General features: G+C 41.6%; 46 protein-coding genes, 6 tRNA genes, 3 rRNA genes and 1 pseudogene (2 of these 56 cut by a window edge). 18 read left to right on the forward strand and 38 right to left on the reverse strand.

All coding sequences use genetic code 11. From position 1 onward, the window contains the following. Positions 1 to 219, forward strand: the 3' portion of a protein-coding gene (locus ABC374_RS25360) for a hypothetical protein (protein ID WP_413020103.1). Its footprint begins 675 nt before the window's first position; 219 of the gene's 894 nt are visible here — the last part of the coding sequence; its start codon lies off the left edge, out of view; its stop codon occupies positions 217 to 219. Positions 220 to 694: 475 nt separating this feature from the next. Here ABC374_RS25360 and ABC374_RS25365 read toward each other — a convergent pair whose 3' ends face one another. Further along, positions 695 to 2,143, reverse strand: a complete 1,449-nt coding sequence (locus ABC374_RS25365; RefSeq protein WP_413020104.1) for a DEAD/DEAH box helicase — start codon at positions 2,141 to 2,143, stop codon at positions 695 to 697. Positions 2,144 to 2,438: 295 nt separating this feature from the next. Between ABC374_RS25365 and ABC374_RS25370 the strand changes: the two genes are divergently transcribed. Then, complete coding sequence (locus tag ABC374_RS25370) at positions 2,439 to 2,771, forward strand: heme oxygenase (RefSeq protein ID WP_350300804.1); 333 nt, start codon at positions 2,439 to 2,441, stop codon at positions 2,769 to 2,771. Positions 2,772 to 2,849: 78 nt separating this feature from the next. Here ABC374_RS25370 and rlmN read toward each other — a convergent pair whose 3' ends face one another. The 25 genes and pseudogenes from rlmN to ABC374_RS25495 form a co-directional block, all read right to left on the reverse strand. Next, entirely contained in the window at positions 2,850 to 3,917 is a 1,068-nt protein-coding gene (gene rlmN, locus ABC374_RS25375) for a dual-specificity RNA methyltransferase RlmN (RefSeq protein WP_413020105.1), read from the reverse strand. A 58-nt stretch (positions 3,918 to 3,975) separates the two neighbouring features. Then, positions 3,976 to 4,455, reverse strand: a complete 480-nt coding sequence (rlmH, locus tag ABC374_RS25380; protein WP_350300806.1) for a 23S rRNA (pseudouridine(1915)-N(3))-methyltransferase RlmH — start codon at positions 4,453 to 4,455, stop codon at positions 3,976 to 3,978. Between the two features lie 410 nt (positions 4,456 to 4,865). Further along, entirely contained in the window at positions 4,866 to 5,027 is a 162-nt protein-coding gene (locus ABC374_RS25385; RefSeq protein ID WP_065310847.1) for a CxxH/CxxC protein, read from the reverse strand. Between the two features lie 182 nt (positions 5,028 to 5,209). After that, positions 5,210 to 6,431 (reverse strand): annotated as a pseudogene (locus ABC374_RS25390) (S1C family serine protease). A 272-nt stretch (positions 6,432 to 6,703) separates the two neighbouring features. Beyond that, positions 6,704 to 7,498 (reverse strand): MBL fold metallo-hydrolase, encoded by a 795-nt coding sequence (locus ABC374_RS25395; RefSeq protein WP_350300808.1) that lies wholly within the window; start codon positions 7,496 to 7,498, stop codon positions 6,704 to 6,706. A 6-nt stretch (positions 7,499 to 7,504) separates the two neighbouring features. Next, the gene (locus ABC374_RS25400) at positions 7,505 to 8,302 is read right to left on the reverse strand and encodes a two-component system regulatory protein YycI (protein WP_350300809.1); all 798 of its coding nucleotides are present in this window, start codon (positions 8,300 to 8,302) and stop codon (positions 7,505 to 7,507) included. Further along, on the reverse strand, positions 8,289 to 9,614 hold the full coding sequence (locus ABC374_RS25405; RefSeq protein WP_350300810.1) for a YycH family regulatory protein: 1,326 nt from the start codon (positions 9,612 to 9,614) through the stop codon (positions 8,289 to 8,291). Before ABC374_RS25405 ends, ABC374_RS25400 begins: the two co-directional genes overlap by 14 nt. Continuing rightward, a complete protein-coding gene (walK, locus tag ABC374_RS25410; RefSeq protein WP_413020107.1) occupies positions 9,611 to 11,443 on the reverse strand; it encodes a cell wall metabolism sensor histidine kinase WalK in 1,833 nt (610 codons plus the stop codon). Before walK ends, ABC374_RS25405 begins: the two co-directional genes overlap by 4 nt. Before the next feature lie 5 nt (positions 11,444 to 11,448). Beyond that, positions 11,449 to 12,156, reverse strand: a complete 708-nt coding sequence (gene yycF, locus ABC374_RS25415; RefSeq protein WP_034316131.1) for a response regulator YycF — start codon at positions 12,154 to 12,156, stop codon at positions 11,449 to 11,451. Positions 12,157 to 12,434: 278 nt separating this feature from the next. Next, positions 12,435 to 13,853, reverse strand: coding sequence for a peptidoglycan DD-metalloendopeptidase family protein (locus tag ABC374_RS25420; RefSeq protein WP_413020108.1), 1,419 nt, complete (start codon positions 13,851 to 13,853; stop codon positions 12,435 to 12,437). A gap of 410 nt (positions 13,854 to 14,263) precedes the next feature. Then, positions 14,264 to 14,336, reverse strand: a tRNA-Phe gene (locus ABC374_RS25425). A 29-nt stretch (positions 14,337 to 14,365) separates the two neighbouring features. Beyond that, a tRNA-Asp gene (locus ABC374_RS25430) sits at positions 14,366 to 14,441 on the reverse strand. A 23-nt stretch (positions 14,442 to 14,464) separates the two neighbouring features. Then, a tRNA-Glu gene (locus ABC374_RS25435) sits at positions 14,465 to 14,536 on the reverse strand. An 8-nt stretch (positions 14,537 to 14,544) separates the two neighbouring features. Beyond that, positions 14,545 to 14,620: transfer RNA gene (locus ABC374_RS25440), tRNA-Lys, on the reverse strand. Between the two features lie 266 nt (positions 14,621 to 14,886). Further along, entirely contained in the window at positions 14,887 to 16,179 is a 1,293-nt protein-coding gene (locus ABC374_RS25445; protein ID WP_076368493.1) for an adenylosuccinate synthase, read from the reverse strand. A 280-nt stretch (positions 16,180 to 16,459) separates the two neighbouring features. After that, positions 16,460 to 17,824 carry a replicative DNA helicase gene (dnaB, locus tag ABC374_RS25450; protein WP_063234298.1) on the reverse strand — a complete coding sequence of 455 codons (1,365 nt, stop codon included), beginning with the start codon at positions 17,822 to 17,824 and terminating at the stop codon, positions 16,460 to 16,462. A 140-nt stretch (positions 17,825 to 17,964) separates the two neighbouring features. Then, positions 17,965 to 18,414 carry a 50S ribosomal protein L9 gene (gene rplI / locus ABC374_RS25455; protein ID WP_101223970.1) on the reverse strand — a complete coding sequence of 150 codons (450 nt, stop codon included), beginning with the start codon at positions 18,412 to 18,414 and terminating at the stop codon, positions 17,965 to 17,967. Further along, positions 18,411 to 20,381, reverse strand: coding sequence for a DHH family phosphoesterase (locus ABC374_RS25460; protein ID WP_350300813.1), 1,971 nt, complete (start codon positions 20,379 to 20,381; stop codon positions 18,411 to 18,413). The genes rplI and ABC374_RS25460 overlap by 4 nt, the downstream gene beginning before the upstream one ends. A 41-nt stretch (positions 20,382 to 20,422) precedes the next feature. Continuing rightward, a complete protein-coding gene (locus ABC374_RS25465) occupies positions 20,423 to 21,370 on the reverse strand; it encodes a YybS family protein (RefSeq protein WP_413020109.1) in 948 nt (315 codons plus the stop codon). A gap of 236 nt (positions 21,371 to 21,606) precedes the next feature. Then, positions 21,607 to 21,846 (reverse strand): 30S ribosomal protein S18, encoded by a 240-nt coding sequence (gene rpsR / locus ABC374_RS25470; RefSeq protein ID WP_053348323.1) that lies wholly within the window; start codon positions 21,844 to 21,846, stop codon positions 21,607 to 21,609. 48 nt (positions 21,847 to 21,894) lie between these two features. Next, on the reverse strand, positions 21,895 to 22,419 hold the full coding sequence (gene ssb / locus ABC374_RS25475; protein ID WP_057278276.1) for a single-stranded DNA-binding protein: 525 nt from the start codon (positions 22,417 to 22,419) through the stop codon (positions 21,895 to 21,897). Between the two features lie 69 nt (positions 22,420 to 22,488). Further along, a complete protein-coding gene (gene rpsF, locus ABC374_RS25480) occupies positions 22,489 to 22,773 on the reverse strand; it encodes a 30S ribosomal protein S6 (RefSeq protein ID WP_034316153.1) in 285 nt (94 codons plus the stop codon). Positions 22,774 to 23,188: 415 nt separating this feature from the next. Then, the gene (ychF, locus tag ABC374_RS25485; protein WP_034316156.1) at positions 23,189 to 24,289 is read right to left on the reverse strand and encodes a redox-regulated ATPase YchF; all 1,101 of its coding nucleotides are present in this window, start codon (positions 24,287 to 24,289) and stop codon (positions 23,189 to 23,191) included. A 168-nt stretch (positions 24,290 to 24,457) separates the two neighbouring features. Next, the gene (locus ABC374_RS25490) at positions 24,458 to 24,655 is read right to left on the reverse strand and encodes a DUF951 domain-containing protein (RefSeq protein ID WP_034316158.1); all 198 of its coding nucleotides are present in this window, start codon (positions 24,653 to 24,655) and stop codon (positions 24,458 to 24,460) included. Positions 24,656 to 24,675: 20 nt separating this feature from the next. After that, positions 24,676 to 25,512, reverse strand: coding sequence for a mechanosensitive ion channel family protein (locus ABC374_RS25495; RefSeq protein WP_350300815.1), 837 nt, complete (start codon positions 25,510 to 25,512; stop codon positions 24,676 to 24,678). A gap of 392 nt (positions 25,513 to 25,904) precedes the next feature. Between ABC374_RS25495 and yyaC the strand changes: the two genes are divergently transcribed. Then, positions 25,905 to 26,540: a spore protease YyaC gene (gene yyaC / locus ABC374_RS25500; RefSeq protein WP_413020111.1), complete on the forward strand. Its 636-nt coding sequence runs from the start codon at positions 25,905 to 25,907 to the stop codon at positions 26,538 to 26,540. Positions 26,541 to 26,594: 54 nt separating this feature from the next. On the opposite strand, the gene ABC374_RS25505 is transcribed toward yyaC, so the two are convergent. From ABC374_RS25505 to rpmH, 11 genes are all read right to left on the reverse strand, one after another. Further along, entirely contained in the window at positions 26,595 to 27,296 is a 702-nt protein-coding gene (locus ABC374_RS25505) for a DUF554 domain-containing protein (protein ID WP_350300817.1), read from the reverse strand. 53 nt (positions 27,297 to 27,349) lie between these two features. Then, complete coding sequence (locus ABC374_RS25510; protein ID WP_350300818.1) at positions 27,350 to 28,210, reverse strand: ParB/RepB/Spo0J family partition protein; 861 nt, start codon at positions 28,208 to 28,210, stop codon at positions 27,350 to 27,352. Next, on the reverse strand, positions 28,203 to 28,964 hold the full coding sequence (locus ABC374_RS25515) for a ParA family protein (RefSeq protein ID WP_413020112.1): 762 nt from the start codon (positions 28,962 to 28,964) through the stop codon (positions 28,203 to 28,205). The genes ABC374_RS25510 and ABC374_RS25515 overlap by 8 nt, the downstream gene beginning before the upstream one ends. Positions 28,965 to 29,223: 259 nt before the next feature. Beyond that, positions 29,224 to 30,084 carry a nucleoid occlusion protein gene (gene noc, locus ABC374_RS25520; RefSeq protein ID WP_101223976.1) on the reverse strand — a complete coding sequence of 287 codons (861 nt, stop codon included), beginning with the start codon at positions 30,082 to 30,084 and terminating at the stop codon, positions 29,224 to 29,226. 375 nt (positions 30,085 to 30,459) lie between these two features. Continuing rightward, positions 30,460 to 31,176: a 16S rRNA (guanine(527)-N(7))-methyltransferase RsmG gene (gene rsmG, locus ABC374_RS25525; RefSeq protein WP_101223977.1), complete on the reverse strand. Its 717-nt coding sequence runs from the start codon at positions 31,174 to 31,176 to the stop codon at positions 30,460 to 30,462. Positions 31,177 to 31,206: 30 nt separating this feature from the next. Next, positions 31,207 to 33,093 (reverse strand): tRNA uridine-5-carboxymethylaminomethyl(34) synthesis enzyme MnmG, encoded by a 1,887-nt coding sequence (gene mnmG / locus ABC374_RS25530; protein WP_350300819.1) that lies wholly within the window; start codon positions 33,091 to 33,093, stop codon positions 31,207 to 31,209. A gap of 21 nt (positions 33,094 to 33,114) precedes the next feature. After that, positions 33,115 to 34,500 carry a tRNA uridine-5-carboxymethylaminomethyl(34) synthesis GTPase MnmE gene (gene mnmE, locus ABC374_RS25535; RefSeq protein ID WP_350300820.1) on the reverse strand — a complete coding sequence of 462 codons (1,386 nt, stop codon included), beginning with the start codon at positions 34,498 to 34,500 and terminating at the stop codon, positions 33,115 to 33,117. A gap of 331 nt (positions 34,501 to 34,831) precedes the next feature. Then, a complete protein-coding gene (gene jag, locus ABC374_RS25540) occupies positions 34,832 to 35,452 on the reverse strand; it encodes an RNA-binding cell elongation regulator Jag/EloR (protein ID WP_137020458.1) in 621 nt (206 codons plus the stop codon). Further along, positions 35,449 to 36,237, reverse strand: a complete 789-nt coding sequence (spoIIIJ, locus tag ABC374_RS25545; protein ID WP_063234312.1) for a YidC family membrane integrase SpoIIIJ — start codon at positions 36,235 to 36,237, stop codon at positions 35,449 to 35,451. Before spoIIIJ ends, jag begins: the two co-directional genes overlap by 4 nt. A 175-nt stretch (positions 36,238 to 36,412) precedes the next feature. Then, the gene (gene rnpA / locus ABC374_RS25550; protein WP_063234313.1) at positions 36,413 to 36,769 is read right to left on the reverse strand and encodes a ribonuclease P protein component; all 357 of its coding nucleotides are present in this window, start codon (positions 36,767 to 36,769) and stop codon (positions 36,413 to 36,415) included. 80 nt (positions 36,770 to 36,849) lie between these two features. Further along, the gene (gene rpmH / locus ABC374_RS25555) at positions 36,850 to 36,984 is read right to left on the reverse strand and encodes a 50S ribosomal protein L34 (protein WP_034316183.1); all 135 of its coding nucleotides are present in this window, start codon (positions 36,982 to 36,984) and stop codon (positions 36,850 to 36,852) included. 931 nt (positions 36,985 to 37,915) lie between these two features. On the opposite strand from rpmH, the gene dnaA reads away from it, so the two are divergent. From dnaA to rrf, 13 genes are all read left to right on the forward strand, one after another. Next, entirely contained in the window at positions 37,916 to 39,265 is a 1,350-nt protein-coding gene (gene dnaA, locus ABC374_RS25560) for a chromosomal replication initiator protein DnaA (protein WP_057914144.1), read from the forward strand. Positions 39,266 to 39,457: 192 nt separating this feature from the next. Beyond that, positions 39,458 to 40,594 (forward strand): DNA polymerase III subunit beta, encoded by a 1,137-nt coding sequence (dnaN, locus tag ABC374_RS25565; RefSeq protein WP_101223982.1) that lies wholly within the window; start codon positions 39,458 to 39,460, stop codon positions 40,592 to 40,594. Between the two features lie 220 nt (positions 40,595 to 40,814). Continuing rightward, positions 40,815 to 41,027 (forward strand): S4 domain-containing protein YaaA, encoded by a 213-nt coding sequence (yaaA, locus tag ABC374_RS25570; protein ID WP_034316192.1) that lies wholly within the window; start codon positions 40,815 to 40,817, stop codon positions 41,025 to 41,027. A 21-nt stretch (positions 41,028 to 41,048) separates the two neighbouring features. After that, positions 41,049 to 42,167 (forward strand): DNA replication/repair protein RecF, encoded by a 1,119-nt coding sequence (recF, locus tag ABC374_RS25575; protein ID WP_048687943.1) that lies wholly within the window; start codon positions 41,049 to 41,051, stop codon positions 42,165 to 42,167. A gap of 12 nt (positions 42,168 to 42,179) precedes the next feature. Continuing rightward, positions 42,180 to 42,443, forward strand: coding sequence for an extracellular matrix regulator RemB (remB, locus tag ABC374_RS25580; protein WP_350300821.1), 264 nt, complete (start codon positions 42,180 to 42,182; stop codon positions 42,441 to 42,443). A 74-nt stretch (positions 42,444 to 42,517) separates the two neighbouring features. Beyond that, positions 42,518 to 44,443: a DNA topoisomerase (ATP-hydrolyzing) subunit B gene (gene gyrB, locus ABC374_RS25585; protein ID WP_413020438.1), complete on the forward strand. Its 1,926-nt coding sequence runs from the start codon at positions 42,518 to 42,520 to the stop codon at positions 44,441 to 44,443. Positions 44,444 to 44,539: 96 nt separating this feature from the next. Continuing rightward, a complete protein-coding gene (gyrA, locus tag ABC374_RS25590; RefSeq protein WP_350300822.1) occupies positions 44,540 to 47,092 on the forward strand; it encodes a DNA gyrase subunit A in 2,553 nt (850 codons plus the stop codon). 516 nt (positions 47,093 to 47,608) lie between these two features. Beyond that, positions 47,609 to 48,676 (forward strand): HD-GYP domain-containing protein, encoded by a 1,068-nt coding sequence (locus ABC374_RS25595; RefSeq protein WP_413020439.1) that lies wholly within the window; start codon positions 47,609 to 47,611, stop codon positions 48,674 to 48,676. A gap of 326 nt (positions 48,677 to 49,002) precedes the next feature. After that, positions 49,003 to 50,553 (forward strand): 16S ribosomal RNA (locus ABC374_RS25600). A 116-nt stretch (positions 50,554 to 50,669) separates the two neighbouring features. Continuing rightward, positions 50,670 to 50,746 (forward strand) — tRNA-Ile (locus ABC374_RS25605). A gap of 16 nt (positions 50,747 to 50,762) precedes the next feature. Then, positions 50,763 to 50,838, forward strand: a tRNA-Ala gene (locus ABC374_RS25610). 104 nt (positions 50,839 to 50,942) lie between these two features. Further along, positions 50,943 to 53,875 (forward strand): 23S ribosomal RNA (locus tag ABC374_RS25615). A 64-nt stretch (positions 53,876 to 53,939) separates the two neighbouring features. Beyond that, positions 53,940 to 54,055, forward strand: a 5S ribosomal RNA gene (gene rrf, locus ABC374_RS25620). Together the 16S, 23S and 5S rRNA genes with 2 tRNA genes alongside form the textbook arrangement of a ribosomal RNA operon. 70 nt (positions 54,056 to 54,125) lie before the next feature. Here rrf and ABC374_RS25625 read toward each other — a convergent pair. Next, positions 54,126 to 55,091, reverse strand: coding sequence for a YaaC family protein (locus ABC374_RS25625; protein ID WP_413020114.1), 966 nt, complete (start codon positions 55,089 to 55,091; stop codon positions 54,126 to 54,128). Positions 55,092 to 55,202: 111 nt separating this feature from the next. On the opposite strand from ABC374_RS25625, the gene guaB reads away from it, so the two are divergent. Further along, positions 55,203 to 56,666, forward strand: a complete 1,464-nt coding sequence (guaB, locus tag ABC374_RS25630) for an IMP dehydrogenase (protein WP_336059750.1) — start codon at positions 55,203 to 55,205, stop codon at positions 56,664 to 56,666. 173 nt (positions 56,667 to 56,839) lie between these two features. Then, positions 56,840 to 57,671: the 5' portion of a D-alanyl-D-alanine carboxypeptidase family protein gene (locus ABC374_RS25635; RefSeq protein WP_413020116.1), read on the forward strand. 488 nt of this gene lie beyond the right edge of the window; 832 of the gene's 1,320 nt are visible here — the first part of the coding sequence; its start codon is at positions 56,840 to 56,842; its stop codon lies off the right edge, out of view.

Here is a 57,671-nt window from a genome sequence, read left to right on the forward strand (position 1 = left end):
AAAGGAAAAAAAGCAGCTACCGAAGGAATATCTAGGGTAGCTACAGCTCAAGCAAAGAAGCTTGGGATTCAAACGGTAAGAGGAGTTGCCATAGCAACAGTAATTGGTGGTGCTGTCAGTTTTGCTTTAGACTATGCAGATGTTGGTGTAGCCATAGCAAAATTTTTAGATTCTAAGGATTGGTATAAAAATAATGGGTGGATTGATATAACAAAATGAAGTATTTAAGATATTTATTATATTTAATTATTACGAGTGTAGCGTTCTATTATGTATCCATGTCCATAACTCAGGATAAAAGTTTGGTAGGAATAATAATAGGTTTTATAATAATGTTTGTAATTGTTTTCCCGATGATGTATTTAGAATTTATAAAATTTCAAAAAAAATAAAAGAAGCTTTTTTTAGCAAGAAAAAAGCGGTGGAGGTTTACTCTCAAAACTTCCACCACCCCACTTTTTTCTACAGGAACGTTGTTTTCCACTCTAGACACTCGCTTTCCGCGTGCGGTCCGCTCTCGGCGCCATTGCCCTTCGGGGTCTCCCCTGGACACGATTCCCCCGCAGGAATCTCGTTCCTTACGTTCCAATCAACTTTTTTTAAAAACTAGATAGAACCCCTTTTGCCTACAAACAAACAGAACCAACTTTAATTGGTTATCCTTAGTTAGATAACCCTCCCGCTTCTTTCTCTTTTAGTTCTTAAAGGCCTCTGAAACCTTCAAAAGCTTGCCTTTTACTTTCGTATTTTTCATCACTTTCAAGACAAGCGGTCCCTTTTCATTCAATATTTCCACATAAGAAACATTATCCTGGATCGTAATGATCCCGATGTCCTCTGCATTCACTCCATCAATCTTAGCGATGGTTCCGACAAAATCCACAGCCCTGAGTTTCTTTTTCTTGCCGCCATTAAAATACAGCTTCATGATTTGTTTATTCAATTGTTCACTTTTATCTTTTTTGATCTTTGGACGAGCTTCCAGTTTCGCTTCGAATTCCATTTTTTTATTGGAGACTTCCTCTTTTGAAGGAACAGTCATCTTAGGGATTTCAAAACCGATATAGCTTTGAATCTCAGTAAGGAATTTGTCTTCATACGGCGTCACAAAAGTAATGGCCTTTCCTTTTTTACCGGCTCGTCCAGTTCTTCCAGTCCGATGTACGTAACTTTCCTTTTCCAATGGCAGGTCATAGTTAATCACATGGGTTATATTATCGATGTCAATTCCACGTGCAGCAACATCTGTCGCAACCAAATAGCGGAATTCACCTCTTCTGAATTCATTCATCACTGCAAGGCGATCTTCCTGAAGCATGCCGCCGTGAATCATATCACACGGATATTCCAGTTCCAGCAGCTGTTCACATATTTGGTCCACCCTATCTTTTGTCCGGCAGAAAATGATACAGCTATCGGGGTTTTCCGTGATGGTGACGTCCCTAAGCAGGGAAAACTTATCATCTTCCTTCACTTCAATAAGAGCATGTTCAATTTTCTCCGTCGTTAATCCCTTTGCTTTGATTTCAATATCCAAAGGATCTTTCATATATTGCTTGCATAGCTTTTTTATACTCTCAGGTAACGTAGCAGAGAACAGCATGGTTACTCTATCTTTCGGAAGCTCTTTAATAATGGCTTCCACTTGTTCAATGAAGCCCATATTCAGCATTTCATCCGCTTCATCAATAACTAAATGAGTTAAGCGTTCCAAGGCGAATGTCCCTTTCTCGATATGATCCAGAACACGCCCCGGGGTTCCAACGACTACATGGCTTTTTTGTTTCAATTCCGCTTTTTGCAGTGCGAATGGATGTTTTCCATAAACCGCAGTAGCCTTTATCCTCTTAAATCTGCCAATATTCGTAATATCCTCTTTAACCTGCACGGCAAGCTCACGTGTCGGTGTTAAAATAAGCGCCTGAGGCTTATTCTCCTCCCAATCGACCATTTCGCAGATCGGTATGCCGAATGAAGCGGTCTTGCCGCTTCCCGTTTGCGATTTTACGACAAGATCACGCTTTTTCAGCGCCACTGGAATCACTTCACGCTGTACCTCGGTTGGACGATGATATCCCAAGCTTTCTAATGCCCTTACAATTTCATCGCTTAATGTATAATCAGTAAAACTTAATTCATTCATATAACAGCCTCTTTTGTTGTTTAGTATGTTGCCTTATTGTTTCCATAATCGTAATTTCCTTATACAGATTTCTATTATACGCGATATGCATCGATAAACCTTGTAATATCCAAATTCAATTGCTTTATTTCAATATAATGAAGCGTCCGTCTTCATTAAAACAAGGGTCATCAGGATCTCATGATCAGAGTTAATCAAAATGGACCCTGCTTCTTTCAATATGCTAAAATATGTATGAAATTGCGTAAAAATAGGGTGTAGATTCTAAACCGAAGTCCAAAAGGAGAGCTGATTTATGATAATCGTAACGAATAGAATCAGAGTCAAAAAAGGGATGGGGGCAGTCATGGCCCCAGGATTTACTGCACCAGGTCCACTTGATACTATGGAAGGCTTCGTAAAAGTTGAAGTATTATTAACGCAGAATTTGTCGGATCACGATGAACTGAGCGTTAATATGTACTGGGAAAACCTAGATAACTTTACTGCTTGGAGAAATAGCGATGCATTCAAAGCTGCACATAAACGGCCTGAACCAGGTTCCGGTGAAGCAAAAAAAGAATCTCCAATTCTAGGCAGCGAGCTTACTACTTATGAAGTCGCCTCAGTAAAAGAAATAGCTAAATAATAAAATCACACCAAAAGAGGCCGCAAAATATGCGGCCTCTTTTTGATGGGGTTTCTGGCTTGGGTCTCTCTTAATAAATTATTGGGCTTCAGCTTTCTTGATTTGTTTACTTCTAAGCTGACCGCAAGCCGCATCAATATCCGTTCCATGTTCTTGGCGAATTTTACAATTGATGCCTCTCTTTTTCAGCGTATCATAAAACGAGAGAACGGACTCTTTTTCACTTCTTTGGTATTGGCTATGCTCATCTACAGGATTATAGGGGATCAGGTTGACATAGAGCCGATGTTTTTTGTCATCAAGAAGATCGGCGAGTTGCTCGGCTTCTTCTTGATGGTCATTAACATCTTTCAATAGGATATATTCGATCGTAATTCTCCTATTCGTTTTCTCTAAATAATAATCAAGAGATTTCATTAATTTTTCTATCGGTATACCTCGGTTTATTTTCATGATTCGTGTCCTGAGTTCATTATTCGGCGCATGTAATGAGATGGCCAGATTCACCTGTAATTGGGTATCGGTGAATTCATAAATCTTATTGGCAAGACCGCTCGTTGAAACAGTAATCCGCCTAGCAGCGATAGCAAGACCCTTATGGTCCATGAGCACCTTCAAAAAGTCTATCATGTTTTCAAAGTTATCGAACGGTTCGCCAATCCCCATTACAACAACATGACTTACAACATCCTCTTGTTCCAATTTATCCAGATGCAGTTGAACGTTCATGATTTGTTCCACTATTTCCCCGCTGGATAAATCACGGCTTTTGGCCAATAATCCACTTGCACAGAAACTGCAGCCAATATTGCAGCCCACTTGGGTGGTGACACAAACCGAAATTCCGTATTTATGTCTCATCATGACCGTTTCGATAAGGTTTCCATCCTGTAATTTAAACAGAAACTTGATCGTACCATCCGCTGATTCTTGCTTAACGTGCTCAGTCAAAGTCTGGATGACAAAGTGCTCTTCAAGTAATTTTATGCAGTCTTTATTAACATCCGTCATTTCAGAGAAACTCGTCACACGTGTTCTATAAAGCCACTCCCAGACTTGGGAAGCTCTGAATTTTTTATGGCCATGGTCCGAAAGCCACGCTGTCAATTGTTCGAATGTTAAACCATAAATGGACTCTTTATTCATTCGTTACCCTCTTTTCATTACATTAAGATTTAATATGTTAACCTCGGAATCAGTTCTTTCATTTATGATATGGTTCATTTCTATTTATCCGATAAGCCCGATATATTTGCTCCACAAGAACCAGTTTCATCAATTGATGCGGAAAAGTCATTTTCGAGAAGGAAAGGGCATAATCGCTTCTTGATAACACCTCGGTGCCAAGTCCAAGCGACCCGCCAATAATAAAGGCAATTTTGCTCTTTCCATAAGTGGCGAGCTGATCCATATGAGTGGCCAGCTGCTCTGAAGTAAGCTGTTTTCCATTGATTTCAAGCGTTATCACGTAGGTGTCCGGGCTGACTTTAGCCAGAATTCGTTCACCCTCCTTTTGCTTTACAATGTCCATGTCCGCTGCACTCAGGTTCTCCGGAGCTTTTTCATCCGGTACTTCAACAAGTTCTATATTAGCATAGGCACTTAACCTTTTTGTATATTCAGCAATACCTTGCTTTAAGTATTTTTCCTTTAGCTTGCCAACAGTAATAATCGTTATTTTCATATATATCCTCTAACTTTCATTATGGTTTTACTATCAGTTGTCGGATTTGCCTACCTATTATCATACCTTACAGTGACCTATAAGCAAAACAAGCATATCCTTTCCAATTTTTATTTAAAGGGGTTCCATGACCCTTCAAATAAAAACCGCTGCCCCTGAAATCGGCAACGGTAAAAAATTTCGATCGATCAAGTTAAGATCCGATAAAGAATTATGCTGGATTTCCAAGGATCCATTTTCCAACAGAGCTTCTTTTATTTGAACAACAAAAAGCTTGAATCTAAACAATTCCACCCTCAGGTTCATTCTTCGAAAAATGTTAAGAACAAGTTAAGAACAGGTTACAAACATGTTATCCACAACAGTTATCCACATATCCACAAAATCTATCCACATCTTGTATGGGAATATTAGTTCCCTACTAGATATATTGCCACGTTTCGACAATATTCACAGGTTGTTGATAACTGATTTTCTTCAGGAACCAGCGTTAAAACAGGATAGGTTTCACACTCGTATACCACTTCATCCAGCGCCATGTCAACATGCTCCTGACAGCAATATAATTTCATCTTTCATATCTCCTTTCTCTCTCATTTCATTATTCCAAGTACTTCTGTTCCCAATTATCCACAGGTTGGGTGAACTCCATTAATTTCTTTATATATCCACAGGTAATCGTAACAAAAAATAAGAAAATCGCAAGGAAATATAAAGGACAGGAAGCATTGCCCGCCCCCTGTCCGTTTGCGTTTTAGATTTCGCTGCTTGAAAGCGTGACTTCCGTAGTTGCCTTCTTTCCGTCACGGTAATAAGTGATTTTAACTTTATCACCGACTTGTTTTTCATTGTAAAGGTATTTTCTTAATTCGACGACATCATGGATTTTTTCATTATCCATTCCAACTACGACGTCAAATTCCTTCAATCCTGCTTTGGATGCTGGAGAGTTGCTTTGAACGCCTGTTATTGCAACGCCAGAAGTAACTTTCCTTGGCAGCTTTAATGTATTTTGTTGATGGTATTGGGAAATTTCTTCTACAGATGCCAAGTTCACACCCAAGAAAGCACGTTTCACTTCACCAAATTCCTCTATATCATTAATAATCGGGATAACTGAATCGATTGGGATGGAAAGAACCGATTCCTTCCACTGCATTTTCTGCAATCTTCATCGAATTTATTCCGATGACCTGCCCTGACATATTAACGAGTGCCCCCCCGCTGTTACCTGGATTAATCGCTGCATCGGTCTGAATGACCTCCGCATTCCAATCCACTTGGCCGTCCTCATTGATATCGACCTCTATCGTGCGCTCCAAACCGGAGATGATTCCTTGTGTGATCGATCCAGAGAATTGAAGGCCTAGTGGGTTACCAATGGCAATTACAGGCTCACCAGGTTTCAATTTGTCGGATTTTCCGAATTCTGCAATGGTTTTGATTTTATCACCATTCACGACAATGACGGCTAAATCTGTCCATGGGTCACTGCCTTGTAGTTCAGCTGGCAATTTAGTGCCATCACTTAATGTCACTTCCAGTTCATTAGCGCCTTCAATGACGTGATTATTCGTGACGATATAGGCCTTGCCGCCATCTTTTTTGTAGACGACTCCCGAACCTGTGCCGGCTTCTGCCGAACTGTCCTCGGCGTTGCTCCCTTGACCCCAGAAGTTCGTTTCCTGAATGTTTGTGATGCCGACCACTGCGTCGCTGGCTTTATCAACGGCATTGGTGACGGCACTTGTTACATCAACAGTAAGGTTTTGCTGAGCCTGCTCCGTGGACTCACTTCCCGTTGATTTTTCGGTTGTAATTTCGTTATCATCGTTATTTAACAGTCCACTTCCCGGAAAGGCTAATAAAATAAGTAAGGCCCCGATAATGGCGCCCCCCAAGCCTGCTAGAAAATAGCTCGTATGGCTCTTTTTCCGTTTATTTTGGTTCTCATCATTCTGATCATAATAACCCAAGACCGCCCCATCCTCTCATTTTAGGAATGAATTATAGCAATTCTATTGTTTGGTATCCTCCCTCAATTATACTCAATTACCGAATTTTTTCTAAAAAAATGCATGCTTTTATTTAAGGGAAAACTTAAAATTGACTAATATACAGCCATTTTTCTTTTACCTATACAGTTCTAACCAAACGATACCCCTTTTAATCCGATTCGTAACTTACGAATCGAAATTTTTAAAAATAAAAAGGAATGGACAAGGTATCCCTCATCCATTCCTTTTATTTATAATGTAACAAGTTCCGTTGGTCTTTTCGGGTCAGTATCATATAAGGAAAATTGTTCACCTACGATGATCCCCTTTGTCTTTAACGTTTGTTCCACCGACATTCTTGCTAGATCCTTCATATTGTTATCAAGGCTTAAGTGGGCCAAGTAAATCCGCTTGGTCTTATCACCGGCCACTTCACTCATGGCAAGGGCGGCGTCTTCATTACAAACATGTCCGACATCACTTAATATCCGGCGCTTGATGCTCCATGGATATTTACCCATCCTCAGCATGGACACGTCATGGTTACTTTCGAATACATATGCATCGGCATTAGAGATGATTCCTTTCATCCGATCACTTACGTACCCTGTATCGGTAATGACCACAAGTTTCTTATCGTCATGATGAAACACGTAAAACATCGGCTCTGCCGCATCATGTGAAACGCCGAAAGATTCTATATCAAGGCTGCCGAACGTTTTGACCTGTTCCATTTCAAATGTGAATTTTTGTTCGGTTGCAATTTCACCGATCGATCGATCCATGGCATTCCATGTTTTTGCATTCGCATATATCGGGAGTTTATGTTTTCTGGCAACCACGCCAAGACCTTTAATATGGTCGCTGTGTTCATGGGTAACAAGGATACCGGATAGCTTTGACATATCACGGCCTATATCCTGAAACAACGCTTCCAGGGCTTTACCGCTTAAGCCGGCATCGACGAGGAATGATTGATCCTCCGTTTCCACGAAAAAGGCATTTCCTGTACTCCCGCTTGCGAGAACACTAAAATGCATTGTCATCTATACTCACTCCAGTATTTTTTCTTCTGTATTCAATTCAATGACCTCTCCATCAAAAGCGTTCACGAAGAGATCCGTTTCGTCATCAATGACCACCCACCATGTTGGCACAAGTAAATGTGACACAGATGTCGTCTGCAGCGAATTGTAAAAACCTAATTTTACATTCGTGACTTTGCTTTTGGGAGCAATATCATCATTATCATACAATGCTCCAATAGCAGTTAAAGCAGATACCAATTCTTTAGGTTTGTTGAATTTTTCGATCCCCTCTAAATACATCTGTTCATAGGAGACGATTTCACCCTTCTTGTTCAGATATAAAGTGACCTTACCCTTACTATTATTATAAAACATCTTTTTATCTGCCACTTGATAGCAGGTGATGGTCTGGCTTATTTCATCATAGCTCCAAAAATGATACTCGCTTCCATTTAATATATACTCCTTCAGGAATATATCAAGGTCTGCAGCATTAATTTCCGCTTTCATGCCAACCGGTATCTTAAATGTACCCACAAGCTTCTTATCATCGATGATTTTTGCTTTTTGATTCTTTAGGTGCTGTATATCTTTCTTCTCGAAGGTCTTGCTTTGGGCAATCAGGAATTGATCCTTCAACTTTTGTTTCGGAAGTGGGGTTTCTATTGTAATCTCATCTTCTTTTAAAAGTTCATCCGTAAGGGGCTCCGTAAAGCTTTCTAATTGGGAGTCATTAATCTTTTCCAGGAATTGATAAAGAAGAAAAATATTCAAAATGAAGAAAACCATGATGAATATCGACTTTGTATTATTCCAATCCACTTTGATCGCCTCCTTCTTCAAAAGGCACAATAAACCATTTATCGCCGATACGATAATACCAAGTGGGCTCGAGTGTAACTAGAGTCACAAGTTTGGAATCGAGGGATTTATTCAATCTATAACCAATCGAGATGTCCTCCACGCTTTTGAAATCGATATTATCTTTCGATTTCAGCTTATTCAATACTTCTTTACCGCTTGGTAAAGTCTTTGGTGATCCTTCTGACGGGAGGACTGAGTCAAGTGAAAAGTACGGGCGGTCATAGCTATAAATTTCTTCTTTCCCCCAAATTTGCTCGATTTCAGTCATTCCATAATCATTGAAAGCCGGATAACCATTCACGAATAAGCGAAATACCACTCGTTGTTCATTCTCCGACATATAGGCAAAGCGGTAATTGTTATCTTCCCAACCAGCATGATCATTGATGAAATCGATGCTTTTTTGCAGAAGGTCACTGGACCTGCCAAATAACTTTTGTGCCGGATTGATATAAGAAATTAAGTAATTCTCTTTATTGACCGTCATAAGTCTTGTTCCATCCGTGTATTCCTCACCGACCGAAACGGATTCCTGGCGTACGAACTTCGGATAGTTAAATAACGCATTTTTCAAGTTTCCAATATCCAAATAGTCAATATAATATTCAAGTCTGTTGATCTCCACTGGGTTTTCCGGGACGAACAGCGTCCTTTTGCTGTTTATCGTTTCGGCCGTGTATTCAGGGTGCTTATCGTAGGAACCCCTATAAAATGAATCCATGAAATTCCTTAGTTTTTTAGAGTCCACCATAGCTTGATAAATCTTCTCTTGATCATAGGAAACAAAATAAACGGCAGATTCATTACCGCTGATATCCTTTTGTTTAATGATGATTCGATCAAACGAAAATTCAGGCACTTCCTTATCCGTTATATTCAATACCGTTTTATAAAGAGCGATGGGAATATCATCGGAAAATTCGATTTCAATCGACCCATCTTCATGGACAAAATCGTCAAATTTCCTTTGCAGCCTTTTTACGGATACCTCTTTTAAGCCTCTGAAACGCCATTGCGAAAATTGTTTTTCCATTTCATTAATTTCTGCCGGATTGGAAGTCTGGAAATGCTGCCCATTGCCATGGAAAAGGATACTGACTGGTTTAATGACATCACTGACAATCTGGACATCGCTTTTAATCTTTATAAATTCCGACGATTGTTCAAATAGATCATATTCAGGCTCGTAAGTCCAAATGCTCCATGTCAAAAAAATGCTTGTCCCAACCAAAATAATCAGTATGATACTTTTTGCACGTTCAAAATTCATGACCAATCATCCTCTTCTTCCTGTTCGTAAGGAAGTGTAAAGAACACGGTAGTTCCTTTTCCATCCACACTTTCCGCCCATATTTTCCCGCCATGCGCCACGACCATCTCTTTTGCAATCGCTAAACCAAGCCCTGTCCCGCCTAAGTTACGGGCCCTTGCTTTATCCACACGGTAGAAGCGGTCGAAAATTTTATCAATGACGTTTTTCGGGATACCCACTCCTTGATCTGTAATGCTCACAATGATAAAGCCATCAGATGCCCTGACGCGGAAAGTCACTTGACCCCCTTCAGGCGAGTACTTTAATGAGTTGGAGATTACATTATAGAGAACCTGGGTAATTTTATCTTCATCAATATCCACAAAATAAGCTTCCTTCGGCAAATCACGCTTAAACGTGATGTCATCATTTTTCGTCATTTCAAAACGATCGATGATGTGGTCATAGAATTTATTGAAATTCACCCAGCCTGTTTTAAGCCTGTAATCTTTACTGTCCATTTTCGAAAGCTGTAACAGATCATTAACAAGCCTGATCATTCGCTCCGTTTCATTTTGGGTCACACTTAAAAAGGATGGAGCGATTTCCTCGTCCTTCCATGCACCTTCAGCCAATGCCTCCAGGTAACTTCTCATCGTCGTTAGCGGAGTTCGCAGTTCATGTGATACATTGGCAACAAATTCCCTGCGTTCACTCTCGATTTTCTCTTGCTCTGTTATATCATGCAAAACAGTAATCAAACCATTAACGAATCCCGTTTCCTTTTGAATGACCGAAAAGTTCCCCCTCAAAATGAAAGGCCGATTTTTTTTGCTGTAATCAAGGATTACGGACTCTCGCTCTTCCAGTAAATCATCAAATTTATATTCTTCTTCAAGACCCAAAACCTCAATGATCGGTTGATTCATGACGGTTTCACGCGAGACATTCAATAATTGTGCCGCAGGTTCATTAATCAAGTTCACCCGACCGCGCCTGTCCGTTGAAATTACGCCATCCGTCATATTGGCCAGTACAGATGATAGCTTCCGCCGCTCTCCTTCTGTACTTGATTGCGACTCTTGAAGCTTTTTGGTCAAATTATTGAAAGTGACGGCAAGCTGGCCAATTTCATCATCGCCATATACCCTGACTTTTCTGGAGAAATTCCCTTTTGCCATCACCAGGGCCTGTTTTCTCATATCAGACATTGGTCTAGTGATCGTTCGTGCGAGCAGGATCCCCAAGATCGCCGTAATGACTAAGGCGATGGCCGTACCCGTCATGAAGATGCTATTGATTTCATCCATCTGCTCAAAGACATTTTCCATCTCAGCTATTACATAGACGGCACCAATGACCTCCCCATTTGCTTCAACGGGTGTCGAAAGGACCCAGAGCCGCATGCCTGTTTTCTTATCCCGAAATATATCATTATCTTCTTTTCCATAAATGAGCGTATTCTTGATAAGGACCTCTGTTGTCTTCTTCCCTACAATATCCTGGTTACCTCGGGCTGAAGTACCGATCACGCGTCTGCTGCGGGTGTCGATGACACGTACTTCCGAAATATCATTCGATGAATTATCCCGGTCTTTCAATATCGTATCAATCGCTTCTTCGAGGGTTGGATCTTCCTCTCCCCTCTCTTTTTCCATTTCTTCACCAATGCTGTAGGTAAGCAGGTTAACGTGGCCTTTTATTGATTTCGTAAAGTTCCCGACAAGATTTTCTTCCAATTCCCCAACAAAATATACCCCGATTATTTGCATCGCCACGAAAATGAGCAAAACATAAATCAGAACAAATTTAAAATGGATTGAGCGAAAAAAACCAACCTTTTTCATAGAAACTACTCCTGTTCAGGGTTACGCAGGTAATAACCGACCCCTCTTCTAGTTACAATCCAGCCAGGATGGCTAGGATTGTCTTCAATCTTCTCACGAAGACGTCTGACCGTTACATCGACCGTCCGTACATCCCCGAAATAATCATAGCCCCACACGGTTTGCAATAAGTGCTCCCTTGTCATGACCTGACCGATGTGCTTCGCTAAGTAATGAAGCAACTCAAATTCGCGATGCGTCAATTCAATCGTATCGCCCCGCTTGGATACCACATAGGCATCCGGATGGATTGTGAGCGTTCCTATCGTAATTTCCTTCGGTTCATTTTCTTGATCGGGAACCGGAACAGCTTGCTGTCGTCTTAGGTTCGCCTTAACGCGGGCAATTATTTCCCGGGTACTAAAAGGCTTTGTCACATAGTCGTCTGCACCAAGCTCCAATCCTAAGACCTTATCTATCTCTGAATCTTTTGCCGTTAACATGATGATCGGCGTTTCATACTTCTTTCTTACTTCCCTGCAAACTTCCATCCCATCGCGCTGCGGCAGCATGATATCAAGTAAAATCAAATCAGGTTGCCGTTCTTCTACCATTTTGAGGGCTTCATTGCCATCATAAGCACAAAAAACTTCATAGCCTTCTTTTTTTAGATTGAATTGTAATATATCAGCAATTGGCTTTTCGTCATCCACTACCAGAATCTTTTTATCCATGTACTTATCTCCTTTTTAATAACTGAACTGAATCTATTAAAAACCGTGTCCTTATCCGGGACCTCATTCACTTTTCCTTCTGCTTGCACCAATCTTCGCAACCTGTTTCAGCAAAGTTATATATATACCCAATAAAAGGGGCTGAACACCGGAATGAAAGCAAATTGTCTCTATTCTACTTTATCATTTTATAGGCATTAAATCACCTTTTTCCTATTATTCTCATCTATGTATGAAGCAGAAGAAGTCTTCGAATATTTTTCGAAGACTTCCACCGGTTACTGACTTATATAGTTTAGCGGATTAATGAGAGATCCATTTTTATATATTTCAAAATGGAGGTGGACACCAGTCGAGTGCCCTGTTGAACCCATCATGCCGATTTTCATGCCTTTTTCAACCTTTTGTCCTGCTTTTACATCTATTGAATCCAAATGGGCATACACTGTCTTATACCCGTTATTATGATTGATCGTTATCTTATTTCCATATCCTCCGGAGTTTCCGGCAGTTTCGATTATCCCATGATCTGCTGCCGTTATGGTCCTGGTGGTCGGACGGGCAATATCAATACCTTTATGAAGTTTCCCCCAGCGCTGGCCCTGCTTACTGGAAATATAGCCCCCATCTGCAGGCCATGAATATGTACCGCTTCCATGTGAAGGAATGACCTTGGTGCCTTTTCTAGTGATTTCCGTTTCGGCTTTTTCCGTGACTTCTTTTTTTACGATCGTTTCACTGATTTTCTTTCCGTTTGTTTCAGTTACATTATAGGTGAACGCAAGAATCCCCTCATTCCCCATTTGATCAGTAATGATCTCGCCCTTTGGAAGTTCGTCATCCTCCTTCACTTTCTTTTGAAAAGGAATTCTCTCTTCTTTAAATACTTCTCTTTCTACCATTACGTTCACATAGGGGGTACGCTCGGTCACATAGAGACGCTCGCCCTCTTTAATACCTCTATTCTCATCCTGTCCCGGATTCAGCTCCAGCAGTTGATCCAGGTCCATATCATGGCTAGTGGCAATGGCTTCAAGATCTTCATCTTCCTTAGCCTCATAGATCGTCGTTTCTTCCTTTCCTTCTTCTATCATGGAAAGGGTTTCATCGACGCTCTTGATTTCGTCTGGATATACCATTGTCTTTATAGACGTAACTGGATGTGAAAATTCGATGTCCAGAATTCTGCTTCCTGGCTCTTTTAACGGATCCGCATCTTTTTCACTTTCTTTTTTTCCTGATTCGTATTCAGCGTATTCCTCTTCATCTACATATAATAAAGTGATTTTCTCCAGAACATCCTCGGCATCTTCCTTTGACGCAACGTAAGCGACCGCCTGATTATCTATGTCGATTTCATACGCCTCTGCCTTCACATTCAACTGATCTTGAATTCCCTTAACAGCCTGATCCTCTTTTACCTCTTCATCGAATACCTCTTCAGGTACAAAAGTCAGCTGTTTCTCCTTATCGAATGTAAAGTCAGGATAATCTTCCTGTGCTTCTTCCACTTTATCGGCTACGATCTTTTCGATTTCCGTTTCATCCGTGACACTTCCGACGAACTCATCGTTAAGATAAACATGCTGTATGGTTGCAGTTTCCGATAGCCCAGCAGCAGTTGCCCGATTTCCTGCAAGCACTAAAATGACGGAAACCATCAACAGGATGATCCCCTTACCTTTTGAGCTAAACATATATTGTCCTCCTTAACGGCTCAGTCACCAATTAAGAAACTAATCAAATTTATTTTGAGTTTTATTAGTCCAATTTAAATATCCACATGCTCATGACTGATTGCTATAATGATTTTTATCACTCATAACTCTACCATATTAAGAAAAAAAACAAGAAACAGACTTCATAATGTAATAGAACTGTATAAATGGTGACAACATGTACCAATAAATATGGTAGTGGGAAAGGTTCAATAAACTGCGGAAAAAGGGGTGGACCTAAGCCCAGTAAGGTTAAAAGCGAGTTATATGACAAATTGGTCCAAATTGGTATGTTACAAATCGTTAACAATCTATTAACAGTATTTCATTCAAAATACATCTGAATGCAAACAAAAAAACGCCCTAAAGGAAAGGCGTTTATAAAAGGATGGCTCAGGACGGAATCGAACCGCCGACACAAGGATTTTCAGTCCTTTGCTCTACCGACTGAGCTACTGAGCCAAATATTCTATTTTAGAATAAAAATAAAATGGCGGTCCCGACGGGAATCGAACCCGCGATCTCCTGCGTGACAGGCAGGCATGTTAACCGCTACACCACGGGACCAGTAAAGCATTTATATAAAGAAGTGACCCATACGGGATTCGAACCCGTGTTACCGCCGTGAAAGGGCGGTGTCTTAACCGCTTGACCAATGGGCCGGAAAAAATGGTGAGCCATGAAGGATTCGAACCTTCGACCCTCTGATTAAAAGTCAGATGCTCTACCAACTGAGCTAATGGCTCGTTCTAATGAAATGTTTCTTTACATGATGTGAACTTAACATCTGCAGCTTGTTAATGGCTTGTTCTATTGTGACGACGCTTTTGATAATATCATGGTTAGTATAGTTTAGGCAATAGTTTTTTGAAATAAAATTATTTTTTTCTTATCTTTTTCATTTTCCCTACAGTTTAATCCATTCATTCGGTATCCCGTATGTGACAGATGATGCATTAATCTAAATAATGAAAGAAGAGCCGGCAAAAAAAGCCAGCTCTTTTTTCATGAATTACGCTAGACGCCAAGGGCTTCTCACGACATTAGTTTGGTTACGGTCAGGACCGACAGAGAAAGTAGTCAAAGGAATGCCTACCAATTGAGATACGCGCTCTACATAGTGGCGAGCGTTCTCTGGAAGTTCATCCAATGATTTGCAGCCTGTGATGTCTTCTGACCAGCCTGGCAGCTCTTCATAGACTGGTTTACATTCGCCAATCGCTTTCAAAGTCGCTGGAACCTCATGAATGATCTCGCCTTTGTAGTCATAAGCCACACAAATTTTGACCGTATCAAGACCTGATAATACGTCAATCGAGTTCAATGATAAATCGGTAATCCCGCTGACACGGCGAGCATGGCGAACGACAACAGCGTCAAACCAGCCTACACGGCGAGGTCTCCCTGTAGTCGTACCATATTCCCGGCCAATTTCCCGGATTTGGTTGCCGACTTCATCATGTAATTCTGTAGGGAAAGGACCATCGCCCACACGGCTTGTATATGCTTTACATACTCCAACCACATGGTTGATTTTCGTAGGACCTACACCAGAACCGATCGTAACTCCACCTGCAACCGGGTTAGATGAAGTGACGAATGGGTATGTTCCTTGATCGATATCAAGCATAACACCTTGTGCCCCTTCGAATAATACCCGTTTTCCTTCATCAAGTGCGTCATTCAATACAACGGATGTATCACAAACATATTTCTGCACTTGTTGTCCGTACTCATAGTATTCTTCCAAGATATCTTCGATTTTGAAACCTTCCGTTTCATAGAAACGTTCGAACATACGGTTTTTTTCGACAAGATTTTGAGACAATTTTTCCTCGAAAATTTCACGGTCCAAAAGGTCTGCCATGCGGATTCCGTTACGAGCAGCTTTGTCCATATATGCAGGGCCGATTCCTTTTTTAGTCGTTCCAATTTTGTTGGCGCCTTTACGGTCTTCTTCGACTTCATCCAATTTGATATGGTAAGGAAGAATGACATGTGCACGGTTCGAGATACGAAGATTATCCGTACTCACCCCATGGCTATGTAAATAAGCAAGCTCCTCTACAAGAGCTTTTGGATCAACCACCATACCATTTCCAATGACACAAATCTTATCACTATAAAAAATCCCTGACGGAATTAAATGCAGTTTATAGGTAACGCCGTTAAATTTTATTGTATGCCCTGCATTATTTCCACCTTGATAACGAGCGATGGCTTCCGCATTCTGGGATAGAAAATCTGTTATTTTACCTTTACCTTCGTCTCCCCATTGTGTACCGACTACTACAACTGATGACATCTGAATAAAGCACCTCCAAAGGTTCACGTAATACCGATCATTAACCGGTTCTTATCAAACAAACCTATTTTATCAATAATCCAAACTGGAAGTCAATACAAAATCCGAACAATAAACTTTTTAAAAAATTCTTTGTTCGTAAATATAAGAAATTTCTTTCCGTTTTTTTTGGATTGTCAAACATTATTGTACCCTCTGATTTCTTTTTCTATTATCATAACGGCCTTTCTTTTTCCCGAAACAAAGAAAGCCCGCCATCGCATGAATGGCAGGCAGTTTTCTATGCGCCGGGAGACATCGAATCATCATCGAAGCGGCGTTCGAGGTTAACGAATTTATTATATTCTTTCACGAATGCAAGCGAAACCGTGCCTACCGGACCATTACGCTGTTTCGCTATAATGATTTCAATGATATTTTTATTCTCGGATTCTTTATCATAATAATCATCACGGTATAAGAATGCTACGATATCAGCATCTTGCTCGATACTCCCGGATTCCCGGATATCAGACATCATCGGGCGCTTATCCTGACGTTGCTCCACTCCCCGCGATAGCTGGGAAAGGGCGATGACGGGCACTTTAAGTTCACGGGCGAGCGCTTTGAGTGAACGTGAAATCTCGGATACCTCTTGCTGACGGTTGTCGCCTGAACGACCATCGCCTTGAATTAACTGCAGGTAATCGATCAATATCATGCCAAGGCCATGTTCCTGCTTCAAACGACGGCATTTTGAACGGATTTCACCAATCCTCACACCAGGGGTATCATCGATATAAATGCCGGCATTCGACAAGCTTCCCATCGCCATCGTCAGTTTACGCCAATCCTCATCAGTTAAGGAACCTGTCCGTAAATTCTGGGCGTTGATATTCCCTTCAGCACAGAGCATACGCATAACGAGCTGCTCTGCACCCATTTCAAGACTGAAAATCGCTACATTCTCCTCCGTTTTGGTAGCAACGTTTTGAGCGATATTCAATGCAAAAGCGGTTTTACCAACCGAAGGACGGGCACCCACTATAATGAGGTCATTACGTTGGAACCCTGCTGTCATTCGATCCAGTTCAGCAAACCCTGTCGGTATTCCCGTGACATCCCCTTTACGGGTAGTCAAAACTTCTATGTTATCGTACGTCGCTACCAATACATCTTTAATATTTTGAAAAGACCCGGAATTTTTACGCTGGGCCACTTCCATGATCGTTTTTTCTGCTTCCCCGAGCAGCTCCTCGACCTCGTCCTCGCGACTGTAGCCTTCCTGAGCGATGTTGGTCGCTGTCCTGATCAAACGACGCAGCAATGACTTCTCCTCGACGATGCGGGCATAATATTCAATATTGGCCGCGGTAGGCACCGATCCGGCCAATTCACTTAAATAAGAAACACCGCCAACTTCTTCAAGGTTTTTTGTCGCAGCCAGTTCCTCTGTCACCGTAATCAAATCGACAGCTTTTCCTTCGTCATTCAATTTAAGCATCACATTAAAAATCTTTTGATGAGAGCTTCTGTAAAAGTCTTCCGGAATCAAAACTTCCGATGTAACGGTCAATGAAGAGGGCTCTAGAAAAATGGCTCCCAGTACAGCCTGTTCGGCTTCTATATTTTGAGGGGGAATCCTATCCTGAAATTGTTCTATCATATCTTAAAACCTCCCAATCTAAGAGGATACCTTTTATATGTTTCTAGTAAAAAAGAAAAAAGTGAAAGGACAACATGCCCAATCACATTTTTCGTCTATCTCTATTTTATCAATTTTTCACAGATATGAAACAGCTAAAATTAGTTAATTTCTTTCACATGCACAGTCAGTGTCGCAGTGACCTCAGGATGAAGCTTGACTGGAAGCTTTGTATGCCCTAAAGAACGGATGCCGTCAGCAAGCTCCATTTTACGTTTATCTATCTTGATACCGTGTTTTTTCTGAAGCTCCGAGGCAATTTGTTTAGTCGTGATTGAACCGAACAAACGCCCGCCCTCACCGGCTTTGGCTGATAGTTCAACCGTTAACTTCTCCAGCTGCACTTTCAATTCTTCAGCTTGCTGCAGCTCTTCCGCTGCAAGTGATTCTTCTTTATTTTTCTGGGCTTCCAAAGTTTTTACATTTGAATTATTTGCTTCAACCGCCAATCCTTGTTTAAGCAGGAAATTATGTGCATAACCATCTGCAACATTTTTAACTTCCCCTTTTTTCCCTTTACCTTTTACGTCTTTAAGAAATATCACTTTCATTCTTTATGTCCCCCTTCTAAATATTCATCAATAGCTGCTTTCAATCGACTTTCGGCTTCATTAATGGAGCATACCTGCTGAGTGGCTGCATTTGTTAGATGTCCGCCTCCATTCAACATTTCCATGATCACCTGTACATTGATATCACCGAGAGAGCGCGCACTTATGCCAACTGTATCATCAGATCGCTTTGCCATTACAAAGGAAGCGACAACGCCATCCATGGTCAATAGGGTGTCCGCAGCCTGAGCAATGAGCACCTGATTATGAACCTGATCGGTTTTTGCCGCTGCAATGGCAATTCCCTTTTTATAAAAGATGACTTCTTCAATGAGCTTCGAACGTTTGATATAGGTGTCCACGTCTTCTTTTAAGAATTTCTGGACAAGTACCGTATCAGCTCCATGCGCCCTTAGATAAGAGGCGGCATCGAAAGTGCGTGAACCCGTTCTCAAGGTGAAGCTTTTCGTATCGACGATGATACCTGCAAGAAGCGCCGTCGACTCCAGCATATCTATCTTTGAGCGTTTCGGCTGATATTCAAGCAGTTCGGTCACAAGTTCTGCCGTTGAAGAGGCATATGGCTCCATATAGACGAGCAATGAGTTCTTTATGAACTCCTCACCCCGGCGATGATGATCGATGACCACAACCTTATCGATCCTATTCAATAACCGCTCTTCAATTACCATGGAAGGTTTATGCGTATCAACTACAACCAGCAACGTCTCATCCGTAATCATTTCAAATGCATCATCAGGTGTTATGAACCGGGCATACAGCTCTTCTTTATTTTTGATCTCTTCCATTAAACGAAGGACGCTGCTATCGAGCTGCTGGGTGTTGATGACAATATAACCTTCACGTTCATTCATTTGGGCAACCTTCAAGATGCCGATTGCTGAACCGATTGCGTCCATATCCGGGTTTTTATGGCCCATGACAATGACTTTATCGCTATCAAGTACTATATCCTTCAATGCATGCGAAATAACACGGGCACGGACCCTCGTGCGTTTTTCCATCGGATTGGTTTTGCCGCCATAGAATTTCACTTTTCCATTCGCTTGCTTTATGGCTACCTGGTCACCGCCACGTCCTAAAGCGAGATCCAAGCTGGACTGTGCAAGCGTACCTAGTTCCGGCAAGGATGACACGGCCGAGCCGACACCGATGCTCAAGGTCAATGGGACATTTTGCTTGGCCGTCGTTTCCCTGATTTCATCCAAAATCGAGAATTTCCCCTTTTCAAGCTGCTGAAGGATATGCTCATTAAAGACAGCGATGAATCGTTCCGAGGAAACCCGTTTAAAGAAAACGCCATTATCCCTTGCCCATTTATCAAGAAGTGAGGTAACCAAGCTATTAATGCTGCTTTTGCGCTGATCATCCATACCCTGGGTCAAATCATCATAGTTATCAAGAAGAATGATCGCAATTGCCGTTCGCTCATCTTCATATAATTTCTCGATTTCCACTTGCTCAGTCACATCAAAAAAGTAAAGAAGCCTTTCATCACGCTTATGGACCACCTTGAATTTCCGATCGTGGAGCGTAAGTGTCTCTGTCTCGATCTCTTGCTTGATTAACGGTACTATCGAGTCCGCAACATCGTATAGCGATCTTCCTGCCAAGGAGTCTTCACTAAAACAAGAAGCCAGGAATGGATTGGTCCATTCAATGTAATAATCCTCATTAAAGAGCATGATCCCAATCGGCATTTCCAATAACGCTTCTTCGCCTACCTTCTTTAAACGGTAAGATAAAGTCGTTATATACTCTTCTGTCTTCCGTTGCTTTTTTTCTACCATTCTTAATGTTAAATAAAATAAACCAGCAAGAATCAATAATCCAACAAGTGCAATAACCCAATTATAATAAGCCAGGACGCCCAAAAGTAAAACGACCGCGGCGAGCACCCCATACAATGGGGACTTAATCGAGTATTCTTTCAAATAAGATGGCATAGTTTCAGCTCCTAAAAGCATCTGTTTTACAAAAAAGTCTTCTATTCCTTTTTCTTGATTGTCTCCCTAAACGGAAAGCCTAAATCTATTATACCTAAAAATCGGACGGCCGTCGTAATAATCGGAATCGGCAGAAGCAAAGAAAAAACCACGATTAAAACCGGTATCGCCTTAACCCATGACTTAACATGAGCGATATAGAATATCAGGGAATACCCTTGTAATAATATGAAGAACTGCAGTATGAAAAATAGGTTCGTTATGGCCATATATACAAAACTGTTCTTGTCCGTATTCACAAAAAGAGCAAGAAGCATCGTAATTAAATAATACCATAAAAGGCTTTTCGGGAGTCGCAGATCTCGAAAATGGGGCCATTTTAACGCCTTATCACTGAATCTCTTCACAATGGGGTGCGCCGCAAAGAAAATCAATAAAACCATGATGACGGACATCAAGACGAACAAACTTGGCATCAGCGTGTTCATCATATCGATTGATTCATACATCTGCTTTTTGACTTGTTCCGTCGGTGCCTGTCCAAAAGAATCCATGATGCCGATTGTATTTTCAATGGACCCCTCAAGAATGTTCATCGATTCTTCTATGTAATTAACATCCGTTATCAAAACTGAAGCTGCATATATTAATAAAATGCCCCCCAGAAAGACAAGGACTGCACTTATGAACATAGGTGCCATCGGTTTGTCCTTTTTCAAAAAATAGCCGATCGCAATTCCCGTTGCCCCCATGAGCAAGGTCAGGGGAACAGACAATATCGTCCCGATGAGGATCGACAATAACGAGGCTACAAATAAGTAACCAAGGCTCCACGATAACTTTTGTTTGATTGTGACCAGTATGAATGGAATGGGTAAAAAGAAAGCAGTGAAAATACCCAATAGTGGGATTTGAATGGTGATGAACAATAAAATGCAATATAGTGCCAGAAGTGCTCCGCCCTCGGCAATTCGTCTCCCGCTATTCATCTTTATTTCACCCCCTGTTATTATTGATGTCTTATCTCCATCTTTATATTGTATCCGTTACAGCCAGGATATTTCAAACATCACAGTCTTTTTTAGGATATGATTATTTTTTCTGAGGAAAGCGCCCGGATAACTTCCTTCTGAAATAAAAAAAACCGCAATTCAGCAGTTTTCAGGCATAAGTGATAACTTATAAAAAAGGCACATTAAGGATAACTCCTCAATGTGCCAATTTATTATTCACCAGATACGTATGGTAGTAATGCCATAGTACGTGAGCGTTTAATAGCAATCGTTAATTTACGTTGATATTTAGCGCTTGTGCCAGTTACACGACGTGGTAAAATTTTACCGCGTTCTGAGACGAATTTTTTAAGAAGATCTGTATCTTTGTAATCAATTTTAGTGATTCCGTTAGATGTGAAATAACAAACCTTTTTACGCTTACCGCGTCCTTTACGTCCACCCATTGCCATAATATATTTCCCTCCCTGCTTTTTTGAATTTTCATTTTAAACGGCTGTTTAAAACGGAAGATCATCATCTGAAATGTCGATTGTTTTACCGTCATTAGCAAATGGATCATCATCTACACGAGTGTAGTTGTTATTGCTCCGTTGATTCTGATTAGGATTTTGTCCATACGAATTGTTGTCATTTCCGTTATTGCCATAACTTCTTTGACCTCCACCGTAAGAACCGCCTTCATTTCTTTCACCCGCTGAACTGCTTCGTGGTTCAAGGAATTGAACGCTCTCAGCCAGAATCTCCGTCACATATACGCGTTTGCCGTCTTGTCCTTCATAATTACGTGTTTGGACACGTCCATCCACGCCAGCTAAACTGCCCTTTTTCAAGAAGTTAGCTACATTTTCTGCCGGTTTACGCCAAACTACACAGTTAATGAAATCCGCTTCACGTTCACCCTGCTGATTCGTAAAACTACGGTTCACAGCCAAAGTAAAGGTAGCTACGGGAACCCCATTAGGTGTATATCGTAATTCAGGATCTTTAGTTAAGCGTCCTACCAAAACTACGCGATTCATCATCAGAATCAACCCCTAGGTTTCAAGCTTGTTTCATGTGAAACAAGATTAGAATTTATATTAAATATTGAATTAAACTTCTTCTCTAGTAGCCATGTGGCGAATAATGTCTTCACTGATTTTAGCAAGACGATCGAATTCTTGAATCGCAGCACTTTCAGCGTTAACTTTAAGAAGCATGTAGTAACCATCACGGAAATCATTGATTTCGTATGCAAGACGGCGTTTACCCCATTCTTTTGCTTCTACTTCCGCACCATTATCAGAAAGGATTGTGTTGAAACGTTCAACTAAAGCTTTTTTAGCTTCTTCCTCAATGTTTGGACGGATGATATACATAATTTCGTATTTTCTCATCACTGTCACCTCCTTTTGGTCTAAGCGGCCCAATTGGGCAAGGAGCAATTATTTATAATTACTCACAAGATAAAATTATAGCATAGTTAAAGATGCTTTGCAACGAACGGTTCGACTTATTACAATTAATTGTAATCGAATGATTCAAGTCGCAAAAAAGACCCTACATATGGAACGGTAGGGTCCTTCAGAGTGCATACAAACTCGATAATCATTCAGTTTGCATGCACTCTTTTTTAGGTTTTAAAAATTTGACCGTTGATTTCCACTTCAGGCACTCGCTTTCCGCAGGAGTCTCGTACCTTCCGTTCCAATCAACTTTGTTCTAATATTAAGATAGAACTCCTTTTGCCTACAGTCTTTTTTGTTTTAAAATAAATGGATTAAAACTTGAGGAAATAAGGGTCTTTGAATCTTAAACGTTAAAACGGAAATGGATAACATCACCATCGTTAACGATGTATTCTTTTCCTTCCAAACGGACTTTACCCGCTTCTTTTGCGGCACCATGACTGCCCGCTTCAAGTAAATCGGTATAAGAAACCGTTTCGGCACGGATGAAACCACGTTCGAAGTCCGTGTGAATGACGCCGGCACATTGAGGGGCTTTCATTCCTTTGCGGAATGTCCAAGCACGCACTTCCTGTACACCAGCTGTAAAGTATGTTGCCAATCCAAGCAGATTATAAGAAGCACGGATCAACTGATCAAGACCTGACTCCTCAATGCCAAGTTCAGATAGGAACATTTCCTTTTCTTCACCTTCAAGCTCTGCAATTTCTTCTTCGATTTTGGCACAAATCACGATTACTTCGGCATTTTCCTTCGCAGCATATTCACGAACTTGCTGTACATATTCATTATCGTCAGCATTCGCCACTTCATCTTCGCTCACGTTCGCTACGTAAAGCGTCGGCTTCGCTGTAAGTAAATGCATGCCCTTCACGATTTTTTGCTGCTCTTCAGTAAACTCGACGGAACGTGCAGGCTTTTCATCTTCCAAAGCTTCTTTTAAAGCCACAAGGATTTCATGTTCTGCAACAGCGGCTTTATCTTTTTGCTTGGCCATTTTTCCGACACGGTCAATGCGTTTGACAACAGATTCCAAATCGGCAAGGATCAATTCAAGGTTGATGACTTCAATATCATCGATTGGATTAACTTTTCCGGAAACATGGGTAATGTTATCGTCTGCAAAGCAACGGACGACTTGACAAATGGCATCCACTTGACGGATGTGGGAAAGGAATTTATTACCCAATCCTTCTCCTTTACTTGCTCCTTTTACAATCCCGGCGATATCCGTGAATTCAAATGCTGTCGGAACCGTCTTTTTCGGTTTAACCAATTCAGTCAATTTTTGCAGACGGTGATCTGGCACTTCCACGATCCCGACATTAGGGTCGATCGTACAGAAAGGATAGTTGGCAGATTCCGCACCCGCCTGAGTAATTGCATTAAATAAAGTGGATTTACCTACGTTAGGCAAACCGACTATACCAGCTGTTAAAGCCATTTATATTTCACTCCTTCAAGATGATTCGTACATATGGGAAAAGAACCGATCTTCTATAAAGACCATCCAATTACCTAAACCTTTCCCAATTATAGATTTCGCTTCCTAAAAAGACAAGTAAATCATGAGAAACGCCGGACTACTTTCACTCCCCAAAAAAAAGCATGATCACTCCTCATGCTTTTGCAGAACTTTTTTCATTTTCTTCGCGAATTCACGTCGGGGCAGCATCACGCTATGACCGCACCCTTCACATTTTATCCGGATATCCATTCCGAGCCGTATAATTCTCCACTTATTCACTCCACACGGATGTGGTTTCTTCATTTCCACAATATCCTTAAGTGCAAATTCCTTTTCTTCCATAACCATGAGCCCCCTAACTCCTATGACTCGCTGCCATTGTACGTAGATTTAATCCCACTTGAATCAAGCGCAGCACTTATTTCATTTCTTAATATCCTGCTGATTTCGATGTGATGCATCGGCTTTGTTTCCGCTTTAACCCGAAAGACGATTTCTTCAGGACTGATTTTTTCAATTCCCAAAAATTCTGGTGCTTTAACCAGGGCTTCGTATTTGCCTTCCATACTGTTTAAAAGATCAATCAGCACCTTCTCGGCACGCTCGACCGATCCATCGTTAGGTATGGTCACATCAACAACAGCCATACTATTTAAAATGGAATAATTCGTGACCTGGATGATGCTGCCGTTGGGTATGAAGTGCAATTCCCCTGCACCGCTTTTAATTTTCGTAGTACGAAGCCCGATTTCAATGACTTCCCCTTCAAAATTATTGATTTTAATATAATCCCCAACCGAGAAATGATCTTCAAAAATCACGAAAAACCCGGTAATTATATCCTTGACCAAACTTTGGGCACCAAACCCAACCGCCAAACCGAGAACACCGGCACCAGCGAGTAATGGCATCACTTCAAGTCCAAAAATATCCAGAATCATTATCATGGCAATGAAATTGATGATATAGGTAATGATATTTTCCAGCAATTTAATGAGTGTCGCTTCCCTGCGCTCCGATACCCGAAGGGGACTTCTTAAACGTGCTTTGAAAAATTTATTCAGAATAGTCTTTCCTATTGTAATAATAATACGCGATAACAACAGAATAAGGAAGATTTTAATAATGCCCTCACCCATCCGCAACCATATCTTTTCATCCAATATCTCATTTGTAACGTTATCATAAATGCGATCCATCTTTTCCTCCTGCCTAATGCAAATAACTGCAAAACTATTATATCTTCTATATGTTTTTTTCCCATATAGACGCATTCCTCTACCCTTCATGCATGGAGATAACCATGAAATAGAGAGATTTTCTCTATTTTATCAATAAAAAATGGTTTCTGTACAAAAAAATTATGGGTATATAGGTAAAAGATTTAGAAGGTTTTTCCCAGATATTCAAGCAATTATTTACTAGAAAGTATAAATGAAAGTAATTGATAGAGGATAAGCGACGATTCATATCCCCTTCAACTGATTGCATGTTCTACAAAAAATTCCCTCATCCATTATGTTAAATACCGTATATTTTCCCCTTTTTATCCGTATACTGTAATACCAAATAAAGTAAAGGAGTTGAGCCGATGAATCTGAATTCTAGTCTATTTAATAATAACAAAAATAGATTGAGTCGCATCCTGCATGAAGATACGGATGCATCCAAACAAATTTCCCAGGAATTGATCAACCTCCTACCTACCGGAAAGCTTCAACCAATCGTCATCGTCTGTATAGGCACAGACCGTTCCACAGGCGATTCACTCGGACCACTTGTCGGCACTCTGCTTAGTGAAAAAGCTGAAAACAGTTCTTCTTCATTCCATGTTTATGGTACTCTGGATGACCCTATACATGCGATGAATTTACAGGAAAAATTAAATGAAATCAAAAAGATGCATGTCAATCCATTTATAGTCGGAATCGATGCTTGCTTAGGGAAAATGAAAAGCGTCGGCATAGTTCAAATCGGCCAGGGACCAGTGAAGCCGGGTGCTGGGGTCAATAAAGATCTTCCTTCCGTTGGAAATGCCCATATTACAGGAATCGTGAATGTAAGTGGATTCATGGAGTTTATGGTCTTGCAGAACACTCGTCTTAATCTTGTGCTAAAAATGGCCAAAACCATTGCCGAAGGGATTCATGAAGCACAAAATCATTATCCAATAAAACCTACCATCACTCCTTTCACATGGTCATTCAAGCAAGAAAAAACCCTTTGATCGATTTTTGCTTATGATAAAAAAGAAGGAAGGGGTCATCCCCTTCCTTCTTTTTTATACATAATACATGAAAGTAACCAGAATGGCGGTGATCATTATGCCTGGAAGCAGATTCGCCACCCTTATTTTGGTGACACCGATAATATTCAAGCCAATTGCCAAAATCATGACTCCCCCAGTTGCCGTCATTTCCAATATGAAGGAATCCATTAAAGCAGTTGGGATCATCGTATTGATCTGCCTTGAAAAAATCGCCATTAACCCCTCATAAAGAATGATCGGAAATGCTGAAAAAAGTACACCTATGCCGAGCGTGCTGGCAAGGACCAATGCTGTAAATCCATCGATGATCGCTTTTGTTATCAAAACGTCATGATCATTCCGGATACCGCTATCCAGGGCACCGATAATGGCCATCGCCCCAATGCCAAATATGAGCGTAGCCGTTACAAACCCCTGAGATATCGAAGATCCTTCCTTCGCTTTCATCCTGCGTTCAAGCCAATTTCCTAAAGAATTAAGCTTAGCCTCAAGATTCATCCATTCACCAAGGACAGCCCCTCCGACAATACTTAAAATGACAACAAGGAAATTATCACTTTTAAACCCCATCTGCAAACCTAAGACCATGACAGCCAAACCGATGCCGCTCATGACCGTTTCTTTTATCTTTTCAGGTATATGTTGTAAAAACATTCCTAAAATCGAACCGATTAAAATGCAGGCACCATTCACCAAGGCCCCTAATAATACCATCTCATCCACCTAATTTTCTGCATAAGTCGTCACGATCTTTTCATAAAGGCGATCTAAGAGGAAAGGTTCTCTTGATCGATCAAGTTCAAAATTCTCTCTAAATCTTCTTTTGAAAAGAATTCAATTTCTATTTTTCCTTTTTTCTTGCTTTGTTTTATCGTTACGCTCGTCCCTAGTCTTTCACGCAGACTTGTCTCCCGTTGCTTTATGAATATATCTTTTTTCTCTTGTTTCTTAGGTTTGGTTTCACGTGAAACGGTATCATTCAATTGATGTATATATTGCTCTAGCTGTCTGACATTCATACCTTCTTTGAGGATTTTATCCACTACCGGCTTAAGCATCTCTTTTTTCTTTAAACCTAGCAATGCCCGTCCATGCCCCATGGAAATTTCCCCGTCCGAGATATATCTCCTAATCCCTTCAGGCAAAGAAAGTAATCTAACATGGTTTGCTATATGGGGCCGGCTTTTACCCAGCCGATTGGCCAACTGCTCCTGAGTAATTTCCAATTTTTCAAGAAGTGTTTGGTAAGCAACGGCTTCCTCGATCGGATTCAAATCCTCCCGTTGCAGGTTTTCCAAAATCGCCAGTTCCATCATCTGCTGTTCGCTCAATTTCCTCACAACGACCGGAACTGTATTTAAACCAGCTTCTTTGGCAGCTCGGTAACGCCTTTCCCCAGCCACAATTTCATATCCCTTAATGCTTTCCCGGGCAATAATCGGCTGTAATATCCCGTGTTCCATGATGGATTGCTTTAATTCCTCTATAGCTTCAAGCCGAAAGTTCTTTCGGGGCTGATAAGGATTTGGCCTTAATTCCCTTACTTTGATTTCGCGCACGATTTCATCTTTACTGATCTCCCCACTGTTGAAAAGTGCGTTAAGTCCTTTGCCAAGTCCTTTAGCCATTTGATACCACTTCCTTTGCCAGTTCTAGATAGACCTCCGCCCCACGTGACTTTGGATCATATATAATTATCGGTTCTCCATGGCTCGGTGCTTCACTCAAACGGACATTGCGGGGAATGATGGTTTGATAGACTTTATCCTGAAAGTATTTTTTTACTTCTTCTATGACCTGGAGACCTAGATTTGTTCTTGCATCCAACATCGTCAAAAGCACACCCTCGATTTTCAAATCATGGTTCAAATGCTTTTGGACGAGGCGGACCGTATTCAAAAGTTGACTCAAACCTTCCAATGCATAATATTCACATTGTACCGGAATCAAAACTGCATCAGCGGCCGTTAAGGCATTTAGCGTAAGCAAACCCAATGATGGAGGACAGTCAACCACAATGTAATCATATTGGCTTTGCACCTCTTCTAAGGCCCTTTTTAATCGGACTTCCCTTGAGATGGTTGGAACAAGTTCAATTTCTGCACCTGCAAGTTGAATTGTCGCAGGTATGGCATATAGGTTTTCTACCTTTGTTTCCATGATAACGGTACTGGCCTCGACATCATCAACCAATACATCATAAATACATTGTTCCACATCTGCTTTGTCGATACCTGCACCGCTTGTCGCATTTCCCTGCGGGTCAATATCGACCATTAAGACTTTCTGTCCTATATATGCAAGACAAGCACTTAGACTGACAGAAGTTGTCGTTTTTCCAACACCGCCCTTTTGATTGGCAATGGCGAGAATCTTCCCCACGAATTCACCTGCTTTCAACTATCTTCATCACGCTATATCTACTGATTTGTACCGTAAATCCATTTATTTCTTTCTATTTTATCATGAATGTTACTGGAAGAAATCGTTTTCTGAAATTCCTCTTAAAATTTCAAATACACCTAAAAGCATTAAAAACCCGGGGAAATTTGAATGTTTTCAAGGCGGAAAATGCCAGTTTTGGAGTGAAAATAAAAAAGCTTGGTAATCGAAGACTACCAAGCGGGCTAAGGATAGGGAATCAAGTTTTTTTCTTGGGTATTTTAATCGTGAACTGATAATACTCCTCGAATTCTTCTTCCTCTGCATCCAAATTTATTCCATTGTCTGTAACCATATTGAGTGATTGGCGTATGGTATTCACGGCAATCCTCATGTCTTTACTAAACGCTTTTCGCTTAGGTTTCGGCTTCTGCACAGTACCCGTCAGGAGCTTGACGACTTGCTCTTCGGTCTGCTTGACGTTCAACCCTTTTTCGATGATTTCCACAAGCAGTTTAAGCTGCTTTTCAGGACTCTTTAACGGTATCAACGAACGGGCATGGCGTTCCGTAATTTGCTTTTGAAGAAGTGCATCCTGAACCTCCTGTGGCAGCTTAAGCAGCCGAAGCTTATTCGCCACGGTAGATTGACCTATTCCCAGTCTTTGTGCCAGCGCTTCTTGGGTTAAACTATGCAGCTCCAATAGTTTTCCGTAAGCCAAAGCTTCTTCAATCGGTGTCAGTTCTTCACGCTGAAGGTTTTCTATCAGCGCGACGGAAGCCGTTTCTGTATCGGTGAAATCCTTGATTATAGCAGGTGCCAATTCCCAGCCAAGCTTTTGCATGGCCCGGAAACGACGCTCACCTGCAATGATTTCATATTTTCCCTGACCATAAGCCCTTACTACAATTGGTTGAATGATCCCATGAGTATGAATCGTTTGAGCCAATTCAGCAATTTTATCGTCATTAAAAACGGTCCTTGGTTGAAATCGATTAGGCACAATATCAGAAATGGAAATTTTTCTTATCTCTTCATTATTATTGCTAGGTGTCTCCATCTCTAGTTGCTCTTCTTCTTTTTCGCCAAACCCAAAGAACCGCGAAAAAGGATGCTTCATCTTCCTACACCACCTTTTAAAACTCCCAAATAACATATTCTCTATTTAAAGGACAAGTCCTGCATACATTTCCCGACATGGTTATACATATGGCCCTTCACTGTAAAAAACATGTCGACTGGCGCCATCAAGGTAATAATGAGGAATGGAAGGCCAGTTATTATGGATATCGGCCGGCATTCCCTAGACTATTTCCCTGAATCAGCCAGCACAGGGCACACGTTTTAACATGTACCTAATGCCTTTGTTGGCAAATGCAGTATTGAGTGAAAATAATAAGTTCATACATTTATAGTAAAAGAAAATAAGGGCAAGTACCAGCCATGTATTTGAATCATCTGCGCTTACTATGAAAACATACTCCTCTTGCAAAGATTATTCAATAGGCTGTTTATTTGGTGTCCCTGGTTTTCTCGGGTATTTTTTAGGAGTCTTCTTCACTTTTTTTACAGTAATGATGTTTCTTTCACTATTTTCCTCTGGCAATGTGAAAGGATGAATTTCTTCGATTTCTCCGCCTAATGTAAAAATGGCCTTCTTCCCAGTGTCCATTTCATCTTGTGCACTAGCCGCTTTCATTGCAATGAACGTCCCATCCGGTTTAACAAGCGGCAAACATAGTTCACTTAAAACGGACATCCTGGCTACCGCCCTTGCCATGACAATATCATAGGATTCGCGATGCTCCGGTTTTTGGGCGAAGGTTTCAGCCCGGTCATGATAGAAGGAAACTCCCTTTAATTGCAAGGAATCCGCAAGGTGATTCAAAAAAGAAATTCGCTTATTCAAGGAATCCACAATCGAGACGTGGATATCAGGGAAACAAATCTTCAAGGGAATACTCGGAAATCCAGCTCCAGCCCCAACATCGCAAATTCGATATGATTTATTAAAGTCAAAATAGAAGGCTGCACTGATTGAATCATAAAAATGCTTCAGATAAACTTCTTCTTTATCAGTGATGGCTGTTAAGTTCATCTTTTCGTTCCATTCCACCAATAATCGATAATAAGTGTCAAACTGATCAAGCTGTTGAGGAGATAGCTCGATTCCTTTCTCCAGCAGTGCTTGTTGGAACTGTTCAATATTCATGTCTGCTTCAATCCTTTTCGGGTATTTCCATTACTGAGATACTCTGGCGATCTTACCTTGTTCCAAATAAACAAGCAAAATGGAAACATCAGCGGGATTCACACCTGAAATTCTTGAAGCCTGAGCTACTGATAGCGGGTGGACCTGCTTTAACTTTTGACGTGCTTCCGTTGCAAGACCAGAAATTGCATCATAATCGATATTCTCTGGAATCTTTTTATTCTCCATTTTTTTCAGGCGATCGACTTGCTGCAAGGATTTTTCGATATATCCTTCATACTTGATCTGGATTTCGACCTGTTCCGTCACTTCATCGCTCAGTTCGACATCACTTGGCGCCAACTTCTGAATGTGGGAATAATCCATTTCAGGCCGTTTCAATAAATCGGAGGCACGGATTCCATCCTTCAACTCACTGCCGCCGCTTGCAGTAATGACTTCTTGAACCTCTTTGGTCGGTTTGATGAAGTTTGATTTCAGTCGTTCCTTTTCCATTTCAACCGCTTCTTTTTTCATAAGGAAACGATTGTAGCGTTCTTCTTTGATCATCCCGATATTGAATCCAATTTCCGTTAAGCGTAAATCGGCATTATCATGACGCAATAATAAACGGTATTCTGCACGCGAAGTCAGTAAACGGTATGGTTCATTCGTACCTTTCGTCACAAGGTCATCAATGAGAACACCAATATAGGCATCCGAACGGCTTAAAATCAGTTCTTCTTTTCCCATTGCATTCAATCCTGCATTAATACCGGCCATCAATCCTTGTCCTGCTGCTTCCTCGTAGCCGGATGTCCCGTTAATTTGGCCAGCAGTATACAGATTTTTGATTTTCTTCGTTTCAAGTGTAGGCCATAACTGCGTAGGAACGATAGCATCATATTCAATTGCATATCCAGCACGCATCATTTCCGCCTTTTCAAGTCCTGGAATTGTTTGCAGGATTTTCACTTGTACATCTTCAGGCAGACTGGTGGATAAACCTTGCACATAAACTTCCTTTGTATTGCGGCCTTCAGGTTCCAGGAAGATTTGATGCCGTGGTTTATCATTAAAACGAACGACTTTATCTTCTATCGATGGACAATATCGCGGTCCGGTTCCTTTAATCATTCCGGAATACATTGGAGAACGGTGCAGATTTTCATCAATGAGCTGATGTGTCCCCTCATTCGTGTATGTCAACCAGCATGGCAATTGATCCGTTATGAACTTTGTCGTTTCATAAGAAAATGCGCGTGGCACTTCATCGCCAGGCTGAATTTCCGTTTTGCTGTAATCTATGGAAGAGCTATTCACTCGTGGCGGCGTTCCTGTTTTAAAACGGACCAAGTCAAATCCTAACTGCTCTAAATGTTCAGAAAGCCTGATGGAAGGCTGCTGGTTATTTGGGCCGCTTGAATATTTCAGTTCCCCTAAAATGATTTCACCGCGTAAATATGTTCCCGTCGTGATTACGACAGTTTTCGCACGGTACACCGCTCCTGTTTTAGTGATGACACCCGTACATACGTCGTTTTCAACAATTAATTCTTCTACCATTCCTTGAATCAATGTCAAATTTTCTTGGTCTTCTATCGTTTTTTTCATTTCTTGCTGATAGAGAAATTTATCTGCCTGCGCCCGCAGCGCACGAACAGCCGGACCTTTAGCCGTATTGAGCATCCTCATTTGAATATGGGTCTTGTCGATATTCCTTCCCATTTCACCGCCTAAAGCGTCAATTTCCCTAACGACTATCCCTTTTGCCGGCCCGCCAACGGAGGGATTGCATGGCATAAAGGCGACCATATCCAAATTAATGGTGATCATCAACGTTTTAGCTCCTACTCTTGCAGCTGCAAGGCCTGCCTCACTGCCAGCATGACCGGCACCAATAACAATGACATCATAGCTACCTGCTTCGTATTGCATATCCTTTTCCTCCTTTTACGCTTATTTTCCTAAACAAAATTGAGAGAACAATTGGTTGATCAAATTATCCTGAACGCTTTCGCCAATGATTTCTCCAAGGATCTCCCAGGCTTTCGTGAAATCGATTTGAACCAAATCAACCGGCGTACCCATTTCAATAGCATCGATTGCATCTTCAATAGACTGTAATGCCTGTCCCAGTAAAGCTATATGCCTTGCATTGGAAACATACGTCAGGTCTCCCGTTTCTAAAGAACCTTCAAAAAATAAAGAAGCGATGGCTTCTTCCAATTCATCGACCCCTCGATCCTCCAGTAATGAAGTGGAAACAACTTTATGGGATGCCGCCTTTTCCTTAACCTTTGCCATATCGATTTTTTGTGGAAGGTCGGTTTTATTGATGATAACGATAACATCCATTCCCTCAACCGCTTGAAACAATTTCTCATCTTCGGCAGTGAAATCATCGGAATAGTTCAATACAAGCAATATTAAATCAGCCTCTTTTAATACTGCACGAGACCGTTCAACTCCAATTCGTTCAACGATATCTTCCGTTTCGCGAATTCCTGCTGTATCGACGAGTTTAAGCGGTACACCGCGAACATTGACATACTCTTCAATTACGTCACGTGTTGTACCTGGAATATCAGTGACAATCGCTTTATTTTCATGAACTAAGCTGTTAAGCAAAGAAGATTTTCCGACATTAGGGCGCCCAATGATAACGGTCGCAAGCCCATCCCTAAGTATCTTACCCTGTTGGGCCGTGTGAAGCAGCTTCTCTATTTCATTCTTCACATAACTGCCCTTTTCCAAAAATAAACGATGCGTCATTTCTTCGACATCATCATATTCCGGATAATCTATATTAACCTCGACTTGAGCGAGGGTCTGTAAAATTTCCTGACGCAGATTTTGAATTAATTTCGAAAGCCGGCCTTCCATTTGACCTAATGCAACATTCATCGCTTTATCCGTTTTAGCGCGGATTAAATCCATAACGGCCTCAGCTTGAGAAAGATCGATCCTGCCATTCAAAAAAGCCCGTTTCGTAAATTCACCAGGTTCCGCTAAACGAGCACCTTGTGAGAGAATGAGCTGCAATACCCGATTGACCGAAACGATTCCACCGTGACAATTTATTTCAACTACATCTTCCCTTGTAAATGTCTTTGGACCCATCATGACCGAAACCATGACTTCCTCTATGATTTCACCTGTTTTTGGCTGGATAAGGTGGCCATAATGAATCGTGTGTGATTTCACATCAAGCAATCCTTTTCCACCTGGTCCTTTAAAGATCCTGTCGGCTATTTCTATGGCCTCATCACCGCTGATTCTAACGATGGCGATTGCCCCTTCCCCTAAGGGAGTAGAGATAGCGGTGATTGTATCGAATTCCATGTTTTCACCTCTTATATATTGATGTTTCTATTTTTTTCTGATAATAAAATCGTCGAATCCCTAAATTACTACAATACCACAGTATATTGATGAAAAAAAGTAGATACTCCTTCCTCTCAAGAGTTATCCACATGCCGTCAATCCATATTCTGTAACATCTATTTTAACTTATCCACATGTGAATAACAAATATCGTCCGCTTCCCTTTACGGATCAAGAATATATAAAGAAATATGTCACTTATTGTTGAATTAGTACTTTGTATAAAAATATTCGACACACATTGATAGCAAGGCCTAAAAAAAAGAACCCCTGCTTAAAAGCAGAAGGTTCATTTAAGTGGAGTAATGACTAAGTGGCGATAAGGTTCCGTCCCACTTGAAGTCGTTTTTATTTTTGGATAATCCAAGAGAGCATTATGGATGACCTTTCGTTCATAGGATGGCATCGGCTCAAGTGAAACAGCTTTACCTGTTTTCATGGCTTTATTTGCCATTCTTTCGGCCAATTGGATTAAAGTGTCATTGCGGCGATTTCGATAATCTTCTGCATCTACAGTAATATTCAAAAACTGCTTCGAATATCGATTTGCAACCAGCTGTGCTAAATACTGAAGTGAATTTAGTGTTTGACCCCTTTTTCCAATCAATAAGGCAATTTTATCACCTGATAAATGGAATGTTACATTCTTACCTTTACGGGTGACATCAATTTGTGCATTGACTCCCATTTCCACGCTGACATTCTTCAAAAATCCCAGTGTCTCTTCAATGGGATCGGCAGGCAAGGTCACATGGACGATTGCCTTCCTTGCACCAAATAAACCAAAAAATCCTTTTTTGCCTTCATCTTCTATTTCAATCTCCACGCGATCTTTAGTGCTGTTCAGTTGAGCTAAAGCTAAATTTACTGCTTCTTCGACAGATTGTCCTGTAGCAGTTACTTTTTTCACTTTTTCTTTGCCCCTCCCGCGTTTTCCGCAGCTGCTTTTCTAAGATCCGGACCTTTGATGAAATATGTTTGAACGATACCAAAAAGGTTACCAACTACCCAGTAAAGAGAAAGAGCAGCGGGGAAATTAATAGCAAATACAACAATCATGATTGGCATGATGTAAAGCATCATCGTCATTTGTGCCGCCATTTGTGGATTGGAGTTCATTCCAACCATGGACATCTTTTGCTGGATAAAAGTCGTGATACCTGCAACGACCGGTAAAATATAATAAGGATCCGGGGAACCTAAATCAAACCAAAGAAAACTATGTAAAGCAATTTCTTCCGTACGGCTGATTGCATGGTAAAATCCGATCAAAATTGGCATTTGCACCAATATCGGCAAACATCCCGCCAATGGATTCACATTATATTTTGAAAATAGAGCCATTGTTTCTTGCTGTAGTTTTTGTTGTGTGGCAGCATCTTTTGAGCTGTATTTTGCTTGAAGTTCTTTCATTTCAGGCTGAATGGCCTGCATTGCTTTCGAGCTTTTCACCTGTTTGATCATTAATGGAAGTAATGCTAAGCGAATGATTAGTGTAACACCGATGATTCCCAAACCATAGTTCTCGCCAAATGCTTCAGAAAGCCAAATGATCAGGGCTGATAATGGATAGACAATGTATGAATTCCAAAAACCTTCACTATCCGCAGTAATAGGTTCTTTAATTTCCGTACACCCTGCTAACAACATCATTATCGAGGCTAGTCCAATAATGAGTAATATTCGTTTTTTCAACCGTAATTTCCTCCTAACTGCAATCAATCTTTTTTGAAACAATTGTGAACTGTTTGATAGAAGATTTCAAGGAAAAGCAATCCACTTTTTCCACAGTTACAATCGGGATTTTCTATGTCATCTTTCTCAAGTAACCACATGATCCGAGGAGTGCTTATTCGATATTAAGGGGACTTTATTGTTTTTTCATTTTAAAGTTTAGTGATTTAGAACGTTTCAGGACATGGATCAAGCTGCTTTTCACCTGGAAAAAGTCCATCTCCGCTGCTGGTTTTCGAGCAATCACAATATAATCCTTACCCTCTTCTATATCTTCTTTCAATTCCAAAAACGCTTGCCGTATGTATCTTTTAATTTGGTTCCTTACAACGGCGTTCCCGATTTTTTTACTGACTGAAAGGCCGATCCGAAAATAATCCTGACCTGGCTTTTCAAGGACATAGACAACGAATTGCCGATTAGCAGAAGACTCACCTTTTTTAAACACAAGCTGAAATTCGTCCTCTTTCTTAATCCTTAACTTTTTTTTCATTTTTACACCTTCATTACATGAATTGAGTCTCAGTAAATCCCTTATTTTGCGAAAAAAGACCACTGAGACTTTTCAGTGGTCTATGCAGATAATACTTTTCTGCCCTTACGGCGACGTGCAGCGATTACTCTACGTCCGTTTTTCGTGCTCATACGTGCACGGAAACCGTGAACTTTACTATGTTTGCGGTTATTCGGTTGATAAGTTCTTTTCATTATATGACACCTCCCTGAGGAATAACAGTTAAAGACAGTCTTTACAATTATATAGATGGAGGTTTCTACTTGTCAACCTCATCCATAAAAATATTTCTTTTTTAATGCTCAATGTCCAGTTGGCCTTTTTTTACTACCTAGCCTATTGTAAATGATTTTGCTCCGAACTGATATAGAAATTTTTGGGGAAAGGCAAATTTCCATCATTTTATCCATGAGCACAAATATGAGATTCGCAATGAATCCTCCCTTGTTCGAAACAACATTCGACAAATAATTAAGAATGGACGTGAATCATTTTTCGATCTGTTATGCAGCTCTTTCGGCTTGACCAACTTCGTTCAAATCAAATTAGCCAAGCCTATAATCACGGTCTGTGGATAAATTTCGACATGTTTTTTTCTATCCACATCCCATTTTATAGACTTTTGCACATAACAATGGCCTGTGGAAAAGTTTTTCCCACAAGCTCGGTAAGTTGTGGATAAAGTTTTCTAACCCATTGCAAGACGCCTGAATTTCTGATATTATATTTGTGTTTTCACTCTGAATAACTTTATCAACAGGTAACGTTTATCCACAGACTGTGAATAACTTGTGGATAGTTTATCCGACCTGTGTATATTAATCTGTCCACAGATGGTGGATATTGTCGAAAACCCTTTTTTCTTCTTTATTATATATTTCTTAAAATACCTGTTGATGAATAAACATTCATGTCTACGCTGGATTACCAGATGTAGGCTGTACAAAGGTTGTACAGCGCAAGATATAGTTTTTAGGCACTTCATTACACAACACAAAAATTTCTTAATACAGCTCACCGAACCTTTGCTGTCAAAATTAATATAAAGACGGCAATCGATGAGTTTATTTGTGCCTATACATTTAGATACAATTATTAAAAATATTTTGCAAAGGAGGGATAAGTTTGGATAACATCGATAGCCTCTGGAACCAGGCGCTCGGAAAAATCGAAAAAAAAATCAGTAAACCAAGCTTTGAGACTTGGCTTAAATCAACCAAGGCTTATTTACTGCAAGGTGATACATTAACAGTCACCGCTCCCAATGAATTTGCCAGGGATTGGCTTGAAGAACGCTATTCCCATCTTATTTCCGATGTATTGTTTGAACTTACCGGTGAGGAATTGGAAGCAAAATTCATCATTCCCCCCAATCAAGAAGATGATGATTTTACCGTTCCTGTTCAGCCTAAAAAGATAAAAAAGCAGGATAAAGAGCATGCTGCATTTCCACAGCATATGCTTAATGCGAAAAATACATTCGATACGTTTGTCATCGGCTCCGGGAATCGTTTTGCCCATGCCGCGTCTCTCGCTGTCGCAGAAGCACCGGCCAAAGCCTATAATCCCTTATTCATATACGGGGGCGTCGGCCTTGGAAAAACTCATTTAATGCATGCAATCGGGCATTATGTTCTAGAGCATAATCCGAATGCGAAGGTCGTTTATTTATCGTCTGAAAAGTTCACGAATGAATTCATCAACTCGATCCGGGACAATAAAGCTGGGGAATTCCGTGATAGATATCGAAGCGTGGATGTTTTATTAATTGATGATATTCAATTTCTTGCGGGAAAAGAACAAACTCAAGAAGAGTTTTTCCATACATTCAATGCGTTGCATGAAGAAAGCAAACAAATCGTCATCTCGAGTGACCGCCCGCCAAAAGAGATACCTACACTAGAGGATCGCCTCCGTTCAAGGTTTGAGTGGGGTTTGATTACGGATATCACGCCACCTGATCTAGAAACGCGGATTGCCATATTGCGTAAAAAGGCAAAAGCTGAGGGTCTTGATATCCCGAACGAAGTCATGCTCTATATCGCCAACCAAATCGATTCCAATATTCGTGAGCTTGAGGGTGCACTTATTCGTGTCGTCGCTTATTCTTCATTGATTAATAAAGATATAAATGCTGATTTGGCAGCTGAAGCATTAAAAGACATCATCCCTAGCTCAAAACCTAAAATAATCACCATCTTGGAAATCCAGAAGACGGTCGGTGAACATTATAGTGTCAAACTTGAGGATTTCAAGGCGAAAAAACGGACTAAATCCGTAGCATTTCCAAGACAGATCGCCATGTATCTTTCCAGGGAGTTGACGGACTCATCCCTGCCCAAGATAGGTGATGAATTTGGAGGTCGCGATCATACGACCGTTATCCATGCGCATGAAAAAATCTCCAAACTCATGCAAACGGACACCCAGCTACAACGTCAGGTTAAAGAAATTCAGGACCAGCTGAGGGTATAATGGATTCTGGATAATGTGAATAACTGACGACTACTTACACACAGTCTGTCCACATGTGGATAGACTATTTTTCCTTAGGTTGAGTGGACTTATCCACATATCAACAGGCCCTACTACTATTACTACTATCTTTTTTAATAAAAATTATTAATAAATATGCCTATTCGGCAATAAAAAATTGGAGGATGAAACATGAGATTTATAATCCAAAGAGATCGATTAGTTCATAGTGTCCAAGAAGTAATGAAAGCAGTCACATCAAGGACAACGATTCCGATACTAACGGGGATAAAAATAAGCGTTACTAGTGAAGGTGTTACTCTAACAGGAAGTGATTCTGATATCTCCATCCAATCATTCATTCCGGCTGAGGTTGACGGAGATGAGATTGTTGAAGTTAAAAGCAGCGGCGGTATTGTCCTGAATGCCCGTTTTTTCAGTGAAATTGTCAAAAAGCTGCCGATGGATACTGTAGAAATTGAAGTGGAGAATAACTTTCAAACGATTATTCGCTCTGGTAAAGCTGAATTTAATCTAAATGGACTGGATCCCGAGGAATATCCACATCTTCCGATCATTGAAGAAGAAAATATTTTCAAACTTCCAACGGACCTTTTAAAGACCCTTATCAGACAAACTGGCTTTGCAGTGTCCACGTCAGAAACACGCCCCATCTTAACAGGTGTAAACTTGAAGGTTCAAGATGACGAATTGACCTGTATTGCAACAGATAGCCATAGGCTGGCAATGAGGACAGCCAAAATAGAAAACAAAATTAACGGGACCTATAGCGTTGTCATCCCAGGTAAAAGTCTGAATGAGTTAAGTAAAATCCTTGATGATACAAACGAACTTATTGAAATCGTCATTACTGAAAACCAAGTACTTTTCAAAGCTGAAAATTTATTATTCTTCTCAAGACTGCTTGAAGGGAATTATCCTGATACATCACGCTTGATTCCATCAGATAGCAAAACCGATGTGACTGTTCACACCAAGGATTTTCTACAAGCGATCGACAGGGCTTCTTTATTGGCGAGAGAAGGAAGAAATAATGTCGTCAAATTGACAACCCTGGAAGGGCGTATAATCGAAGTCTCTTCCAATACTCCTGAAATTGGTAAAGTAATTGAAGAGGTACAGGCAGAAGCCATTGAAGGTGAAGACCTGAAGATCTCATTCAGTGCCAAATTTGTAATGGATGCTCTAAAAGCATTGGAAGGTTCCGATATAAAAATTAATTTCACGGGTGCAATGCGACCGTTTGTCATTCGTCCGCTACATGATGATTCCATGCTGCAATTAATTCTCCCGGTAAGAACTTACTAAGCTAAAATAATATTTCAAAAAAATTAAAGGCTTGTATAGCAGGTCTTTAATTTTTTTATATTTAAACATAGGTTTCCAAAAGGTTTTTGGCGTTTTTTAAATGTTGTACGGAACGCTGAATCGCTAAAAACAAGAACTGAAAAAGCTATACTTTGTCTTAATGGGATTAATTTAGTAAAATGAAATATTAAAGACTACTTAGAAATGAGTGAAGCATGAAATGGACTCCATAAAAATCAATACTGAATATATTACGCTTGGACAATTCCTGAAATTGGCCGATTTAATCCAAAGCGGCGGAATGGCCAAATGGTTCTTGAGTGAATACGAGGTTTACATTAATGGCGAATTAGACGTGAGAAGAGGAAGAAAATTAAGATCAGGTGATAAAATAGAAATTCCTGGATTTGGCACCTACACAATTACAAGCTAAAACATAAGGGAAGAGCGGAATATGTATATTGAAAATATAAGTTTGAAAAATTACCGCAACTATACCGAATTGAATCTGACTTTTGAGAATAAAGTCAATGTAATCCTCGGCGAAAATGCTCAAGGAAAAACAAACGTCATGGAATCTATTTTTGTTTTAGCAATGGCAAAATCTCATCGCACCTCAAATGATAAAGAACTTATTCGCTGGGATGAAGAGTATGCTAAAATAGAAGGAAGAGTTAGAAAGAGAAATACCTCAATACCACTTGAGCTGACCATTTCAAAAAAAGGGAAAAAGGCGAAGTGCAACCATATTGAACAAAGAAAGTTGAGTCAATATGTCGGAAATATGAATGTGGTCATGTTTGCGCCTGAGGACCTTAACCTTGTAAAGGGAAGTCCTCTAGTCAGACGCCGTTTTATAGATATGGAAATTGGCCAGGTTTCTCCCGTATACCTTCATGATATGAGCCAATATCATAAAATACTTCAACAAAGAAATCATTACTTAAAGCTTCTGCAGACCCGGAAACAAACGGATACGACGATGCTTGACGTGCTGACCGATCAATTTATTCAGTACGCAGCGAAAATTGTCGAAAGAAGATACGAGTTTCTTTTAAAGCTCCAGCAATGGGCAGAGCCGATTCATTCGGGGATCTCCAGAAATCTAGAAGTATTGAAAATCCAATATAAACCGTCGCTTGATGTATCAGAATCTATGGATTTGACGAAAATGATAGAAGTATACACAGAAAAATTTGATAAAATAAAAACAAGGGAAATTGAACGGGGTGTAACACTGGTAGGTCCTCATCGTGACGACCTGGTTTTTTTTGTGAATGACCGTGATGTCCAGACATACGGTTCACAAGGACAACAGCGTACGACAGCCCTGTCTTTGAAACTTGCCGAAATTGAGCTGATCCATGAAGAAATCGGCGAGTATCCCATTTTATTATTGGATGATGTGTTATCGGAACTTGACGATTTCCGTCAATCCCATTTACTGAATACAATACAAGGGAAAGTGCAAACATTCGTGACGACACCCTCCGTTGATGGAATCGATCATCAAACCCTAAGAGAAGCGTCCACCTTTTATGTTAGTCAAGGAAGTATAAAAAAGGTTAAATGATGAGGTGAATGTATGTATCTCCATATTGGTGAAGACATTCTTGTGAAAACGGACGATGTCATAGCCATTTTAGATAAGAAGCTGCTTCAGGCCTCTCCGATCATGAGTGAATTTTTGGAGAAAAAGTCTGATGTAACTTACCATTTAGCAAAAAACTCGGTTAAATCGATTGTAGTGACGGAAAAACAGGTATATTATTCACCGCTTGCGTCGTCCACTTTGAAAAAGCGTTCACTGCAGCCATCGCTCTTAATCGATGATATAGATATTCTTTGAATTGTAGCTAAACGTTATAATTACTCCTTAAAATTGATAATGCCAAAAGAAAAGTGTAGGTGATACGTATGACAATGGAACAAAAAGAAGTACAAGCTCAGGCATACGATGAGAATCAGATACAGGTTTTAGAAGGCTTAGAAGCAGTTCGTAAACGTCCGGGGATGTATATCGGCACTACCTCTGCAAAAGGACTTCACCATCTTGTTTGGGAAATTGTCGATAATAGTATTGATGAGGCACTAGCTGGTTTCTGTACGGAAATCAAAGTGACGATCGAAGAAGACAATAGCATAACAGTAGTCGATAATGGTCGGGGAATCCCAGTGGGGATCCATGAAAAAATGGGACGCCCAGCTGTAGAAGTAATCATGACGGTCCTTCATGCGGGCGGTAAATTTGGCGGCGGAGGTTATAAGGTCTCCGGCGGTCTGCATGGTGTGGGGGCATCAGTAGTTAATGCCTTATCCACGGTATTGGAAGTTTACGTTCATCGTGAAGGTAAAATCCATTATCAGCAATTTAACCGCGGTATCCCAAAAGAAGATTTGAAAATCATCGGGGAAACCGATCATACCGGAACGACTGTACACTTCATTCCTGATGGTGAAATCTTCACGGATACCTTGGAATATGATTTCGATACATTAGCCACACGAATCCGTGAGCTTGCATTCCTGAATAAAGGCTTGAATCTGATCATTGAAGATAAACGTGAAGAAGAAGAGAAAATCAGGGATTACCACTATGAGGGCGGTATCAAATCTTATGTTGAGCATTTGAACCGTTCTAAAGAGGTATTGCATGAGGAACCGATTTTCATGGAAGGCGAGAAAGATGGAATTTCCGTTGAATTGGCTTTGCAATATAATGACAGCTATATCAGTAATGTCTTTTCTTTTGCCAATAATATTCATACCTATGAAGGCGGTACACATGAATCAGGATTCAAGACTGCTTTGACCCGTGTCATCAATGATTATGCACGGAAAAATGGTCTTTTAAAAGAAGCGGATGCCAATTTCTCAGGTGAAGATGTCCGGGAAGGTTTAACGGCAATCATTTCGATTAAGCATCCTGACCCGCAATTTGAAGGTCAGACGAAAACCAAACTCGGAAACTCTGAGGTAAGAACGGTTACTGATTCCATTCTTTCGGAACGACTTGATGCCTTCTTATATGAAAACCCTGCCGTGGCCCGAAAAATTGTAGATAAAGGGCAAATGGCAGCGAGAGCCCGATTGGCAGCGAAGAAAGCACGTGAATTGACCCGGAGGAAAAGTGCTTTGGAAGTATCCAATCTACCAGGTAAATTGGCAGATTGTTCTTCTAAGGACCCGAGTATCAGCGAATTATACATCGTTGAAGGAAACTCTGCGGGAGGTTCGGCAAAACAAGGGCGGGACCGCCATTTCCAAGCTATCTTGCCGCTAAGGGGTAAAATCCTGAATGTTGAAAAAGCGAGATTGGACAGAATCCTGCACAATGAAGAAATAGGTACGATCATCACAGCACTTGGAACAGGCATTGGTGATGAATTCAATACTGAAAAGGCCAGATACCATAAAATTGTTATCATGACCGATGCGGATGTGGATGGTGCCCATATCAGAACACTGATGTTGACATTCTTCTACCGGTATATGCGAAAAATCATCGAGTATGGATATATATATATTGCTCAGCCGCCACTTTTCAAGATTCAGCAAGGGAAAAAAGTGGATTATGCTTATAATGACCGCCAGCTTGAAGAAATCATGGCCAGTTTGCCAAGTACTCCCAAGCCTAACCTGCAGCGTTATAAAGGGCTGGGGGAAATGAATCCGGAGCAATTGTGGGAAACGACCATGAACCCTGAAACGAGAACGCTGCTTCAAGTCAGTTTGAAAGATGCTGCCGAGGCAGATGAAACTTTCGAGATGTTGATGGGCGACAAGGTCGAACCGCGACGTAACTTCATTGAAGAAAATGCAATTTATGTAAAAAATCTTGATATCTGATTTTTTGACAGGATGCTTTTACATCCTGTTCTTTACATAGTGCACGAACAGTTAAATTTAAATGAGAGTATAAGCTTTTAATAGGAGGTTGGCTCCATGTCAGAAAATGAAAGATCAGGTGTAAAAGAAATAAATATAAGTACCGAGATGCGGACATCGTTTTTGGATTATGCGATGAGTGTTATCGTGTCGAGGGCTTTGCCTGATGTAAGGGACGGTTTGAAACCGGTACACCGAAGAATTCTTTATGCAATGAACGATCTTGGAATGACTTCGGATAAACCATTTAAGAAATCAGCCCGTATTGTCGGGGAAGTCATCGGTAAGTATCACCCGCATGGTGATTCGGCTGTATATGAAACGATGGTACGGATGGCGCAACCTTTTAACTATCGCTATATGCTTGTAGATGGTCATGGTAATTTCGGTTCGGTCGATGGTGACCAAGCTGCCGCAATGAGGTACACCGAAGCGAGAATGTCGAAAATCTCGATGGAGTTACTTCGCGATTTAAATAAAGATACGGTCAATTTCCAGGATAACTATGATGGTTCAGAAAGAGAACCAGCCGTCATGCCTGCCCGTTTCCCGAACTTGTTGGTGAATGGTTCATCAGGAATAGCGGTAGGAATGGCAACCAATATTCCGCCCCATCAATTAGGTGAGGTAATTGACGGCGTATTGGCTTTAAGCAAGAATCCTGAAATTACAATTCCAGAGTTGATGGAATATATCCCTGGTCCGGACTTTCCGACAGCCGGTTTGATTTTAGGGAGAAGCGGAATCAGAAAGGCCTATGAAACCGGAAAAGGGTCAATCATTCAACGGGCGAAAGTCGAGATTGAAGAGAAACCGAATGGTAAACAGGTAATCCTTGTTAAGGAAATCCCTTATCAAGTGAATAAAGCAAGACTGATTGAAAAAATTGCAGAACTTGCTCGAGATAAGAAAATCGAAGGCATTACCGACTTACGGGATGAATCGGATCGCAATGGGATGCGTATCGTCATGGAGCTTAGAAAGGATGTTAACGCGAATGTCCTTTTAAACAACCTGTATAAGCATACTGCGATGCAGACCACCTTCGGAATCAATCTGCTTGCTTTGGTGGACGGTCAGCCTAAAGTGCTGAATTTAAAACAATGCCTGCACTACTACTTGGAGCATCAGCAGGTAGTCATACGGCGCAGGACTGAGTTTGAATTACGGAAAGCGGAGGCCCGTGCCCATATTTTAGAAGGTTTGCGCATTGCACTTGATAATTTGGACGCAGTCATTACGTTGATTCGAAGTTCCCAAACGACAGACATTGCCCGTGAAGGCTTAATGACACAATTCTCACTTTCCGAAAAACAGGCGCAAGCTATCCTGGATATGCGTTTACAGCGCTTGACAGGTCTGGAACGTGAAAAAATTGAAGATGAATATCAGGCATTAATGGCTATTATTGCAGAATATAAAGCGATTCTTGCTGATGAGGAAAAGGTTCTTGAAATTATTCGTGAAGAGCTTCTTGAAATTAAAGAACGTTTTGATGATAAACGGAGAACTGAAATCACATTAGCCGGCTTTGAAAGCCTGGAAGATGAAGATTTAATCCCAGAGGAAAATATAATCGTGACACTTACGCATAACGGTTATATTAAACGCTTGCCTGCAACCACGTACCGCAGTCAAAAACGCGGGGGTCGCGGAATACAGGGTATGGGCACGAATACAGATGACTTTGTCGGTCACTTGTTAACCACTTCGACTCATGACACTCTATTATTCTTCACCAACAAAGGTAAAGTCTATCGTTCCAAAGGATATGAAATACCTGAATATGGCAGGACGGCAAAAGGATTGCCGCTTATCAACTTGTTGGAAGTCGATAAAGGCGAGTGGGTCAATGCAATCATACCGGTGAAGGAATTTGCTGACGATTGGTATTTATTCTTCACGACCAGACATGGAATATCGAAGCGTACACCTTTGTCATCTTTTGCAAATATCCGTAATAATGGTTTAATTGCCCTAGGTTTACGTGAAGATGATGAATTGATTTCTGTCCGTCTTACGAATGGAGAGAAACAGATCATAATTGGAACGAAAGCCGGGATGATGATCCGTTTCCCTGAGACGGATGTACGGACAATGGGACGTACTGCAGCGGGAGTGAAAGGAATTTCCTTAGGGACGAATGATGAAGTTGTCGGAATGGAAATTCTTGAAGATGATGAAGAAGTCCTGATCGTTACGAAAAACGGTTATGGAAAACGGACCTCTGCGGAAGAATACCGTATTCAAAGCCGTGGAGGAAAAGGAATAAAAACATGTAATGTCACTGAGAAAAATGGTGAACTTATAGCCGTGAAAACAGTTACGGGTGTAGATGAAGATTTAATGCTGATTACAGCAGCTGGTGTATTGATCCGAATGGAAGTCGAAGGCATTTCTAAAACGGGCCGTAATACACAGGGTGTTAAGCTCATCCGACTCGAATCCGCAGATAATGAATATGTTTCGACGGTTGCCATTGTAGGAAGGGAAGAAGAAGAAGAAAAAGACCTGGATATAGAAACGGTCACGACTCTAGATCCGGATTCTGATCCTGAACCTACTGTAATTGAAGAAAATGAAGAAACTGAAAAAGATACGGAAGAATAATTTTTCCCATAAAAAAAGGGGTTCGGAATTAAAATTCCGAACCCCTTTTGAAATTCCCTTTGAATTTTAGCCTAAAGTTAAAATTTTATTAATTCTATTTTTAAAACAATGAAGACTTTAGGCAAAAGGGTTCTATCAAAAGTTAAAACAAAGTTGATTGGAGCGGGTGTGCGAGACTTCTGCGGGAAAAGCGAGTCAAGGGAGACCCTGCAGGCGCAAACGCCGAGGGCGGACCGCCCGGGGAAAGCGAGTACCTGTAGGCAACGCTCAAATTGTAAAAACCGTAAAAAAACTGTAGACCCAGCAATTAAGCTGGGTCCTTTTTTTGCGCATTAGCTGGATTTCAAAATGATATCAAGAGTGGTTTTAGTTTGGGTAAAAAGACTTATGGATTTTGGAGAGGATTGCTAATAAATTGATTTTTTTTAGGTATTTAATAATAATAAAGATAGTTCTTACCATGTTTTTCAAGTAAAATGATACTCATTAATACTACCGAGGTGAAACGTTTTGCTAGTGAAAACTCGCTATTTAATCGAAGGCTGCATCCTCTCGAAAGAAATTAGAGGTCTTTCGAACCGCCCCATAATGCATGAAAAAACAATATTGACCACGCGATTGATTGAGGCATTGCAAGCCTTTTTAATAACAGAGGTAAGCGTTGAAAAAACTTTGATTGATGGAAAGAAATTTCTGCCGAAAGAAGTGATAGATCCAGAATTGGATGAGCTGGAAGAGTCATCGGATTTTACGGATTTGTATCTTAAGTCAGTACAAACATATAAACGATTGTTTAAAAATTGGCAGGCGGGCAGTAAAGTTGAGGTGGCGATGATTCGTTTAATCATGATTCCCCTTATGGATAAGGCTTTAGAGGAACCAGGAAACATTTTGATGCTGCACCACTATTGCAATAAAGAAGAATATGTATATCATCATGCCATTTCCATTGGATTGATAGGAGGATATATTGCATATAAAATGAAATGCAATAGGGCTGATGTCTACCAAGCGGCAATAGGCGGATGTCTGGCAGATTGCGGGATGGCGAAGCTGCCACCAAGGTTATTAAATAAAACGGAAAGCCTGACAGCGGATGATTATGAGGAGATACATGCTCATCCTATTTTCAGCTACAAGATGATTAAAGATAGTTCCATCATAAAGGATAGTGTGAAGATAGCCGTTCTAGAGCATCATGGAAGGTTAGATGGAACGGGTTATCCCAAAAGATTGAATACAAAGCCCATGAACTTATTCTCAAAAATCATTGCTGTTGCAGATGTATTTCACGCCATGACTTCCGAAAGGACATATAGAAAGAAACAATCACCGTTTAAGGTATTAGAGATGATCTTACATGATGATTTTGGTAAATTTGATATTGGGGTAGTTAAGACCTTGTTATCAAGCTTCGCTAATTTTTCCATAGGAAGCAGGGTCAAACTGAACAATGGATTCATCGCTGAAATCATTTTTATTGATGCCGGCTCGCAAACAAAACCGGTCATAAAGGTGATGGATAGTGAAGAAATTATCAATTTAGGGATTAACCGGGAATTATATATAGAAGAGATACTATAATGTTCAAAGAAAAAGTTTACTCTTAAAATGTAAGCTTTTTCTTCTTGATTAGGTGTACAGTCATAGGATTTGAAATCTATGAATTCATGTATATTATTTATTTTAAAATAACTATTGCTTTTATTCCTGATACTAGATATAATAACTAAGTCGACAGCGAAAGAAAAAAAGTTGTTGACAAAAAATAATATAGTTGATATATTATTAAAGTCGTTTCCAAACGAACGACTTAAATTGCTCTTTGAAAACTGAACAAAACAAAGCGCCAACGTTAAATTTTAAGTGAGCACACACTATCAAAAAAGCAAATGAGCAAGTCAAACATTTCTTCGGAGAGTTTGATCCTGGCTCAGGACGAACGCTGGCGGCGTGCCTAATACATGCAAGTCGAGCGAATCGATGGGAGCTTGCTCCCTGAGATTAGCGGCGGACGGGTGAGTAACACGTGGGCAACCTGCCTATAAGACTGGGATAACTTCGGGAAACCGGAGCTAATACCGGATACGTTCTTTTCTCGCATGAGAGAAGATGGAAAGACGGTTTACGCTGTCACTTATAGATGGGCCCGCGGCGCATTAGCTAGTTGGTGAGGTAATGGCTCACCAAGGCGACGATGCGTAGCCGACCTGAGAGGGTGATCGGCCACACTGGGACTGAGACACGGCCCAGACTCCTACGGGAGGCAGCAGTAGGGAATCTTCCGCAATGGACGAAAGTCTGACGGAGCAACGCCGCGTGAACGAAGAAGGCCTTCGGGTCGTAAAGTTCTGTTGTTAGGGAAGAACAAGTACCAGAGTAACTGCTGGTACCTTGACGGTACCTAACCAGAAAGCCACGGCTAACTACGTGCCAGCAGCCGCGGTAATACGTAGGTGGCAAGCGTTGTCCGGAATTATTGGGCGTAAAGCGCGCGCAGGTGGTTCCTTAAGTCTGATGTGAAAGCCCACGGCTCAACCGTGGAGGGTCATTGGAAACTGGGGGACTTGAGTGCAGAAGAGGAAAGTGGAATTCCAAGTGTAGCGGTGAAATGCGTAGAGATTTGGAGGAACACCAGTGGCGAAGGCGACTTTCTGGTCTGTAACTGACACTGAGGCGCGAAAGCGTGGGGAGCAAACAGGATTAGATACCCTGGTAGTCCACGCCGTAAACGATGAGTGCTAAGTGTTAGAGGGTTTCCGCCCTTTAGTGCTGCAGCTAACGCATTAAGCACTCCGCCTGGGGAGTACGGCCGCAAGGCTGAAACTCAAAGGAATTGACGGGGGCCCGCACAAGCGGTGGAGCATGTGGTTTAATTCGAAGCAACGCGAAGAACCTTACCAGGTCTTGACATCCTCTGACAACCCTAGAGATAGGGCTTTCCCCTTCGGGGGACAGAGTGACAGGTGGTGCATGGTTGTCGTCAGCTCGTGTCGTGAGATGTTGGGTTAAGTCCCGCAACGAGCGCAACCCTTGATCTTAGTTGCCAGCATTCAGTTGGGCACTCTAAGGTGACTGCCGGTGACAAACCGGAGGAAGGTGGGGATGACGTCAAATCATCATGCCCCTTATGACCTGGGCTACACACGTGCTACAATGGATGGTACAAAGGGCTGCAAACCTGCGAAGGTAAGCGAATCCCATAAAGCCATTCTCAGTTCGGATTGCAGGCTGCAACTCGCCTGCATGAAGCCGGAATCGCTAGTAATCGCGGATCAGCATGCCGCGGTGAATACGTTCCCGGGCCTTGTACACACCGCCCGTCACACCACGAGAGTTTGTAACACCCGAAGTCGGTGAGGTAACCTTCATGGAGCCAGCCGCCTAAGGTGGGACAGATGATTGGGGTGAAGTCGTAACAAGGTAGCCGTATCGGAAGGTGCGGCTGGATCACCTCCTTTCTAAGGATAATTACGAGTGCGCTTTTGTTTTGTTCAGTTTTGAATGAGTGATTCATTCAATTAAATAGCAATCCCGCGATAAGCTTGGGAAGCAGAAGCTTATTATTTATGTGAATGGGCCTATAGCTCAGCTGGTTAGAGCGCACGCCTGATAAGCGTGAGGTCGATGGTTCGAGTCCATTTAGGCCCACCATTCCATTTCCCAAAACGGGGCCTTAGCTCAGCTGGGAGAGCGCCTGCCTTGCACGCAGGAGGTCAGCGGTTCGATCCCGCTAGGCTCCACCAATGAAACAATCACGTTGTGATTGGGACAGCTTGTTCCTTGAAAACTAGATAATAGATAGAAGGCAATTAATTTTTTTCAAAGCATCTGTAAGATCTTTTTTAACGGTTAAGTTAGAAAGGGCGCACGGTGGATGCCTTGGCACTAGGAGCCGATGAAGGACGGGACTAACACCGATATGCTTCGGGGAGCTGTAAGTAAGCTTTGATCCGGAGATTTCCGAATGGGGAAACCCACTGTTCGTAATGGAACAGTATCTTTACCTGAATACATAGGGTACTGAAGGCAGACCCGGGGAACTGAAACATCTAAGTACCCGGAGGAAGAGAAAGCAAACGCGATTTCCTGAGTAGCGGCGAGCGAAACGGAATTAGCCCAAACCAAGAGGCTTGCCTCTTGGGGTTGTAGGACACTCAACATGGAGTTACAAAGGAACGGGGTAAATGAAGCGATCTGGAAAGATCCGTCGAAGAAGGTAAAAACCCTGTAGTTGAAACTTCGTTCCCTCCTGAGTGGATCCTGAGTACGGCGGGACACGAGAAATCCCGTCGGAAGCAGGGAGGACCATCTCCCAAGGCTAAATACTCCCTAGTGACCGATAGTGAACCAGTACCGTGAGGGAAAGGTGAAAAGCACCCCGGAAGGGGAGTGAAATAGATCCTGAAACCGTGTGCCTACAAGTAGTCAAAGCCCGTTAATGGGTAATGGCGTGCCTTTTGTAGAATGAACCGGCGAGTTACGATTTCATGCGAGGTTAAGTTGATGAGACGGAGCCGCAGCGAAAGCGAGTCTGAATAGGGCGAATGAGTATGAGGTCGTAGACCCGAAACCAGGTGATCTACCCATGTCCAGGGTGAAGTTCAGGTAACACTGAATGGAGGCCCGAACCCACGCACGTTGAAAAGTGCGGGGATGAGGTGTGGGTAGCGGAGAAATTCCAATCGAACCTGGAGATAGCTGGTTCTCTCCGAAATAGCTTTAGGGCTAGCCTCAAGATGAGAGTATTGGAGGTAGAGCACTGATTGGACTAGGGGCCCCCAACGGGTTACCGAATTCAGTCAAACTCCGAATGCCAAATACTTATTCTTGGGAGTCAGACTGCGAGTGATAAGATCCGTAGTCGAAAGGGAAACAGCCCAGACCACCAGCTAAGGTCCCAAAGTATACGTTAAGTGGAAAAGGATGTGGAGTTGCTTAGACAACCAGGATGTTGGCTTAGAAGCAGCCACCATTTAAAGAGTGCGTAATAGCTCACTGGTCGAGTGACTCCGCGCCGAAAATGTACCGGGGCTAAACGTATCACCGAAGCTGTGGATTGACACCGTATGGTGTCGATGGTAGGAGAGCGTTCTAAGGGCGTTGAAGTCAGACCGGAAGGACTGGTGGAGCGCTTAGAAGTGAGAATGCCGGTATGAGTAGCGAAAGAAGGGTGAGAATCCCTTCCACCGAATGCCTAAGGTTTCCTGAGGAAGGCTCGTCCGCTCAGGGTTAGTCGGGACCTAAGCCGAGGCCGAAAGGCGTAGGCGATGGACAACAGGTTGATATTCCTGTACCACCTATACATCGTTTGAACGATGGGGGGACGCAGAAGGATAGGGTAAGCGCGCTGTTGGATATGCGCGTCCAAGCAGTTAGGCCGGAAACGAGGCAAATCCCGTTTCCATTAAGGCGGAGCTGTGATGGCGAGGGAAATATAGTACCGAAGTTCCTGATTCCACGCTGCCAAGAAAAGCCTCTAGTGAGATGTAAGGTGCCCGTACCGCAAACCGACACAGGTAGGCGAGGAGAGAATCCTAAGGTGTGCGAGAGAACTCTCGTTAAGGAACTCGGCAAAATGACCCCGTAACTTCGGGAGAAGGGGTGCTTTTTAGGGTGAATAGCCCAGAAAAGCCGCAGTGAATAGGCCCAGGCGACTGTTTAGCAAAAACACAGGTCTCTGCGAAGCCGCAAGGCGAAGTATAGGGGCTGACACCTGCCCGGTGCTGGAAGGTTAAGGGGAGAGGTTAGCGCAAGCGAAGCTTTGAACCGAAGCCCCAGTAAACGGCGGCCGTAACTATAACGGTCCTAAGGTAGCGAAATTCCTTGTCGGGTAAGTTCCGACCCGCACGAAAGGTGTAACGATCTGGGCACTGTCTCAACGAGAGACTCGGTGAAATTATAGTACCTGTGAAGATGCAGGTTACCCGCGACAGGACGGAAAGACCCCGTGGAGCTTTACTGCAGCCTGATATTGAATTTTGGTACAGCTTGTACAGGATAGGTAGGAGCCTGAGAAGCCGGAGCGCCAGCTTCGGTGGAGGCGTTGGTGGGATACTACCCTGGCTGTATTGAAATTCTAACCCGCGCCCCTTATCGGGGTGGGAGACAGTGTCAGGTGGGCAGTTTGACTGGGGCGGTCGCCTCCTAAAGAGTAACGGAGGCGCCCAAAGGTTCCCTCAGAATGGTTGGAAATCATTCGTAGAGTGTAAAGGCACAAGGGAGCTTGACTGCGAGACCTACAAGTCGAGCAGGGACGAAAGTCGGGCTTAGTGATCCGGTGGTTCCGCATGGAAGGGCCATCGCTCAACGGATAAAAGCTACCCCGGGGATAACAGGCTTATCTCCCCCAAGAGTCCACATCGACGGGGAGGTTTGGCACCTCGATGTCGGCTCATCGCATCCTGGGGCTGTAGTCGGTCCCAAGGGTTGGGCTGTTCGCCCATTAAAGCGGTACGCGAGCTGGGTTCAGAACGTCGTGAGACAGTTCGGTCCCTATCCGTCGCGGGCGCAGGAAATTTGAGAGGAGCTGTCCTTAGTACGAGAGGACCGGGATGGACGCACCGCTGGTGTACCAGTTGTCTTGCCAAAGGCATAGCTGGGTAGCTACGTGCGGACGGGATAAGTGCTGAAAGCATCTAAGCATGAAGCCCCCCTCAAGATGAGATTTCCCATGGCGCAAGCTAGTAAGATCCCTGAAAGATGATCAGGTTGATAGGTCAGAGGTGGAAGCGTGGCGACATGTGGAGCTGACTGATACTAATAGATCGAGGACTTAACCAACGCTTTTAAAAAAATGAAATACCTTCTTATTATCTAGTTTTGAAGGAACAACGTTCCTCATATGTTTGGTGGCGATAGCGAAGAGGTCACACCCGTTCCCATTCCGAACACGGCAGTTAAGCTCTTCAGCGCCGATGGTAGTTGGGGGTTTCCCCCTGTGAGAGTAGGACGCCGCCAAGCCATTTATTAAGATCAGCCATTCGGCTGGTCTTTTTCTTCGTTTCTAACCAGATCAATTCACCAAATGGAATCAAAGGTGGAACCTTCCGGACTTGATCCATTCAAATATTAAGAATGGCACCTTAGCTTGGCTTATTTTAAGGAATTGAACAATGCAGGGGTAATCATCATTAGGCATGGTTTTCAACAGTTCTGCCCACCATTCTGTTTCATAACGAGCTATTATGCTAAGGTTATAAGAAATCAAATAATGGATCAAAAGTTCAGGTAATGAAAAAGCTGACGAATCTTTATTAAGTGATAGCATGAACTGTCCTTCTGCTAAATTATACCGTATTGGGGAAGTTGCATTATGATTAGGGACGCCATCTGTTTTTAAATGCAGTGTCCCAGTAGCTTCTGAAATACTGTAAACTCGATTCGTTTTTGCTTTCAAAAATTCTTCCAACCGACTGCTGGACATTTGATAGCTATCCAATACCGCTGAAGGTAATTGAAAGCCATTCGAAGACGGTAACATGTCGACGAAATTTTTCCTTGAAACCGACCATGTATATTTTTGCATGTCTGGGATTTCCTTCATTAATGTTCCCATGGAAAACTTTTCACCTTCCAGATGCTTGATATGGAATAACTTCTCGGCAATGCAGGTGAAAAGTCCATTCTTTTGCGTTTTCACTTCGTCCTTTAAAAATTCATATTGTTGTTTTTTCTTTTTTCTCGTTGTTACCCCATGGGCAAGCATAGAAGTTGATTCCGGATAGTTAGGATCAATCGTGAGCAGACAAGCCTTTAACAATTGAGCGAATCCATAAAATGTAAGTATTGGTTGTATGGAAAGTGGTGCAATGGCAGCCTGATTATAATAAGTTTTAGCGTGTTCAAGATGGTAAATAAATGGATAACAATTATCGTAACTTTTTATTTCCGCTTCTGCTATTTTTTCGTGCGTGTAACATTTTTGCAAAAAAAGTTGTGAGGAAGATGCGGAAAAAAAAGGTGTATATTTATCGAAATTATCATTGTTTTCAGGCATTGCAGCTATCCTCCTAATTAATAGAATAATCAAACTTTTATTTCTCTTCTTGACAGTAGTATGTCCTATTGATAACCTACAAATAATATTTTTAAGCAGGAGGGGAAAATAATGTGGGAAAATAAATTTGCAAAAGAAGGTTTAACCTTTGATGATGTCCTATTAATTCCAGCGAAATCAGAGGTTTTGCCGAAAGATGTTAACCTTCAAGTCAACTTAGCTGAAAACTTAAGGCTCAACCTTCCTATCATCAGCGCAGGAATGGATACCGTGACAGAAGCTGAGATGGCAATTGCCATGGCCCGTCAAGGCGGATTGGGTATCATTCATAAAAATATGTCCATTGAAGCACAAGCTGAACTGGTGGATAAAGTAAAACGTTCAGAAAGCGGTGTAATTACCGATCCATTTTTCTTAACGCCGGATCACCAAGTATTCGATGCAGAGCATTTAATGGGTAAATATCGCATTTCAGGTGTTCCTGTAGTCAACAATATAGAGGATCAAAAACTTGTGGGTATCATTACAAACCGTGATTTGCGATTTATTTCCGATTTTTCCTTGAAGATTTCCAGTGTCATGACTGTAGAGAATCTGGTCACAGCGCCAGTGGGAACTAACTTGGAACAAGCAGAGAAGATCCTTCAAAAATACAAAATTGAAAAGCTTCCCCTTGTGGACGATAATGGAGTCCTTAAAGGACTTATTACGATCAAGGATATCGAGAAAGTCATCGAGTTCCCGAATTCGGCGAAAGATAAGCAAGGAAGGTTACTTGCAGGTGCTGCAGTCGGCGTGACCAAGGATACAATGAAGCGTGTCGAAATGCTGGTTAAATCCCATGTCGATGCAATTGTACTTGATACTGCTCACGGTCATTCAGAAGGCGTCCTTGAAATGGTTAAGGAAATCCGCGCGACATATCCTGAATTGACGATCATTGCCGGTAATGTGGCAACAGCTGAAGGTACGAAAGCATTGATTGAAGCGGGAGCTGATGTAGTGAAAGTGGGAATCGGACCAGGGTCAATCTGTACGACAAGGGTTGTAGCTGGTGTAGGTGTTCCGCAAATCACGGCAGTCTTCGATTGTGCGACAGAAGCAAGAAAACATGGTAAAACGATTATCGCTGATGGCGGAATCAAATACTCTGGTGATATCGTTAAAGCCCTGGCTGCAGGCGGACATGCAGTAATGCTTGGCAGTATGCTTGCTGGTGTAACTGAAAGCCCTGGCGAAACGGAAATTTTCCAAGGCCGCCGTTTTAAAGTGTATCGGGGTATGGGCTCTGTTGCTGCTATGGAAAAGGGATCTAAGGACCGTTACTTCCAAGAAGATAACAAGAAATTCGTACCGGAAGGCATCGAAGGGCGCCTTCCATATAAAGGACCTCTATCAGATACCATTTTCCAGCTGATTGGCGGCATTCGTTCAGGTATGGGATATTGCGGTACAGCCACATTGGAAGAGTTGAGGGAAAACTCTCAATTTGTAAAAATGACTGGTGCTGGATTAAGGGAAAGCCATCCTCATGATGTCCAAATTACAAAAGAAGCACCGAACTACTCAATGTAATGAATTTAACATATAATCGTCATTAAAATTTATTGTTAAAATAGACAGAGTCTGCGATTACTCTGTCTATTTTTTTTATTTTTTCTGTGATAAACTAGACAAGGTGTCAAGGAAATTACATAAAGTTTCTTCTTTGTTATAGAGATTAGCTTAAAAGTTGGAGGTATTGGAAATTGAAAAAAATCAGCAAGATGACCCTCATTTTCACTTTTGTTTTTGTTCTTGTTATGTCGCAATTTGCCTATCAACCGGGGGAAGCTGTTGCTGAATCTGATAATTTGGGTTTAAAAGCAGAGGCAGCCATCATCATTGATGGTGAAACAGGACAAATCGTGTATGAAAAAAATGCCGATAAAGTATTAGGGATTGCATCCATGTCTAAAATGATGACAGAGTACATCATAATGGAGTCAATTGAAAATGGGAAAATCAGTTGGGATCAAAAAGTTAAAATAAATAAATACGTACATGACCTTTCAAAAGCACCCAATTTGTCGAATGTTGGGTTAACGGAAGGTGAAGATTATACAGTTAAGGAACTATATCAAGCTATGGCCGTCTATTCCGGAAATGCGGCAACAGTAGCTTTAGCACAGCTAGTTTCCGGAAGTGAAAAGAGCTTCGTTAAGTTAATGAACGAAAAAGCGAATGAATTAGGCTTGAAAAACCATAAATTCGTTAATGCCAGCGGCTTGAATAACGGTGATTTATTAGGGCAGTTTCCTTCAGGTGATGAAGATGATGAAAATATCATGACAGCAAAAGATACTGCACTTCTTGCGTATCGTTTAATAAATGATTATCCGGAAGTGTTGAAAATCGCCAGCATCCCTAAATTGAAATTCCGTGATGGAAAAGAATATCCGAACTTCAACTGGATGCTGCCTGGCCTGATATTTGAATATAAAGGCGTAGATGGACTAAAAACGGGATCTACTGACTTTGCCGGATATGGACACACAGGGACGGTTATCCAGGACGGTCAGCGCTATATCACGGTGGTCA

The organism is Peribacillus phoenicis (assembly GCF_047238085.1).
GTDB lineage: Bacteria > Bacillota > Bacilli > Bacillales > DSM-1321 > Peribacillus.

Excerpts from the sequence above, each read along its gene's own strand:
- ABC374_RS25365 (WP_413020104.1), bottom strand. The coding sequence starts at position 2,143 with ATGAATGAATTAAGTTTTACTGATTATACATTAAGCGATGAAATTGTA.
- ABC374_RS25370 (WP_350300804.1), top strand. The coding sequence starts at position 2,439 with ATGATAATCGTAACGAATAGAATCAGAGTCAAAAAAGGGATGGGGGCA.
- rlmN (WP_413020105.1), bottom strand. The coding sequence starts at position 3,917 with ATGAATAAAGAGTCCATTTATGGTTTAACATTCGAACAATTGACAGCG.
- rlmH (WP_350300806.1), bottom strand. The coding sequence starts at position 4,455 with ATGAAAATAACGATTATTACTGTTGGCAAGCTAAAGGAAAAATACTTA.
- ABC374_RS25385 (WP_065310847.1), bottom strand. The coding sequence starts at position 5,027 with ATGAAATTATATTGCTGTCAGGAGCATGTTGACATGGCGCTGGATGAA.
- ABC374_RS25395 (WP_350300808.1), bottom strand. The coding sequence starts at position 7,498 with ATGACAATGCATTTTAGTGTTCTCGCAAGCGGGAGTACAGGAAATGCC.
- ABC374_RS25405 (WP_350300810.1), bottom strand. The coding sequence starts at position 9,614 with ATGAATTTTGAACGTGCAAAAAGTATCATACTGATTATTTTGGTTGGG.
- walK (WP_413020107.1), bottom strand. The coding sequence starts at position 11,443 with ATGAAAAAGGTTGGTTTTTTTCGCTCAATCCATTTTAAATTTGTTCTG.
- yycF (WP_034316131.1), bottom strand. The coding sequence starts at position 12,156 with ATGGATAAAAAGATTCTGGTAGTGGATGACGAAAAGCCAATTGCTGAT.
- ABC374_RS25420 (WP_413020108.1), bottom strand. The coding sequence starts at position 13,853 with ATGTTTAGCTCAAAAGGTAAGGGGATCATCCTGTTGATGGTTTCCGTC.
- ABC374_RS25445 (WP_076368493.1), bottom strand. The coding sequence starts at position 16,179 with ATGTCATCAGTTGTAGTAGTCGGTACACAATGGGGAGACGAAGGTAAA.
- dnaB (WP_063234298.1), bottom strand. The coding sequence starts at position 17,824 with ATGATAGAACAATTTCAGGATAGGATTCCCCCTCAAAATATAGAAGCC.
- rplI (WP_101223970.1), bottom strand. The coding sequence starts at position 18,414 with ATGAAAGTGATATTTCTTAAAGACGTAAAAGGTAAAGGGAAAAAAGGG.
- ABC374_RS25460 (WP_350300813.1), bottom strand. The coding sequence starts at position 20,381 with ATGCCATCTTATTTGAAAGAATACTCGATTAAGTCCCCATTGTATGGG.
- ABC374_RS25465 (WP_413020109.1), bottom strand. The coding sequence starts at position 21,370 with ATGAATAGCGGGAGACGAATTGCCGAGGGCGGAGCACTTCTGGCACTA.
- rpsR (WP_053348323.1), bottom strand. The coding sequence starts at position 21,846 with ATGGCAATGGGTGGACGTAAAGGACGCGGTAAGCGTAAAAAGGTTTGT.
- ssb (WP_057278276.1), bottom strand. The coding sequence starts at position 22,419 with ATGATGAATCGCGTAGTTTTGGTAGGACGCTTAACTAAAGATCCTGAA.
- rpsF (WP_034316153.1), bottom strand. The coding sequence starts at position 22,773 with ATGAGAAAATACGAAATTATGTATATCATCCGTCCAAACATTGAGGAA.
- ychF (WP_034316156.1), bottom strand. The coding sequence starts at position 24,289 with ATGGCTTTAACAGCTGGTATAGTCGGTTTGCCTAACGTAGGTAAATCC.
- ABC374_RS25490 (WP_034316158.1), bottom strand. The coding sequence starts at position 24,655 with ATGGAAGAAAAGGAATTTGCACTTAAGGATATTGTGGAAATGAAGAAA.
- ABC374_RS25495 (WP_350300815.1), bottom strand. The coding sequence starts at position 25,512 with ATGGATCGCATTTATGATAACGTTACAAATGAGATATTGGATGAAAAG.
- yyaC (WP_413020111.1), top strand. The coding sequence starts at position 25,905 with ATGAATCTGAATTCTAGTCTATTTAATAATAACAAAAATAGATTGAGT.
- ABC374_RS25505 (WP_350300817.1), bottom strand. The coding sequence starts at position 27,296 with ATGGTATTATTAGGGGCCTTGGTGAATGGTGCCTGCATTTTAATCGGT.
- ABC374_RS25510 (WP_350300818.1), bottom strand. The coding sequence starts at position 28,210 with ATGGCTAAAGGACTTGGCAAAGGACTTAACGCACTTTTCAACAGTGGG.
- noc (WP_101223976.1), bottom strand. The coding sequence starts at position 30,084 with ATGAAGCATCCTTTTTCGCGGTTCTTTGGGTTTGGCGAAAAAGAAGAA.
- rsmG (WP_101223977.1), bottom strand. The coding sequence starts at position 31,176 with ATGAATATTGAACAGTTCCAACAAGCACTGCTGGAGAAAGGAATCGAG.
- mnmG (WP_350300819.1), bottom strand. The coding sequence starts at position 33,093 with ATGCAATACGAAGCAGGTAGCTATGATGTCATTGTTATTGGTGCCGGT.
- mnmE (WP_350300820.1), bottom strand. The coding sequence starts at position 34,500 with ATGGAATTCGATACAATCACCGCTATCTCTACTCCCTTAGGGGAAGGG.
- rnpA (WP_063234313.1), bottom strand. The coding sequence starts at position 36,769 with ATGAAAAAAAAGTTAAGGATTAAGAAAGAGGACGAATTTCAGCTTGTG.
- rpmH (WP_034316183.1), bottom strand. The coding sequence starts at position 36,984 with ATGAAAAGAACTTATCAACCGAATAACCGCAAACATAGTAAAGTTCAC.
- dnaN (WP_101223982.1), top strand. The coding sequence starts at position 39,458 with ATGAGATTTATAATCCAAAGAGATCGATTAGTTCATAGTGTCCAAGAA.
- yaaA (WP_034316192.1), top strand. The coding sequence starts at position 40,815 with ATGGACTCCATAAAAATCAATACTGAATATATTACGCTTGGACAATTC.
- recF (WP_048687943.1), top strand. The coding sequence starts at position 41,049 with ATGTATATTGAAAATATAAGTTTGAAAAATTACCGCAACTATACCGAA.
- remB (WP_350300821.1), top strand. The coding sequence starts at position 42,180 with ATGTATCTCCATATTGGTGAAGACATTCTTGTGAAAACGGACGATGTC.
- gyrB (WP_413020438.1), top strand. The coding sequence starts at position 42,518 with ATGGAACAAAAAGAAGTACAAGCTCAGGCATACGATGAGAATCAGATA.
- gyrA (WP_350300822.1), top strand. The coding sequence starts at position 44,540 with ATGTCAGAAAATGAAAGATCAGGTGTAAAAGAAATAAATATAAGTACC.
- ABC374_RS25625 (WP_413020114.1), bottom strand. The coding sequence starts at position 55,091 with ATGCCTGAAAACAATGATAATTTCGATAAATATACACCTTTTTTTTCC.
- guaB (WP_336059750.1), top strand. The coding sequence starts at position 55,203 with ATGTGGGAAAATAAATTTGCAAAAGAAGGTTTAACCTTTGATGATGTC.